Source organism: Streptacidiphilus pinicola, assembly GCF_003258295.1.
GTDB lineage: Bacteria > Actinomycetota > Actinomycetes > Streptomycetales > Streptomycetaceae > Streptacidiphilus > Streptacidiphilus pinicola.
The window spans coordinates 1-56,162 of the sequence record NZ_QKYN01000066.1 but is presented as its reverse complement, the minus strand read 5'-3'; the positions used below and the strand labels follow the sequence as shown (position 1 = coordinate 56,162).

49 protein-coding genes, 1 tRNA gene and 1 riboswitch (1 of these 51 running past the window's edge) are annotated in these 56,162 nt (G+C 71.9%); of the genes, 26 read left to right on the top strand and 24 right to left on the bottom strand.

The features are described from left to right. Positions 1 to 631, top strand: partial view of an EamA family transporter RarD gene (gene rarD, locus DN069_RS17220; protein ID WP_111501899.1) — the 3' portion only. It extends 359 nt beyond the left edge of the window; the window shows 631 of its 990 coding nt (coding positions 360–990); its start codon lies off the left edge, out of view; it ends in the stop codon at positions 629 to 631. A gap of 59 nt (positions 632 to 690) precedes the next feature. Next, a complete protein-coding gene (locus DN069_RS17215) occupies positions 691 to 1,494 on the top strand; it encodes a DeoR/GlpR family DNA-binding transcription regulator (RefSeq protein WP_111501898.1) in 804 nt (267 codons plus the stop codon). On the opposite strand, the gene DN069_RS17210 is transcribed toward DN069_RS17215, so the two are convergent. From DN069_RS17210 to DN069_RS17200, 3 genes are all read right to left on the bottom strand, one after another. Then, positions 1,491 to 2,786 carry an ABC transporter substrate-binding protein gene (locus DN069_RS17210; protein ID WP_111501897.1) on the bottom strand — a complete coding sequence of 432 codons (1,296 nt, stop codon included), beginning with the start codon at positions 2,784 to 2,786 and terminating at the stop codon, positions 1,491 to 1,493. The two genes, DN069_RS17215 and DN069_RS17210, sit on opposite strands and share 4 nt — an antisense overlap. Before the next feature lie 187 nt (positions 2,787 to 2,973). After that, entirely contained in the window at positions 2,974 to 3,999 is a 1,026-nt protein-coding gene (locus tag DN069_RS17205; RefSeq protein WP_243639344.1) for a sphingomyelin phosphodiesterase, read from the bottom strand. 248 nt (positions 4,000 to 4,247) lie between these two features. Next, a complete protein-coding gene (locus tag DN069_RS17200; RefSeq protein ID WP_133259945.1) occupies positions 4,248 to 5,465 on the bottom strand; it encodes a LolA family protein in 1,218 nt (405 codons plus the stop codon). A 163-nt stretch (positions 5,466 to 5,628) separates the two neighbouring features. Here DN069_RS17200 and DN069_RS17195 point away from each other — a divergent pair, with 163 nt between their 5' ends. After that, positions 5,629 to 8,253, top strand: a complete 2,625-nt coding sequence (locus DN069_RS17195; protein WP_111501894.1) for a bifunctional FO biosynthesis protein CofGH — start codon at positions 5,629 to 5,631, stop codon at positions 8,251 to 8,253. A 13-nt stretch (positions 8,254 to 8,266) separates the two neighbouring features. Here DN069_RS17195 and DN069_RS17190 read toward each other — a convergent pair whose 3' ends face one another. Further along, positions 8,267 to 9,052, bottom strand: a complete 786-nt coding sequence (locus DN069_RS17190; RefSeq protein ID WP_111501893.1) for an SDR family oxidoreductase — start codon at positions 9,050 to 9,052, stop codon at positions 8,267 to 8,269. A gap of 98 nt (positions 9,053 to 9,150) precedes the next feature. After that, positions 9,151 to 9,834 carry a helix-turn-helix domain-containing protein gene (locus tag DN069_RS17185; RefSeq protein ID WP_111501892.1) on the bottom strand — a complete coding sequence of 228 codons (684 nt, stop codon included), beginning with the start codon at positions 9,832 to 9,834 and terminating at the stop codon, positions 9,151 to 9,153. A gap of 128 nt (positions 9,835 to 9,962) precedes the next feature. Between DN069_RS17185 and DN069_RS17180 the strand changes: the two genes are divergently transcribed. Continuing rightward, positions 9,963 to 10,841: a hypothetical protein gene (locus DN069_RS17180; protein ID WP_111501891.1), complete on the top strand. Its 879-nt coding sequence runs from the start codon at positions 9,963 to 9,965 to the stop codon at positions 10,839 to 10,841. 110 nt (positions 10,842 to 10,951) lie between these two features. Here the strand turns inward: DN069_RS17180 and DN069_RS17175 are convergent, their stop codons facing one another. The 3 genes from DN069_RS17175 to DN069_RS17165 form a co-directional block, all read right to left on the bottom strand. After that, positions 10,952 to 11,164 carry a DUF397 domain-containing protein gene (locus tag DN069_RS17175; protein WP_111501890.1) on the bottom strand — a complete coding sequence of 71 codons (213 nt, stop codon included), beginning with the start codon at positions 11,162 to 11,164 and terminating at the stop codon, positions 10,952 to 10,954. 204 nt (positions 11,165 to 11,368) lie between these two features. Then, positions 11,369 to 12,229, bottom strand: coding sequence for a helix-turn-helix domain-containing protein (locus DN069_RS17170; protein ID WP_243639341.1), 861 nt, complete (start codon positions 12,227 to 12,229; stop codon positions 11,369 to 11,371). Between the two features lie 282 nt (positions 12,230 to 12,511). Beyond that, positions 12,512 to 13,228, bottom strand: coding sequence for a GOLPH3/VPS74 family protein (locus tag DN069_RS17165; RefSeq protein WP_111501888.1), 717 nt, complete (start codon positions 13,226 to 13,228; stop codon positions 12,512 to 12,514). Positions 13,229 to 13,454: 226 nt separating this feature from the next. On the opposite strand from DN069_RS17165, the gene DN069_RS17160 reads away from it, so the two are divergent. Further along, positions 13,455 to 15,656 carry a D-alanyl-D-alanine carboxypeptidase family protein gene (locus DN069_RS17160; protein ID WP_111501887.1) on the top strand — a complete coding sequence of 734 codons (2,202 nt, stop codon included), beginning with the start codon at positions 13,455 to 13,457 and terminating at the stop codon, positions 15,654 to 15,656. Positions 15,657 to 15,977: 321 nt separating this feature from the next. Further along, positions 15,978 to 16,132: riboswitch (cyclic di-AMP (ydaO/yuaA leader) on the top strand. A gap of 5 nt (positions 16,133 to 16,137) precedes the next feature. Beyond that, positions 16,138 to 17,355 carry a transglycosylase family protein gene (locus DN069_RS42405; RefSeq protein ID WP_111501886.1) on the top strand — a complete coding sequence of 406 codons (1,218 nt, stop codon included), beginning with the start codon at positions 16,138 to 16,140 and terminating at the stop codon, positions 17,353 to 17,355. Between the two features lie 28 nt (positions 17,356 to 17,383). On the opposite strand, the gene DN069_RS17150 is transcribed toward DN069_RS42405, so the two are convergent. Beyond that, positions 17,384 to 17,692 carry a GNAT family N-acetyltransferase gene (locus tag DN069_RS17150; protein ID WP_111501885.1) on the bottom strand — a complete coding sequence of 103 codons (309 nt, stop codon included), beginning with the start codon at positions 17,690 to 17,692 and terminating at the stop codon, positions 17,384 to 17,386. Between the two features lie 122 nt (positions 17,693 to 17,814). Further along, positions 17,815 to 18,270 (bottom strand): (4Fe-4S)-binding protein, encoded by a 456-nt coding sequence (locus DN069_RS17145; RefSeq protein ID WP_111501884.1) that lies wholly within the window; start codon positions 18,268 to 18,270, stop codon positions 17,815 to 17,817. Between the two features lie 195 nt (positions 18,271 to 18,465). Here DN069_RS17145 and DN069_RS17140 point away from each other — a divergent pair, with 195 nt between their 5' ends. Together DN069_RS17140 and DN069_RS17135 are read left to right on the top strand one after the other, a co-directional pair. Further along, the gene (locus tag DN069_RS17140; protein ID WP_133259944.1) at positions 18,466 to 21,318 is read left to right on the top strand and encodes an AfsR/SARP family transcriptional regulator; all 2,853 of its coding nucleotides are present in this window, start codon (positions 18,466 to 18,468) and stop codon (positions 21,316 to 21,318) included. 76 nt (positions 21,319 to 21,394) lie between these two features. After that, positions 21,395 to 21,467, top strand: a tRNA-Arg gene (locus tag DN069_RS17135). Positions 21,468 to 21,526: 59 nt separating this feature from the next. Here the strand turns inward: DN069_RS17135 and DN069_RS17130 are convergent. Continuing rightward, positions 21,527 to 22,714, bottom strand: coding sequence for an acyltransferase family protein (locus DN069_RS17130; RefSeq protein ID WP_243639339.1), 1,188 nt, complete (start codon positions 22,712 to 22,714; stop codon positions 21,527 to 21,529). Positions 22,715 to 23,090: 376 nt separating this feature from the next. Between DN069_RS17130 and DN069_RS17125 the strand changes: the two genes are divergently transcribed. Then, positions 23,091 to 23,747 carry a maleylpyruvate isomerase family mycothiol-dependent enzyme gene (locus tag DN069_RS17125; RefSeq protein WP_111501927.1) on the top strand — a complete coding sequence of 219 codons (657 nt, stop codon included), beginning with the start codon at positions 23,091 to 23,093 and terminating at the stop codon, positions 23,745 to 23,747. A 192-nt stretch (positions 23,748 to 23,939) separates the two neighbouring features. After that, on the top strand, positions 23,940 to 25,520 hold the full coding sequence (locus DN069_RS42615) for an alkaline phosphatase family protein (RefSeq protein ID WP_111501881.1): 1,581 nt from the start codon (positions 23,940 to 23,942) through the stop codon (positions 25,518 to 25,520). Between the two features lie 32 nt (positions 25,521 to 25,552). Here the strand turns inward: DN069_RS42615 and DN069_RS17115 are convergent, their stop codons facing one another. From DN069_RS17115 to DN069_RS17085, 7 genes are all read right to left on the bottom strand, one after another. Next, complete coding sequence (locus tag DN069_RS17115) at positions 25,553 to 26,125, bottom strand: Rv1733c family protein (RefSeq protein WP_111501880.1); 573 nt, start codon at positions 26,123 to 26,125, stop codon at positions 25,553 to 25,555. 107 nt (positions 26,126 to 26,232) lie between these two features. Beyond that, positions 26,233 to 26,736 (bottom strand): pyridoxamine 5'-phosphate oxidase family protein, encoded by a 504-nt coding sequence (locus DN069_RS17110; protein ID WP_111501879.1) that lies wholly within the window; start codon positions 26,734 to 26,736, stop codon positions 26,233 to 26,235. Between the two features lie 17 nt (positions 26,737 to 26,753). Beyond that, on the bottom strand, positions 26,754 to 28,925 hold the full coding sequence (locus tag DN069_RS17105) for an alpha-galactosidase (protein ID WP_111501878.1): 2,172 nt from the start codon (positions 28,923 to 28,925) through the stop codon (positions 26,754 to 26,756). A 120-nt stretch (positions 28,926 to 29,045) separates the two neighbouring features. Next, the gene (locus tag DN069_RS17100; protein ID WP_111501877.1) at positions 29,046 to 30,854 is read right to left on the bottom strand and encodes an alkaline phosphatase family protein; all 1,809 of its coding nucleotides are present in this window, start codon (positions 30,852 to 30,854) and stop codon (positions 29,046 to 29,048) included. Positions 30,855 to 31,004: 150 nt separating this feature from the next. Next, entirely contained in the window at positions 31,005 to 31,730 is a 726-nt protein-coding gene (locus DN069_RS17095; RefSeq protein ID WP_111501876.1) for a class I SAM-dependent DNA methyltransferase, read from the bottom strand. Between the two features lie 46 nt (positions 31,731 to 31,776). Beyond that, complete coding sequence (locus DN069_RS17090; protein ID WP_111501875.1) at positions 31,777 to 32,250, bottom strand: SRPBCC family protein; 474 nt, start codon at positions 32,248 to 32,250, stop codon at positions 31,777 to 31,779. Beyond that, positions 32,247 to 32,591 carry an ArsR/SmtB family transcription factor gene (locus tag DN069_RS17085; protein ID WP_111501874.1) on the bottom strand — a complete coding sequence of 115 codons (345 nt, stop codon included), beginning with the start codon at positions 32,589 to 32,591 and terminating at the stop codon, positions 32,247 to 32,249. The genes DN069_RS17090 and DN069_RS17085 overlap by 4 nt, the downstream gene beginning before the upstream one ends. A gap of 120 nt (positions 32,592 to 32,711) precedes the next feature. On the opposite strand from DN069_RS17085, the gene DN069_RS17080 reads away from it, so the two are divergent. The 3 genes from DN069_RS17080 to DN069_RS17070 all read left to right on the top strand — a co-directional run bounded on the left by DN069_RS17080 (position 32,712) and on the right by DN069_RS17070 (position 34,605). Further along, positions 32,712 to 33,146 carry an SRPBCC domain-containing protein gene (locus tag DN069_RS17080; protein ID WP_111501873.1) on the top strand — a complete coding sequence of 145 codons (435 nt, stop codon included), beginning with the start codon at positions 32,712 to 32,714 and terminating at the stop codon, positions 33,144 to 33,146. Beyond that, positions 33,146 to 33,481: a hypothetical protein gene (locus tag DN069_RS17075; RefSeq protein WP_111501872.1), complete on the top strand. Its 336-nt coding sequence runs from the start codon at positions 33,146 to 33,148 to the stop codon at positions 33,479 to 33,481. Before DN069_RS17080 ends, DN069_RS17075 begins: the two co-directional genes overlap by 1 nt. A 107-nt stretch (positions 33,482 to 33,588) precedes the next feature. Continuing rightward, positions 33,589 to 34,605, top strand: a complete 1,017-nt coding sequence (locus DN069_RS17070) for a MerR family transcriptional regulator (RefSeq protein ID WP_111501871.1) — start codon at positions 33,589 to 33,591, stop codon at positions 34,603 to 34,605. 48 nt (positions 34,606 to 34,653) lie between these two features. On the opposite strand, the gene DN069_RS17065 is transcribed toward DN069_RS17070, so the two are convergent. Beyond that, entirely contained in the window at positions 34,654 to 35,811 is a 1,158-nt protein-coding gene (locus DN069_RS17065; protein WP_111501870.1) for an acyl-CoA dehydrogenase family protein, read from the bottom strand. Positions 35,812 to 35,945: 134 nt separating this feature from the next. After that, a complete protein-coding gene (locus DN069_RS17060) occupies positions 35,946 to 38,012 on the bottom strand; it encodes an N-acetylmuramoyl-L-alanine amidase (protein ID WP_111501869.1) in 2,067 nt (688 codons plus the stop codon). 262 nt (positions 38,013 to 38,274) lie between these two features. Here DN069_RS17060 and DN069_RS17055 point away from each other — a divergent pair, with 262 nt between their 5' ends. From DN069_RS17055 to DN069_RS17005, 11 genes are all read left to right on the top strand, one after another. After that, complete coding sequence (locus tag DN069_RS17055; RefSeq protein WP_111501868.1) at positions 38,275 to 39,219, top strand: aldose 1-epimerase family protein; 945 nt, start codon at positions 38,275 to 38,277, stop codon at positions 39,217 to 39,219. A 39-nt stretch (positions 39,220 to 39,258) separates the two neighbouring features. Further along, positions 39,259 to 39,969, top strand: coding sequence for a rhomboid family intramembrane serine protease (locus DN069_RS17050; RefSeq protein ID WP_111501867.1), 711 nt, complete (start codon positions 39,259 to 39,261; stop codon positions 39,967 to 39,969). A gap of 100 nt (positions 39,970 to 40,069) precedes the next feature. Then, positions 40,070 to 40,831 (top strand): response regulator transcription factor, encoded by a 762-nt coding sequence (locus DN069_RS17045; protein WP_111501866.1) that lies wholly within the window; start codon positions 40,070 to 40,072, stop codon positions 40,829 to 40,831. Continuing rightward, positions 40,828 to 42,270 (top strand): sensor histidine kinase, encoded by a 1,443-nt coding sequence (locus DN069_RS17040; RefSeq protein ID WP_111501865.1) that lies wholly within the window; start codon positions 40,828 to 40,830, stop codon positions 42,268 to 42,270. Before DN069_RS17045 ends, DN069_RS17040 begins: the two co-directional genes overlap by 4 nt. A 58-nt stretch (positions 42,271 to 42,328) precedes the next feature. After that, positions 42,329 to 44,458, top strand: coding sequence for a glycosyltransferase family 39 protein (locus tag DN069_RS17035; protein WP_111501926.1), 2,130 nt, complete (start codon positions 42,329 to 42,331; stop codon positions 44,456 to 44,458). Between the two features lie 84 nt (positions 44,459 to 44,542). Beyond that, a complete protein-coding gene (locus DN069_RS17030; protein ID WP_111501864.1) occupies positions 44,543 to 45,619 on the top strand; it encodes a S1C family serine protease in 1,077 nt (358 codons plus the stop codon). A gap of 87 nt (positions 45,620 to 45,706) precedes the next feature. Next, on the top strand, positions 45,707 to 46,930 hold the full coding sequence (locus DN069_RS17025) for an amidohydrolase family protein (RefSeq protein WP_111501863.1): 1,224 nt from the start codon (positions 45,707 to 45,709) through the stop codon (positions 46,928 to 46,930). 37 nt (positions 46,931 to 46,967) lie between these two features. After that, complete coding sequence (locus DN069_RS17020) at positions 46,968 to 47,843, top strand: TIGR03619 family F420-dependent LLM class oxidoreductase (RefSeq protein WP_111501925.1); 876 nt, start codon at positions 46,968 to 46,970, stop codon at positions 47,841 to 47,843. 74 nt (positions 47,844 to 47,917) lie between these two features. After that, positions 47,918 to 48,757 (top strand): SDR family NAD(P)-dependent oxidoreductase, encoded by an 840-nt coding sequence (locus DN069_RS17015; protein ID WP_111501862.1) that lies wholly within the window; start codon positions 47,918 to 47,920, stop codon positions 48,755 to 48,757. 92 nt (positions 48,758 to 48,849) lie between these two features. Then, positions 48,850 to 49,974, top strand: coding sequence for an LLM class flavin-dependent oxidoreductase (locus tag DN069_RS17010; protein WP_111501861.1), 1,125 nt, complete (start codon positions 48,850 to 48,852; stop codon positions 49,972 to 49,974). Positions 49,975 to 49,987: 13 nt separating this feature from the next. Next, positions 49,988 to 51,727, top strand: coding sequence for an N-acyl-D-amino-acid deacylase family protein (locus tag DN069_RS17005; protein ID WP_111501860.1), 1,740 nt, complete (start codon positions 49,988 to 49,990; stop codon positions 51,725 to 51,727). Positions 51,728 to 51,731: 4 nt separating this feature from the next. On the opposite strand, the gene DN069_RS17000 is transcribed toward DN069_RS17005, so the two are convergent. The 4 genes from DN069_RS17000 to DN069_RS16985 all read right to left on the bottom strand — a co-directional run bounded on the left by DN069_RS17000 (position 51,732) and on the right by DN069_RS16985 (position 54,969). Next, entirely contained in the window at positions 51,732 to 52,352 is a 621-nt protein-coding gene (locus tag DN069_RS17000) for a sensor domain-containing protein (protein WP_165845524.1), read from the bottom strand. Between the two features lie 123 nt (positions 52,353 to 52,475). After that, entirely contained in the window at positions 52,476 to 53,060 is a 585-nt protein-coding gene (locus DN069_RS16995) for a GNAT family N-acetyltransferase (protein WP_243639335.1), read from the bottom strand. A gap of 7 nt (positions 53,061 to 53,067) precedes the next feature. Then, complete coding sequence (locus DN069_RS16990) at positions 53,068 to 53,637, bottom strand: LppU/SCO3897 family protein (RefSeq protein ID WP_111501858.1); 570 nt, start codon at positions 53,635 to 53,637, stop codon at positions 53,068 to 53,070. Between the two features lie 177 nt (positions 53,638 to 53,814). Further along, positions 53,815 to 54,969, bottom strand: a complete 1,155-nt coding sequence (locus DN069_RS16985; protein WP_111501857.1) for a sensor histidine kinase — start codon at positions 54,967 to 54,969, stop codon at positions 53,815 to 53,817. A 238-nt stretch (positions 54,970 to 55,207) separates the two neighbouring features. Here DN069_RS16985 and DN069_RS16980 point away from each other — a divergent pair, with 238 nt between their 5' ends. Both DN069_RS16980 and DN069_RS16975 read left to right on the top strand, forming a co-directional pair. Then, a complete protein-coding gene (locus DN069_RS16980; RefSeq protein ID WP_111501856.1) occupies positions 55,208 to 55,609 on the top strand; it encodes an NADH-quinone oxidoreductase subunit A in 402 nt (133 codons plus the stop codon). Then, on the top strand, positions 55,600 to 56,162 hold a 563-nt coding region (locus tag DN069_RS16975; RefSeq protein ID WP_111501855.1), incomplete at its 3' end, for an NADH-quinone oxidoreductase subunit B. The genes DN069_RS16980 and DN069_RS16975, both read left to right, overlap by 10 nt.

Below are 56,162 nucleotides of genomic sequence, written 5' to 3'. Positions count from 1 at the left end.
CTTCGGCGTGCTGGTCCTGAGGGAGCGTCTTCGGCCCGCGCAGTGGGCCGCGGTCGCGACCGGCGCCGTCGCGGTGCTGGTGCTGACGCTCGGCTACGGCCGGCTGCCGTGGATCGCGCTGACGCTGGCCTTCTCCTTCGCCACCTACGGGCTGCTGAAGAAGACGGTGAACCTGGGCGGCCTGGAGGGGTTCGCGGTGGAGACCGCCTTCCTCTTCCTGCCCGCCGTCGGCTACCTGGGCTGGCTCTCCGCGAGCGGCCAGTCCACCTTCGCCGCCCACGGGCCCGGCCACGCCGCGCTGCTGGCCCTGTGCGGGGTCGTGACGGCCGTCCCGCTGGTCGCCTTCGGCGCGGCCGCGGTGCGGGTGCCGCTGACCACGATGGGTCTGCTGCAGTACCTGGCGCCGGTCTTCCAGTTCCTGCTCGGGATCGCGGTCTTCCACGAGCACATGCCGCCGGAGCGCTGGGCGGGCTTCGCGCTGGTCTGGGTGGCGCTGCTGGTCCTGACCGTCGACGGGCTGCGGCAGGCCCGCAAGGGAACTGACGCCCCGTCGGCGACGCCGGCGGCTGAGCTGCGCGACCCCTTGACACCGACCGCGCCCGGGGCATGTGATATGCGCGATCCTGTTTGATTGCGTTCTATGGCGTCCGACTCTGTGAGGCGGCCGTCTCTCGCGGCGAGGGGAGCGGCATGCTGGCGAAGCGGCGCCAGTCAGTGATCCTCGCGGAGATCCGGCGGAGCGGCAGCGTGCGGGTGGGGGAGCTGTCCGCGCGCTTCGGCGTCTCCGACATGACGATCCGCCGCGACCTCGCCGAACTGGCCCGGCTGGGCCTGGTGGAGAAGGTCCACGGCGGCGCGCTGCACGCCGACGGCGCGGGCGGCGTGGAGCCCGGCTTCGACGCCAAGCAGGAGTGGGAGCCGGAGGCCAAGGACGAGATAGCGCAGCTCGCCGCCCGGCTGGTCCGTCCCGGCACCGCGATCGCCCTGTCCGCCGGCACCACGACGCGGGCCTTCGCCCGCAACCTGCTGCGCGTCGAGCGGCTCACGGTGGTCACCAACTCGGTCCGCGTCGCCGAGGTCTTCGCCGAGGCGCGCCGCCCCGGCCGGCCGGGGCCGACGGTGGTGCTCACCGGCGGCGTGCGCACCCCCAGCGACGCGCTGGTCGGCCCGATGGCCGCGCTGGCCCTGGACGACCTCCACGTGGACCAGCTCTTCCTCGGTTGCCACGGCGTCGACCCGGCGGCCGGTCTGACCACCCCCAACCTCGCCGAGGCGGAGACCAACCGGGCCCTGATCGCCTGCGCGGGCCGGGTGGTGGTGCTGGCGGACCACAGCAAGTGGGGCGTGGTGAGCCTGTCCTCCTACGCCCCGCTGTCGGCGGTGCACACCCTGGTGACGGACGCCGAACTGCCGCCGGAGGCCCGGGAACAGGCCTCGGCGGCGGTCGGCCGGGTGCTGGTGGCCGGCGGTCAGGGCCAGCGGCCGGGAGGCTAGATCGCTCCGGCGTACTGCTTCGCGGCGGCCTCCAGGGCCGTCTGCAGGCGCGCGGGGTCGCGCGTGGTGACGAACTGGTTCAGCGCGGCGTCGATCGCGTTGTTCCAGGCCGCCCGGGCCACCACGCCGTGCGTGAGCGAGCCGACGACCTGCTTGGTGGTCCACTCGACCATCGACCAGTTCGAGTACACGTCGAAGAGCCCGCGCTCCGACTCGCCGATCACGGCGCGCGGCGGGATCGCGCCCTTGACCGCCGTGAAGGAGTCCTGGCCGGCCTGGCTGCCGCACTCGACCAGCCAGGCGATGGCCGCGTCGCGGTCCTTGGCGCCCTTGGGCAGGGTGAAGCAGTCGGAGGCGAACAGGAACGCCTCGCCGGTGCCGGGGGCCGGGGCCCAGCCGTAGTCGAGGTGGGGCGAGAGGCCGGAGAGGACGAAGCTGGCCTCGGTCCAGTCCCCCATGATCTGGTAGGCGGCGTCGCCGCGCCCGACCATGGCGCTGGCCTGGTTCCAGGAGACCTCGGCCGTCGGGTTCACGGCCAGCGCGAGGATCGTGCGCAGCTGCTCCAGGGCCTGGGTGACCTGCGGGGAGGCCCAGTTCGCGCCCGTCCGCCACAGCGCCGGCCAGGCGGCGGCGCCGACCCCGGCCAACAACAGGCACTCCATCAGGTGCTTGACCTGCCAGATCTCGTTCGGCGTCGCGGAGATGGCCAGCGGGTTCTTGCCGGTCGCGGCCACCTTGTGCAGGGCGGCGACGAAGTCGTCGACCGAGGCGGGCGCGGTCGGCACGCCGGCCCGCTCGCAGACGTGCCGGTTGGCCCAGATCACGTTGATGTGGTGGATGTCCAGCGGCACCGACCACTGCCGGCCCTTGCGCTGCGTCAGCTGCAGCAGCGTGCCGCTGAGCGTCCGGTCCCAGCCCTGCTGCTGGTAGAGGAAGCCGAGGTCCTCCAGCTGCCCGGCGTCGACGTAGTCGTCGAGCATCGCGCCGGCCTGCCCCTGGAAGGTGTCCGGCGGGTCGCCGGCCGCGAGGCGGCGGGCCAGCTCCGCCTTGGCGTTGGCGCCGGCGCCCCCGGCGACGGCGCGGTTGATGAAGTCGATGTGCGGGTTGTGCACGTGGAACTCGCTGACCAAGGAGGCGAGCGCGGCGTGCTCCCCGCCCTCGGTCCACCAGGAGAAGACCTCCAGTGAGGAGGGCGTGCCGTTGGGCCCGGTGACGTTGGTGCCGCTGCTTGCGCAGCCGCTCAGCAGCGCCGTCCCCGCGGTGGCGAGGACGGCGCGGCGGCTGATGCTCATACGTGATGCCTTCTGCTCGGACCGACGACGCCCCCGCAACCGGGCGTGGGTGGACGGTCCATGGCATCCGCTCAACTGACGTGCGTCAAGGTGCCTTTCAGCAGGTGAGACGGGGTGTCGAGGGGCAGCTGACACCCCGTCGAGTGGTGTGGACCACCACCTGCGGTGGGGCCCGGATGCCGGGTGCTTACGGCAGCTGGAAGGTGGCCTGCACCGGGTAGTGGTCGCTGGGGGACTGGGTGTCGACCTGGCCCTGGGTCCAGCCGGACTGCGGGTCGAAGTCGGTGGCGACGGAGGGCAGCGCCAGCGGGGTCGGACGGCCCGGCGCGTTCAGGTAGCCGACGTAGTCGAGGCTGTCCTGGTAGTCGCTCGGGAAGGACTCGACGCCGGACATGTACTGGCACCAGGCCGACACCGGGCAGTCCATGGTGGTCAGCTGGCTCGAGTCGGTGGCGGGAGTGCCCAGCACGCCGCCGACCGCGTTCTCGGCGTTGGTGTAGTCGCCGCGCGAGGCGCCGTGGAAGTACTCGACGTTGAGGTCGCCGCCGATCAGGACCGGCGCGGAGGTGCCCGCGATGCCGTTGACCCAGCTGCGGATCTCGCCGAGCTGGGCCAGGCGGGTGGCCTGGGTGGTGTCGGTGGAGGTGCCGGACTGGTCGGCCTGCAGGTGGGTGCCGACGACCCAGGTGTTCACGCCGTTCTTGTCGATCTCGGCCAGCGCGGCGCCCTTGTCGGCGTTGTAGTCCCAGGTGCCGGAGGTCGAGTTGGAGAAGACATGGGCGTACTGGGCCGTGATCGGGTACTTCGAGAAGATCATGGTGCCGCCGTTGATGACGAACCAGGAGTTCGAGCAGTCCCCGCTGATGCCGTTCCAGCCGCCACCGGAGCAGACCTGGCCGACGACGGGCGTGTGGTACGGATACTGCGCGGCCAGCGCGCTCTCGATGCTGCTCGTCGAGTCGTGGTTGAAGAGCTCGTCCAGGACGACCACGTCGGCGTCGTGCTGCTTGATGATCGACTCGATGACCGGGGTGCGGCCGGCGGCGTTCTCGTTCTGCGTGCTGTCGACCACGGAGGTGGCCAGGTCGACGTTCCAGGCGAAGACCGAGAGCGAGTTGCCGGTCGACGCCTGGGCGGCGGGCGCGGTGGTCAGACCGCCGAGGACGGCGGTGGCTGCGGCGAGGGTGGTGGCGAGCAGAGCGCGCTTGCGCACGGTGAGCTCCTCGGTAGAGGCGGGCCGTTGCATGACGGACCTGCACGCTAACTACCGATGGGTAAGACTGGAAGAACGGTGCATGAGCAGATGTGATCGGCCGACCGAACCTCGGTCGACCGATCACTTGTCCGGACTAGTTCTCGGAAAGCCTCTTGACTTGTCTGGACTAGTTTTGCGACTCGGCCCTGCTCTTGTCTGGACAACGGGCCTGTCTGGACAACGGGCCTGTCTGAACTGCGGGCCTGCTACTTGGCCAGGTTCTCCAGGTACTGCGGGGTGACCGCGCCCGCGTAGACGGTGCCGTTGTCGGTGACCAGGACGTTGACCACCTTGGTGGTGAACAGCGTGCCGCCCGGGACGGAGTGGCCGATGGTCTTGAGCGCGTCCAGCGGGTTGCCGCCCTTGCCGCCCTTGGCCATGGCGGACGGGCTGATCTTGTAGACGGTGGTCCAGCCGGAGCCGAGGACCTGGATGTCGTTCGGCCGCTGCTGCGGCGCGGCCGGGCCGCGCTGCCCCGGCTTGGTGCCGTGCGGGGCGGTCTTCTCCCCGGACTTGCCCGTCTCGCCCGCGGTCTTCGTGGTGACCTTGGCGCCCTGCGGCGCGGCGAAGTCGAAGGTGCTCGCGACCGGCTCGTCGAAGCTGACCTTGGAGAAGCGCACGTCCGCGATCGGGCTGCTGCCGTCAGCAGGGTCGATCTGCACGCCGAGCGGCATGGAGGTCTTCGAGTCCACCGAGAGGCGGACGTCGCCGATGCTCGAACCGCTGCCCTTCGGCGTGACGACCAGGACGTAGACCTGGCGGCCGGCGACCATCGAGTTGCCGTCCACCGAGACCGCGCTGTACGGGGCGATCTGCTGCAGCAGGCGCGCCGCGTCGGCCGGGGTGGTCGGCGTCGGGTTGCTCGGCTGCGCGGTGGCGTCGTCCGGGCGGATCCCGGTGTAGTGGGTGACCTGGTCGCTCTGGCTGTCGTAGGACCAGGCCTCGCTGCCGTTGTGGACGAAGCGGACCGTGCGTCCCGTGTCGCTGGAGCTGAACGACTGTCGGTTCGGACCGTCGGCGGCCACGTCGAAGCTGTGCGTGCCGGAGAGCAGGCCCAGCAGTTGCTGCTCGGCCTGCTGCGCCTGCGGGTTGGCGCCCGCGCCCGCGCCCTTCTGCGAGCCCGAGGAGGCCAGCGCCGAGGGCAGCTGGGAGACGAGCTGTGAGGGCACGCCCAGATCCACCGTGGACTCGATCGTGCCCGAGAAGACCTGCTGGTGGCTGCCGAGGGCGCGTGCCAGCAGCGCCTGCGCCGTCACCGGCGGCAGCGAAGGCCCGGCCGCCAGCGCCGTGCCCGCGGCGACGGAACCCGCGACCGCGGCCACCGCCGCCGAGACCAGGATCAGTCGCTTGCGGCTCGTCCGCGCGGTGCCTGCCCGGTCGTTCCCGCCCCGGTCGCTGTTGGGCGCCATTGTCTGTCCCTCCATGGTTTCCTCCCTCTTTCCCACGCTGCCATTGAACGCCTCCACCTCCGGACGCGGCATCGGCCCACGGGCGCAAAACCGGTTCCACCCGTCGGACTACGCGACCCTGAGACGATCTCAGGGTTCGACCTGGGGGTCGGAAGCGGTCCCGCGTATGGTTCACCCCATGAAGGATCAGGAGATCGGAGCGGGTCCGACCGCCAACGCCATGCGCCGTGCGCTGCACCGGGCGCGGCAGGGCGTGGCCCTCGACGTGGCGGAGGCCGCGGTCCTGCTCCGGGCCCGCGGGGACGACCTGCGCGAGCTCGCCGCGTCCGCGGCCCGGCTGCGCGACGCGGGCCTTGCGGCGGCCGGCCGACCCGGCGTCATCACCTACTCGAAGAGCGTCTTCATCCCGCTCACCCGGCTGTGCCGGGACAAGTGCCACTACTGCACCTTCGTCACCGTCCCCGGCAAGCTGCGTCGGGCCGGGCACGGGATGTTCATGTCGCCGGACGAGGTGCTGGACGTCGCCCGCAAGGGCGCCGCGCTCGGCTGCAAGGAAGCGCTGATCACGCTCGGCGACAAGCCCGAGGACCGCTGGCCCGAGGCCCGCGAGTGGCTCGACGCGCACGGCTACGACGACACCATCGCCTACGTCCGCGCCGTCTCCGTCCGCATCCTGGAGGAGACCGGCCTGCTGCCCCACCTCAACCCGGGCGTGCTGTCCTGGACCGACTTCCAGCGCCTCAAGCCGGTCGCCCCGTCCATGGGCATGATGCTGGAGACGACCGCCACCCGGCTGTGGTCGGAGCCCGGCGGGCCGCACCACGGCTCCCCGGACAAGGAGCCGGCCGTCCGGCTGCGGGTGCTGGAGGACGCGGGCCGCTCCGCCGTCCCGTTCACCTCCGGCCTGCTGATCGGCATCGGCGAGACGGTCGAGGAACGCGCGGACTCCCTGTTCGCCCTGCGCCGGATCTCGCGGTCCTACCACGGCATCCAGGAACTGATCATCCAGAACTTCCGCGCCAAGCCGGACACGGCGATGCGCGGCATGCCCGACGCCGAACTGGACGAGCTCGTCGCCACGGTGGCTGTGGCCCGGCACATCCTCGGTCCCTCCGCCTGTCTCCAGGCGCCGCCGAATCTCGTCGACAGCGAGTACGAGCGGCTGATCGGCGCCGGGGTCGACGACTGGGGCGGCGTGTCGCCGCTGACCATCGACCACGTCAACCCCGAACGCCCCTGGCCGCAGATCGAGGAGCTGGCCGCGCGCTCCCGGGTGGCCGGCTTCGAGTTGCGCGAGCGGCTCTGCGTCTACCCCGCGTACGTGCGCCAGGGGGAGCCGTGGCTCGACCCGCGCCTGCTGCCGCACGTCCGCGCGCTGGCCGACCCGGAGACGGGACTGGCCAGGGAGGGGGCCATGGCGGTCGGACTGCCCTGGCAGGAGCCCGAGGAGGTCTTCACCGCGAGCGGGCGCACCGAGCTGCACACCGAGATCGACGCACAGGGGCCGGGCGGCGGGCGTTCCGGCGACCGGCGCGGCGACTTCGACGAGGTCTACGGCGACTGGGAGGCGCTGCGCGAGGTCGCGGCCGCGACGGGCGCCCCCGAGAGGTCGTCGCCGCAGCGCCTGGACGCCGAGGTGCGCGAGGCCCTGGCCGTCGCCGCAGACGACCCGCGCCGGCTGACGGACCCGCAGGCGCTGGCACTGTTCCACGCGGACGGCCCGGCGCTCGACGCGCTCTGCTCCGTCGCCGACGCGGTGCGCCGCGATGTCGTCGGGGACGTCGTCACCTACTGCGTCACGCGGAACATCAACTTCACCAACGTCTGCTACACCGGCTGCCGTTTCTGCGCCTTCGCGCAGCGCCGCACCGACGCCGACGCGTACACGCTCTCGCTCTCCCAGGTCGCCGACCGCGCCGAGCAGGCGTGGCAGGTCGGCGCGACCGAGGTGTGCATGCAGGGCGGCATCCACCCGGACCTGCCCGGCACCGCCTACTTCGACATCGCCCGCGCGGTGAAGGAGCGGGTGCCCGGCATGCACGTGCACGCCTTCTCGCCGATGGAGATCGTCAACGGCGCGACCCGTACCGGACTGTCCGTCAGGGACTGGCTCGCGCAGGCGAAGGAGGCCGGGCTCGACACCATCCCCGGCACCGCCGCCGAGATCCTCGACGACGAGGTCCGCTGGGTGCTCACCAAGGGCAAGCTGCCCGCCGCCACCTGGGTCGAGGTCGTCACCACCGCGCACGAGCTGGGCATCCGCTCCTCGTCCACGATGATGTACGGGCACGTGGACCAGCCCCGCCACTGGCTCGGTCACCTGCGGCTGCTGGCGGAGATCCAGGACCGCTCACTGGAGGCCGGCCGGGGCGGGTTCACCGAGTTCGTGACGCTGCCGTTCGTGCACACCAACGCGCCGGTCTACCTCGCGGGCATCTCCCGGCCGGGCCCGACGATGCGCGACAACCGCGCCGTCACCGCGATGGCCCGGTTGCTGCTGCACGGCCGGATCCCCAACATCCAGACCAGCTGGGTCAAGCTCGGTACCGAGGGCGCGGCCGAGATGCTGCGCAGCGGCGCCAACGACCTCGGCGGCACGCTCATGGAGGAGACCATCTCCCGGATGGCCGGCTCGTCCTACGGCAGCTACAAGTCCATCCGCGAGCTGGAGGCCGTCGCCTCGGCGGCCGGGCGGCGCTCCGGCCAGCGCACGACCCTGTACGGGCCGGTCCCGCCGGAGCGGCGGGCGGCGGCGCTGGCCTCGGACGGGCACCTGCCGGAACTGCTGCCGGTGGTGGACTGAGAGAGGTTGCTGGTCAGCGCATGATCTCGCCCGCGTTGACCAGCAGGGACTGGCCGGTGATGGCGCGGGCGCGGTCGGAGGCGAGGAAGATCGCGGCCTCGGCCACGTCCCCGTCGGTGGCGAGCTCAGGCAGGACGACCCGCTCGGTGAGGCGCTGGGCGACCTCCTCCTCCGGGACGTTCTCGCCGGTGGCGGTCCAGGTGACGTAGGCCTCCACCATCGGGCCCCACATCCAGCCCGGGAGCACGGTGTTGACCCGGATCCGGTCCGGGCCGAGCTCGCGGGCCATGCTGTACATCGCGCTGGTCAACGCGCCCTTGGAGGCGGCGTAGGCGGCCTGGCGGACCTGGGACGGCGCGGCGATCGCGGACTGGGTGCCGATGATCACGACGGAGCCGCCGCGTTCACGCAGTGCGGGGAGGCAGGAGCGCGTCAGCTGCAGCGTGCCGATCAGGTTGACGTCGAGGACCCGGCGCCACTCGTCGAAGTCGGCGTCCGCGAGGCCGCCGAAGGACTGGTCCATGGCGGCGACGTGGATCACCGCGTCGATCCGGCCGAAGCGTTCGACGGCGAGGGCGGCGAGCTCGTCGCAGCGCTCGGCGTCGGCGATGTCGGTCCGCTTCCATACGGTCGCGCCGGGACGGGTCGTCTCGATCTGCTCGGCGGTCTTCGCCAGGTTCTCACCCGTGCGCGCGCCGAGCACGACGTTGGCGCCGTCCCGCGCCGCGGCCATGGCGACCCGGTGGCCGAGGCCGGGTCCGACGCCGGACACCACGACGGTGCGTCCTTCGAGCAGCATGGCGATCCTCCCGGGGCATGCCCTTGACCGACGAGCCGGTCTGACGATGCGTCAGACTAGGACTTCCACGTGCAGGGTGCCAGACCCGTGCGCCAGACCTATACGGGGGTGACGAGGGCCCAGAAGCGCTCCAGCTGGCCCACCTCCTCCTCCTGGGTCGGGGCGGGCGTCGTGCTCCCGCCCCACAGGGCGCTCGAGGTGGCCTTCTCGGCGGCGAGCGTCTGCAGCGCCTCGGAGACCCAGCGCTCCGACAGCGTCGGCACCAGGTCGAGCACCGGCCGTACCTGGGCCTGCCAGCGGCCGTCGATCGCGCGGCGCAGCAGCTCCTCCAGCTCCTCCTCCCGCTCGCAGACCCGGACCAGGGTGGGGGCGTCGAGCCGCAGCACCTCGGCCAGGTCGCGGGTGAGGTTGCGGTCGCCGGTCCAGTGCACCTCCAGCTTGGCGTACTCGCGCGGGGTGATCCGCAGTCGGCGGGCCACCTGATCCTGGGGCAGGTCGAGGGCGAGCCGGTGGTCCCGCAGCGACTCCTCCCTGCCGCCCATCAGCTGGCCGGGCAGGCACCACAACACGCGGGCGAGCGCGATCAGTTCGCGTTCGGAGGGATGTGCGGCGCCGGTCTCCCAGGCGATGACCTGGGTGGGCGGGACCGGCATGGCGTAGGACTCGGCGAGGGAGCGGGCGACCATGGCCGGGCTGAGTCCCAGGGCGTACCGCACCGCGTGGGCCGCCGCCGGGTCGAAGGGAACCGGGGCGTGGGAGGCGGCAGGGGAGCGTCTCGGCATGAAACGGAGGCTAAGCGGACAAGGCGGGTCGGCCCAGGCAACGATCGCACAAGGCCGTCGTGGGCGGGGTGCCGAACGTCTGGAGCTTCCTCTGGGCAGTTGCCTTGATCTGACTTACCGTCAGCTCCATGACGGATTCCGATGACGCGGAAGAACTGCTGCGCTACACCGAGCTGGCCGCGCGCGGCCCCTACGGCGTCGGTATCGGCAGCGCACTGATCACCATGGTCGAGCCGCTGCCGGGCCACGAGTACGCCTACAACCGTTGGTACGAGGACGACCACTACTACGCCGGGGCGATGGCGATGCCCTGGATGTTCGCGGGGCGGCGCTTCGTGGCCACCCGTGAGCTGCAGCTGCTGCGCTACCCGGAGAAGTCGGCGGTGACCGAGGCGGTTGATCTGCCGGTCACGGCGGGGTGCTATCTCTCCGTCTACTGGGTCACCCAGGGCCGCCACGACGCGCACATGCGCTGGACGGTGCAGATCAACAAGCGGCTGAACCGGGACGGCCGGGTCTACCGCGATCGCACCCACGTGTTCACCGCCTTCCAGCAGCACGTCAGCACGTACTACCGGGACGGTGCGGCCGGCCCGCGCGACATCCACGCGCTCGACCACCCGTACCAGGGGCTGGTGCTGGAGGTCATCGACACGGAGACGGCGGAGCAGCGGCGGCAGTTGACCGACTGGCTGATGGACCGGCACCTGCCGTCCCGGCTGCGGGCCGCCGGCCCGGGAGGGCCTTCGCCTGCGGCGATGTGCACGCTCTTCGAGCCGTTGCCGCTGCCGGTGGACCGGATGTCGTACGTGAAGCCCGTGGACGGCACGGACACCCGGCTGACGTTGCTCTGGTTCCTGCAGCAGGACCCGCGCAGCTGCTGGGACGCCTTCACCGGCCTGGACGGGGAGGTGGCCGGGGCGGTGCCAGGGGCGCGGGTGGAGCTGGTGGCGCCGTTCCTGCCGACCCTGCCCGGGACCGACGCCTACGTCGACGAGCTGCGGTAATGGGGCTGGGGAACGGGCTGGGGTGATGAGGCTGGGTGATCGGGCTGGGGTGATCTTGTCGCGCGTTGAGATGCCCGGGGGGAGCGGGGGTGCTCCCGCCGGGCATCTCCTCAGGCCTGGTCCAGCGAGCCGGTCCCAACCTCGGCGAGGAAGGACTGCCAGGCCTCGCGGGTGAAGGCGAGCGACGGTCCGGCCAGGTCCTTGGAGTCACGGACGAAGACCGCGCCGTCGGGACGCGCGACCTCGACACAGGCATTGGCTCCGGAGTAGCTGGACTTGCGCCAGTCGAGGGCGGCGCCGTCGCGGTGGTCCTCAGTGATCATTTCCATCTCCAGTTCGGGGAGAGCAAGGTGACGATCCGCTGATCGCGATTACGGGTGTCAGTCTGCCCACCCCGTCCCTCCGCTGGGAACCTCCGACTGTCGGCGTTCACTCATCCGACAGGAATTGGTGGACGAAACGCTGCCGGAGCATGCCCGTGGTGTATTCTTCCGCGCCTTCGCGATCTCAGCGGGCCTCGGTGCGGCTCAGCGGGTGTGCAGCTTCGCCACCTTGTGCACGAGTTCGCGGGTCTGCTCGGGGCCGAGCGCCTGGGCCTGGAGGTGCTCGTAGAGCGTCGCGTAGGCGCGGACGTCCGACTCCTTCTCCAGATAGAGGTCGCTCGTGACGCCCTCCAGGTAGACCACCGTCGCGTCGGACGCGTCCCGGTACTCCAGGACGGAGAAGTTGGCGGTCATGCCGGGGTGGGCGCCCACCCCGAACGGCAGCACCTGCACCGTCACGTGCGGCAGCAGACTGGTCTCGATCAGTGACTCCAGCTGCGCCCGCATCGTCTCCTGGCTGCCCACGACGCGGTGCAGCGACGCCTCGTCGATGACCGCCCAGAGCCGCAGCGGGTCGTCGCCCTTGCGCAGCAGGTCCTGGCGGACCATGCGGACGTCGGTGCGCTTCTCGATCTGCGCCGGCTGGGCCTCCGGCTGGATGCCCGCGACGACGGCGTGCGCGTAGTCCCTGGTCTGCAGCAGGCCCGGGATGAACAGCGACTCGTAGGTGCGGATGGAGACCGCCTCGGCCTCCAGGCTGATGTAGACGCTGTAGGGCACGTCGCCGAAGGCGTGCCACCAGCCGCGCTGACGCGACTCGCGGGCCATGGTCATCAGGCCCTCGATCATCGCGGGGTCGCTGACCCCGTAGACCTCGCAGAGATCGCGCACGTCGCGCTGGCTGATGCTGCGCCGCCCGTTCTCCAGGCGGCTGATCTTGGACTGCGAGACCAGCAGCTGCTGCGCGACCTCCTCCGCGGTGAGGCCCTTCTGCTCCCGCAGTCGGCGGAGCTCGGCCCCGAGCCGGCGGCGGCGGACGGTGGGATTGACGCTGGCGGTCGACACGGTCTCTCCTGGGCATCGGTGGACTGGCACGCCCCTATAGCCAGCCAGGATGCCATCCCGACACGCCCTCATGTGGCTCAATCGGCCCGGTTCTTGACGGATTGGCCCAAAGACGGAACGATTCTGCGCCCACAACTGCCGCTCGCGTCCGAGGAATCCGCGGAACACGAGGAACACGAGGAACATGCCGGACACGAGGAGGCGGCGGCGAAGGGTGGTTCGCCGCCGCCTCCGCTCGTGTCCTGCGGTGCGCCGTGTTGCCGTGCTGCCCTGTTCTCGGAACTACCTGATGCCGGCCCGGACCATGCCGGTGACCACGGCGGGCCGGGCGGCCGGGCGCGCGGTCGGGCGGGAGCCCGTGCGCACCTGCGTGGTCGGCATGCCGTTCTGCACGTCCATGACCGCGTGCGCGACCATGCCGCCGAGCGGGTCGTAGCGGATCAGGTCGCGCAGACGTGATCTGCAGGACCGTCCCTCGTTGCCCGGGTAGAGATGCTTGCCGAGCCCGACCGCGTGGGCCAGGGCGGCGAGCGCGGCGGTCCGCGGGTCCGGGGGGACCCCGGTCCGGATCGCCGCGTCGAGGCGTTCCTTGATGGCGCTGTTCGTACAGTCGTCCGACGCCTGATAGCGGGTCGTCGGCAACACTCCGCACACCTGGCCCGGCACGGCCTTCACCATCTCGCACCGCTCCAGGTGCGCGAGATAGGTCTGGCGCAGGCCCAGTCTCGGGCCGCCGATCCACTGCACGGCGCGCACCGCACTGCCGCGTCTGCGCAGCAGCTCGAGCGCGTGGTCGAGGGTCGGGTCGCCGGTCGGTCGCGGATTCACCACGGTGATCCGGTCCCCGTCCGGGACTATTCGTCCGGCCATGGCCAGCTCGACGAGCTGTGCTCCGGCCAGTCCGAGGTCGAGCGTCTGCGGCTGCGCCGTGGTACCCGTGGTCGGGTCCAGAGCGAGCAGCAGCAGCTCCTCGGGAATTGTTCTGCGGCTCTTGCCCATCCAAGCCTCCCCGCGTGGATGCACAACAGAGTGACGCAGCCCACACCCCCCTGTCGAGAGGGCCTCGAATGTGACACCTCGCTGTGATCTTTCGGAACCAGGTGTGGCCGGTGTCTCGTCTGATCGTGCGGCCGGTCAGCGGCCTGGCGAGCGCGGGAAGTGCGCGGGGTGCAGGAGACTGGTGCGCAGGCAGAAGCGGGCATGAGCTTTGAGGAGGCTGGGCAACGTGGGTGAGTCCCCCGACAGGTCGATCCGGACCGCGGGAGCGGAGGAGCAGGAAGCGGAACGTTCGACGGCGAAGCAGGCCGTCGACGACACGGAGGCGACCGGGACGACAAAGAAGTCCGAACCCGCCGCGCCGACTCCCACGGACTCACCGACCCGCACCCTGCGCGCACCGGAGCCGGAGCCGGAGGAGCCGGTCGCGGACGACGAGACGCGGGTGCTGCGCGCCGCGGTGATCGAGAAGGCGCCGGAGACGGAGCCCGAGGACGCCGCCGCCGAGGAGACTGGGCCTGAGGAGCCTGAGGAGCCCGAGTCCGCGGACGACAGCGAGACGCGCCTGCTGCGCGCCGCCGTGATCGAGAAGACCCCGGAGACGGAGCCTGAGGCTGCGCCGGAGGGCGAGGACGAAGGCGAGCCGGCCGAGCCGGAGGCTGAGGCCGCTGAGGCCGACGCCAACGCCGACGATGCCGCCGACGCCGAGGAGCCGCCGGCCGACGACGAGACGCGGCTGCTGCGCGCCGCGGTGATCGAGAAGGCGCCGGAGACCGAGACCGAGGCTGAGACCGACGCCGACTCCGACGCGTTGGACGAGCCCGCCGTTGCCGAGGCTGATGCCGACGCCGACTCCGACGCCGACTCCGACGCCGACTCCGACGCCGCTGACGAGCCCGAGGAGCCCGAGGAGCCCGAGGCCGACGACGGCGAGGAGCCTCCGGCCCCTTCGGCGCCTCCCGCTCCCCCCGCTCCGCGGGGGATCGCGGACGACGAGACGCGGCCCATGTCCGCGCTGCCGCCGATTCCGCCGCCGCCCGGGCCGCGGGCGCCGGCCGTGCCCTCCGGGGTGGGGGGTGAGGCGCCCGCGCGGGGCGTGCCGGCCGGGGCGACCGCGGTCGCCGACTCGCCGGAGACGACCGTCGAGGCGATGGAGGTGCTGGCGCGGCTGAGTGCCCGGCCGATGACGCCGACGCGGATCGCGCTGCGGCGGGCGCGGCTGTACGGGACGCTGCTGGTGCTGCTCGTGCTGATCCTCGGCACCGTGCAGGAGCTGCGGCCGGTGCCGTCGCCGACGCTGGCGCAGACCACCGCGAGCAGCTACGCGTTCAACGGCGGGTCGCTGGCGCTCGACTGGCCCACCAAGGGGCAGGCCGCGGTGAGCGTGCCCGGCCTGGGGCTGATGGGCACGAGCGGCAGCGGCAACCCGGTGCCGCTGGCGAGCGTGACCAAGATGATGACCGCCTACGTCGTGCTGCACGACCACCCGCTGAAGAAGGGCGATCAGGGGCCGTCGATCACCGTCGACCAGGGCGCGGTCAACGACTACAACACCGGGAGCAAGTCCGGCGAATCGGTGCAGAAGGTCACGGCGGGGGAGCAGCTCACCGAGTACCAGGCGCTGCAGATGCTGATGATCCCGTCGGCCAACAACATCGCCCGGCTGCTCGGGCGGTGGGACGCCGGCACCGACGCCGCGTTCGTGCAGAAGATGCAGGCCACCGCCGCGCGGCTGGGCATGACGCAGTCGACGTACACGGACCCGAGCGGTCTGGACGCGACCACGCGCAGCAACTCCGGGGACCAGCTGAAGCTGGCGACCGCCGCGATGGCCGACCCGGTCTTCCGTGAGGTGGTCGGTACACAGAGCTTCAACTCGCCGCAGAACGGCCTGACTCCGAACACCAACACGCTCGTCGGCCACGACGGCGTGATCGGGATCAAGACCGGCACCAGCACCGCGGCGCTGGGCAACCTGGTCTGGGCGGCCCAGCAGTCGGTTGGTGGCGTGGACCAGATGATCGTCGGCGTGACGCTGAGTCAGCCGGCGATCGGCGGCGGGCCGGGGCAGGGCATCCTCGACCAGGTGCTGGCCAACAGCAAGAAGCTGGTCATCAGTGCCGAGCAGGCGCTGCAGGGGCACATGATGGCGCGCAAGGGCGACGTCGTCGGCTACGTGGACGACGGCCTGGGCGGCCGGACACCGGTGGTGGCCACGCAGGACGTGCAGGTGGCGGGCTGGAGCGGCCTGACCGTCGACGTCTCGCTGCGGCCGCTGGGCGGCCAGGGGATCCCGCACAGCGCGGCGGCGGGCACGGTCGTCGGCGAGCTGGTGGTCGGCAGCGGGGCGACGGCGCGGACGGTGCCGGTCGCACTGCAGTCGGGCCTCGCCGCCCCGGGCTTCGGCTCCAAGCTCACGCGGCTGGGCTGATCAGGTTGGCTTGATCGGCCCGGGCTGACGACACATCACCTTCGCATCGCGCGCCCGCCCCGCCCGGGGCGGGCGCGCTTTTACGTTGTGCCGAAGGTGCATCAAGCGGACATCGCCAGCGGAAGGCTGACAAACCGCAGGGGCAAATCGGGCAATTCGCCGGGGAGATTCTGTGAATCTTGTTATCGCCGCGTGACGCAACTCTCATTGGCCCGGCACTGGCTTGAGGTTTGCGACCCGGTCTGCCTAATGTCGCGCCCAGCCGCACTTAAGCGGAACTGACATCTCCGGAACGCCGAGTCCTGCCGCCGGGGAACCGTCAGTCGTCACCCGACGCACACCACGGCAGGAGCGGGGGACCCAGGTAAGTCGCCGCGGAACGCAGACCGCGGCTCGGGGTGAAGCCGTGCCATCGCACGGCCGGGCGACTCCGGCCCGAACCCGACAGCTCACCTCGCAGGCGTGGGAGAGGACCACCTCAATGCTGTCCAGCAGCACGGGTCGCCACCGCGCGCCCAGCTCCGCCCGCCGCATCTCCAAGCGCTTCCTCGCCACCGCCGGTCTGACCGGCGCCGGCATGGCCCTCCCGCTGGTCACCGCGACCGGCGCGCACGCCGCCACCGTCTCCACCTGGGACGCGGTCGCCCAGTGCGAGTCCACCGGCGACTGGTCGATCAACACCGGCAACGGCTACTACGGCGGCCTGCAGTTCGACCAGTCCACCTGGGACGCCTACGGCGGCCAGCAGTACGCCTCGCGTGCCGACCTGGCCACCAAGGACCAGCAGATCGCCACCGCCGAGAAGGTCCTGGCCAGCCAGGGTCCGAGCGCCTGGCCCGTCTGCGGCCCGCAGGCCGGTCTGTCCCAGGGTGGCGCCGCGCCGTCCCTGAACACCTCCGGTTCCTCCGGTTCTTCCGCCGCCTCGGCGCCGTCGACCAGCAGCACCTCGACCAGCAGCACCTCGACCAGCAGCACCTCGACCGGTGGCAGCTCCTCCAGCGACGACGAGAGCAGCGAGGGCGGCAGCGGCGCAACCGCCCCGTCCACCTCGTCCTCCGCGCCGGCCGCCTCCGGCAGCTACACCGTCAAGCCGGGCGACTGGCTCTCCACCATCGCGCAGAAGCAGAACGTGTCCGGTGGCTGGCAGCGTCTCTACCAGCTGAACAAGGCGGAGCTGACCAAGGGTCCGAACTGGATCTACCCGGGCCAGAAGCTGGTCCTCGGCGGCAGCGCCTCCTCTTCGACCGGCACCAGCTCCGACTCCTCGGCGTCCACCGGTTCGAGCACCAAGGCCACCAACGCCTCGGCGACCACCTCGATCCCGCAGGGCGCGTCCGCCGCGGCCGCGTCGGCCATCGCCTTCGCCGAGTCGCACGTGGGCGACGCCTACGTGTACGGCGGCAACGGCCCGAACGCCTGGGACTGCTCCGGTCTGGTCCAGGCCGCCTACGCCCAGGCCGGCGTCAACCTGCCGCGTACCGCGGCGGACCAGGCCTCGTCGACCACGATCATCCCGGTCGACCAGGCGCAGCCCGGCGACCTGCTGTTCTGGTCCAACGACGGCACCGCCTCCGGCGCGTACCACGTGGCCATGTACGTCGGCGGCGGCCGCTTCGTCGAGGCCGCCAACCCGAGCGCGGGCGTGAAGTGGGAGACGATCTCCAACTACACCCCCGACTTCGCCGGCCGCATCAACTGACGGTCTGCGATCTGCGGTAGTTCTCTCCTCACGCACCCGGAGTACCGGACAGTCTGTCCTGGTACTCCGGGTGTCGTGTCAGCCAGGCCTTGATGAACGGGCAGGTCACCTCGACCTCGATGCCCCGGCGGAGGCCGTCCTCGACGGCGGTCCGCGCCAGCAGCCCGCCGATGCCGAGGCCCTCGTAGGCGGGGCCGACGACGGTGTGCTGGTAGGTCACGCGCTCGTCGTCGCGCACGTAGGACGCGAAGCCGACCAGCTCGCCCTCGATCCGTGCCTCGAACCGGTGTGCCTGCGGCGCGTCCGCGACCGTGACCTCCGCCTCGCTCGTGCTCATCCGCACCGCCTCCTCGCGTCTGCCTCGTCTTGCAGTCTGGTTCATGCAGGCGGTGCGCGGGCGAACGGACACGCCCGCCGTCGCGGGATCGCGGAAAGAAGCGTCCGGGATACCGGTGTTCCCTATGGCCTGTCGTCGTGCCAGCCGATGCGCTCGTGCGAGCCGTCGCAGAAGGGCTTGTTCGCGCTCGCCCCGCAGCGGCACAGCTGTGCGCGCACCTCGGGGACCTCGCGCGCCTCGCCCCAGGGGCCGGTGAGGCGCAGATCGCCACGGATCTCCAGGGGGCCGTCGGGCAGCGGCGTCACCGTGGTCGGCCGGTCCGGCTCCTCGGCCGGGCCGTCCGCCAGCAGGTAGTGCAGCGCGCCCGTCGGGCAGCGGCGCACGACCTCGGCGACGTGCTCGGGGTCGGCGTTGCCCGGCTGGATCCACGGGCGGGCGTCGGTGTCGAAGACCTCCGGGGCGCCGAGCACGCAGCGTCCGCTGTGCCGGCAGCGGGCCGCGTCGAAGCGGACCTGGACGCCGGGGGAGGCGTAGACCTTCGCCCGGTCGCTCGGAGGAAGTTCGTCGAAGTCGCTCATACAACCATGGTGCGCCGCCGCGCGGGGAAGGCGGGGGAAGGCATGCGAACGGCTCGAGCTGGGTGATCCCCCGTGCCACCCTGCTCGAGCCTGCAACCATGACGATATGGACATCCGTCCTTGGTCCGTCCTAGGTTCGTCCTGGCCACGACGACATGTCAGGGCCGAGGCGACGTCAGGGGAGCAGCGGGACCGGTGGGCACGAGACAGGCGGACATCCGGATGGGTGTCCTCGGGGCCCTGCAGGTGGAGGTCGACGGCGGCGAGGTCGCGCTCGGCGGGCCACGTGTCGCCAAGGTGCTCGCGGCGCTGCTGCTCGACGCGGGGCGGGTCGTCCCGATGGACCGCCTGGTCGACGTGATGTGGGACGACGGCGGTCCCACCACGGCCGTGCGCCAGGTGCAGGACGCCGTCTCCGGGCTGCGCCGCGCGCTCGCCGACGCGGGCGTGCCCGGTCTGGTCGCCACCCGGGGCGGGGGCTACCAACTGCAGCCCGCGCCGCACCAGCTCGACCTGCTCGCCTTCGACCACGCCCGGCGCGAGGCCCGCCGCGTCGCCGCCGACCCGGCGCTCACGGTCCCGGCCCTGCGCCGTGCCCTCGCCTGCTGGCGCGGCCCCGCGCTCGCCGGTCTCACCGGCACGGTGCTGCGCGCGGAGGCCGAGCGCCTCGACGCGCTGCGTGTCGCCGTCCACAAGCAGTGCCTGGAGGCCGAGCTGGTGCTCGGCCGGCACCAGGAGGTCGTCGCCGAGCTGGCCGCGCTCCACGCCGAGCAGCCGCTCGACGAGCGCGTCGCGGAGCTGCGGCTGCTGGCCCTGTACCGCAGCGGCCGCCGCGGCGAGGCGCTGGAGACCTACCGGGAGGTCCGCCGCCGGCTCGCCGAGGAGCTCGGCGTCGACCCGGCGCCCGCGCTGCAGCGCGCCCATCAGGGCATCCTCGACGCGGACCCGGAGCTGGCAGCGGTGCCCGCGTCCGCACCGGCACCCCCTCGTTCGGTCCCGCCCGTCCGGTCCGCCGCCGCGCCCGCCGGCGGGCCCGACGCGGTGGTGCCGCATCAACTGAGGCCGGGGCTACGGGACTTCACCGGGCGTCAGGTCCTCGTCGCGCGGCTGCGCGAGACCCTGGCCGACCGGGACGAGAGCGGCGGCGCCGCCACCGTCGCGGTGCTGGCCGGAGCCGGCGGCGCCGGCAAGACCTCGCTCGCGCTGCACGTCGCCCACCAGACCGCCGACCGTTTCCCCGACGGACAGCTCCAGGCCGACCTGCGCGGCTTCGGCGGCACCCCCGCCGACCCCGCCGAGGTGCTGGCCCGCTTCCTGCGCGGCCTCGGCGTCCCGCAGCAGCGCATCCCCGACGACGTCGAGGAACGCGAGTCGCTCTACCAGTCCACGCTGGCCGGGCGCAGGGTCCTGCTGCTGCTCGACAACGCCCGCGACGCCGCCCAGGTGCGGCCGCTGCTGCCCGCCTCCGGCGGCTGTGCGGTGCTGGTCACAAGCCGCAGCTCGCTGCCCGGCGTGGACGGGGCGCGCCGGTTCTCCGTCGGCGTGCTGCCCGAGGACGAGGCCGCGCGGCTCTTCGGCCGGATCGTCGACCCGGCGGCGGTGGAGGCGGAGCCGGAGGCCGTCGCGGAGGTGCTGCGGCTGTGCGCCGGGCTGCCGCTGGCGATCCGGATCGCCGCCAGCCGCCTCGCGTGCCAGCCCGGTTGGCGCGTCGCCACGCTCGCCGCCCGGCTGCGCGGGCAGGACCGCCGCCTGGACGAGCTCCACGTCGAGGACCGCGCCGTCCGCGGCTGCTTCGCCGTCGGGTACGACGCGCTGGAGCCCGAGGTGGCCCGCGCCTTCGCGGTCCTGACCGCCTGGAGCGGCCCCGACTTCACCCCCGACTCGGCCGCCGCGATGCTCGAGGTCCCGCTCGCCGACGCGCGCCGGCTGCTCGAGGCACTGGCCCGCACCCACCTGCTGGAGGCGCGCGGCGAGGAGCGGTACTCGTACCACGACCTGGTGCGCGTCTACGCGCAGGAGTGCGCGCGCGAGTCCTTCGCCGCGGAGCGGGACCCGGCGGCGGAGCGCCTCGCCGCCTGGTACGCCCACGCCACCGACCACGCGGCCAAGCTGCTGCAGCGCGAGCGCACCCCGCTGTGCCGCCCCGAGAACGGCCCCTGCCCCGGCGGCCTGCCCGGCTTCACCGACCGCGGCTCGGCGCTGGCCTGGTACCAGGACGAGCGGGCCAACCTGACCGAGGCGGTGCTGCTCAGCGCCCAGGGCGAACCGACCCCGGTCACCTGGCGGTTGGCGTTCGCGATGCACATCTTCGCGGTGCAGAGCGGCAACTGGCAGTCCATCCGCTCGGTCAACCTGATCGGCCTGGCCTCGGCCCGGCGGCTCGGCGACCGGCTCGGGCAGGCCTGGATGCTGCTCGGCCTCAGCATCGCCGACATCGGCATCGGCGACCTGGTGCTGGCCGAGCGCCGCGCCCGCGAGGCGCTGGCCCAGGCAGAGCTCTCCGGCGACGCCAACGCCCACACGGCGACGCTGTCGCACGTCGGCATCATCATGCACCACCAGAAGCGCTACGAGGAGGCGACCTACTGGCACGGCCTGGCCGTGGCCGACGGCCGCCTCGCCGAGAAGCCAGGCCTGCACGCGGCGACGCTCAACAACCGCGGCTACGCCTTCCACGCGCTGGAGCGCTACGCGGAGGCGGCCGAGTGCTACGACGCGGCGGTCGCCGTCCTGCAGTCCTCCCCGGAGCCGATCCCCTACGTCGAGGCGGCCGTCCTGGACAGCCTCGCCCAGATCCGGCTCCGCCTCGGCAGCACGGCCGAGGCCGCCCGCGCCTTCCGCCAGGCGGCCACGCTCCGCGCCGAGCTGCGCGACTTCGACAACCAGGCCGCCACCCTCGACCGCCTCGGCGACCTCCACGCCACCGCCGGCCGCCCCGCCGCCGCCCATGCCGCCTGGACCGAAGCCCTCACCGCCCTCACCGGCCGCGACAACCCCCTCGCCGCGGTCCTCGAGGCCAAGCTCGCCGACCTGGGCGCCCGCTACTGAGCCCCCACGGTCGCCCCACGGCCGAGCGGGTGAGGACCGCCGCCCCAGTGATCCGCTACCCTGTCAGGAGTCACGAGCCTCATTAGCTCAGGGGATAGAGCACGGCTCTCCTAAAGCCGGTGTCGCAGGTTCGAATCCTGCATGGGGCACATGCGCGAACGCCCCGGACCGATCACGGTCCGGGGCGTTTCTGGTGGGCGGGGATGGTTCAGGCGGTCTTCGCGCGGCGGGAGCGGCTGAAGCGGCGGACCAGTGGGGTCTCGACCGCGGTGTGGAGGGCCCAGGAGAGCAGGACCGTGCCGACGGCCGCGCCGAGCATGATCGAGAGGCCGGCCGCGGTGGAGAAGGTCTGGGTGCCCAGTGCCTTCCGGAGCGAGGCCAGCACCACGTAGTGGAGCAGGTAGAAGGCGAAGGAGATCTCGCCGAGCCACACCATCACGCGGTTGCGGAAGGGTGTGAAACGGCCCTCGATGTCCGCGGTCGCGGTGGCCGCGATCAGGAGGGCGATCGGGATGATCATCGTCGCGCGCTGGGCGTAGAGGTAGGGCACGTGGTAGGTGAGCCAGTACCCGCCGGCCAGCAGCAGGACGGACGGGATGATGCCGATGTTGCGCCAGCGTCCGTGCTTGACCGCGAGGGCGACCAGGATGCCGAGGGCGAAGTCGAAGAGCCGGACCGGCGGCAGCACGTAGCTGAACCAGTAGGCCGAGACCGAGCTGTATCCGCCGGGGATCAGCGGGGTCTTCGGGAACAGGGCGTACGCCAGCGCCGGGGTGGCCCACACGGCCGCCATCGCGCCGATGATCCAGTACTTCAGGTGACGCGGGTTCACGCGGCGGAAGGCCGCCAGCAGGAGCGGGAAGCTCAGGTAGAAGATCGCCTCCGCGCCCAGCGACCAACTCGGCGGGTCGACGCTGAAGTTGGTGGCGTAGCTGGGCACCCAGACCTGGACCATGAACAGGTTGGAGACCGCCACGTGGATCGGGGTCGAGGGGCCGGCGAAGGCCAGCATGGCGAGCACCCAGGCGACCACGTAGTTCGGGTAGATCTTGACGAACCTGCGCCGCCAGAACTGCGGCGCGGTGTCCGTGTCCCGTGCCGACCAGGTCAGCACGAAGCCGCTGAGCACGAAGAAGAAGGTGACGCCGAGCCCGCCGGTCTGGCCGAACCAGTCGAAGAGGCGGAACTGGGTGCGTTCGTCCCCGAGGAGCTGCAGTGACGGGATCGGGATGAAGCAGTGGAAGAGGAACACCGCCAGCGCGGCGGGGAAGCGCAGGCCGGTCAGAGACGGCAGTCGGGACGCACGTGTGCGCTGCGCCTCGGCGGCCGTGTCGCTCGTGCCGATCGTTCTCTCTCTGACCGGCGCCGGGCCGGCCATTACTTCGTCAGTGGCCATGGGAAATCCGTTCTCGGAGGTGGTCCTGCGGCGGGAGGGTGCTGACGAGGGGATCGAGAAATTGCAGGCCATTTGTACGCCCGCGCGCTCGTGGATTGCTCAACTCGGCGTCCTGGCTCTCCTTCCTGATTGGTCGTCAGCGGATTCGGCCCCGATGGTCGCCCGACAGCGTTTGAGCAGGTCAGGGCCGCCGAGAGGCGCCGGAGGCAGAATTCAAACCGCACCGGCGGTTTCATTCGTGGCTTGCCAGGTTCCTGACAAGCCATCCGCCGGACCCAAGTCGTATGCAGACGAATGGTCTGCCGGGTCGCGGCCGGGGGGTGGCGGTGCTACTTGTGGGAGGAACCCAGTAGGCCGGTCCGGTGAGGTGATCGTGATGGGCGCTGACGGCAGTCCGTGGCCGCTGATCCACGCGGAGCGGGAGGCGTTGCTGGGGGATCTGGAGGGGGTCGGGCGGACGCCCGGGGTGTGGGGGACGCGGTCGCTGTGCAGTGAGTGGAGCGTGCACCAGGTGCTGGGGCACATGCTGTCGACGGCGATGATGACGCCGCCGCGCTTCCTGAGGGAGATGGCGAAGGCCGGGTTCAAGTTCCCGAAGTTCTCCGCCGCCGGGGTCGCCGCGTGGACGAAAGGGACGCCGGAGGAGACGATCGCCGAGTTCCGTGCCGCGCAGGGGCGGACGACGTCGCCGCCCGGGCCGGTGATGGCCATGCTGGGGGAGGCGGTGGTGCACTCCGAGGACATCCGGCGGCCGCTCGGCCTGCGGCGGGTGTATCCGGAGGAGGCGCTGGTGCGCACCGCGGACTTCTTCCAGGGCTCGAATCTGCTGATCGGTTCGAAGAACCGGATCGCCGGGGTGCGGTTGCGGGCCGAGGATGTGGGCTGGACGCACGGGGAGGGGCCGGAGGTGCGCGGGCCGATGCTCTCGCTGGTGATGACGATGACGGGCAGGACCGCGCATCTGGAGGACCTGGCGGGGGACGGGTTGGAGACCTACGCGGCTCGCTTCCCGCGGGCGGGTTCGGTGGGCTAGCCGGCTCGGTCAGGCAAACCTGGGGGTTCGCTGTGAAGAACGTTCTTCACATGCTTCACGGTGGGTGAATTTCCGGGCAAGAGTGCAGGATTTCTCTTGTCGTGAGCACGACTTGGCGACACGGTGGCAGGCGGCGGCCGGGGATTGCGGCCGCGTCGGAGCGATTCGGGAAGACTTCGGGAGACCCAAACCGTGAAGCCCATCCGAACCACCCTCGCCACGCTGGCGGCGCTCGGCGCCGCAGTGGCGGGACTTGCCGCGCCGGCCACCGCCGCGCGCGCGGCGACGAGCGTGCCGGCGTTCGACCACATCGTGGTCGTGATCGAGGAGAACCACGCCTACGACGAGATCATCGGCAGCTCCTCGGCGCCGTACATCAACAACCTCGCCTCCCAGGGCGCGGTGTTCACGCAGTCGTTCGCCGTCACCCACCCCAGTGAGCCGAACTACCTGGAGCTCTTCTCCGGTTCGACCCAGGGCGTGAGCGACGACAGCTGCCCGCACAGCTTCTCAGGGCCGGACCTCGGCGGGGAGACGCTCGCGGCGGGGAAGACCTTCACGGGCTACTCGGAGTCGATGCCGTCCGACGGCTACACCGGCTGCACCAGCGGCAACTACGCGCGCAAGCACAACCCGTGGTCGGACTTCACCGACGTCCCGGCGGCCGACAACCGCACCTTCGCGGCGTTCCCGAGCGACTACACCACGCTGCCCAAGCTGTCGTTCGTCGTGCCGAACCTCCAGGACGACATGCACGACGGCACGATCCAGCAGGGTGACAGCTGGCTGCAGAGCAACATCGACGGCTACGCGCAGTGGGCCAAGGCCCACAACAGCCTGCTCGTGGTCACCTGGGACGAGGACGACTCCAGCGCCAGCAACCAGATCCCGACCCTGATGGTGGGCCAGGGTGTGACGCCGGGTCAGTACAGCGAGAACATCACGCACGACAACGTGCTGCGCACCGTCGAGGACAGCCTCGGGGTGGCGCCGACGAACAACGCCGTCAACGCGACGCCGATCACCGACGTGTTCGGTACCTCCGGTGGTACCGGCAACACGGTGACGGTGACCAACCCGGGAACGCAGACCTCGACCGCCGGTACCGCCGCCTCGTTGCAGCTGCAGGGCAGTGACTCGGCCTCGGGTCAGACGTTGAGCTGGAGCGCGACCGGCCTGCCGGCCGGGCTGTCGCTCAACTCCTCGACCGGGGTGGTGTCCGGGACGCCGAGCACGGCCGGTACCTCGCAGGTCACGGTGACCGCCACGGACGGCACCGGCGTGTCCGGCAGCGCCAGCTTCAGCTGGACGGTCAACCCGCAGGCGGGCGGTGGCGGCGGCGTCGCCAACGGCGGCTTCGAGTCCGGTGACTTCACCGGCTGGACCACCACCGGCACCACCAGCGTGGTCAACTCCGGTGCGCACTCCGGCAGCTACGCCGCGCAGCTGGGCGCGCAGACCGCGACCAACGGCGACTCGACGGCCGCGCAGACCTTCACCGCACCGAGCGGCACCTCGCAGCTGTCCTTCTGGTACGACAACGTCTGCCCCGACACGGTGCAGTACGACTGGGCGACCGCAACGCTGAAGGACAACACCGCCGGTACCACGCAGACTGTCCTGGCCAACACCTGTGTGTCCAACTCCGGGTGGACGCAGCTGACCAACGCCGTCACGGCCGGGCACAGCTACACGCTGACGCTCGTCAGCCACGACGACAACTACCCCGGCGACCCGACGTACACCCTCTACGACGACGTGACGCTGGGCTGACACACGCAAAGAGCAGGCGGGCCCGGGGTGGATCAGTGACGGTGGGTCCACTCCGGCTCGACCTTGGCCCACTCGTTCTCCCAGGACTTCCAGGCCGAGGTGTCGATGCGGTGCCGGGTGTAGGCGTAGCCGCCGGAGAGCAGCAGGACCGCGCCGGAGAAGATCGCCAGTGAGTAGGTCGCGGCGCTGCCGGCGCTCTGGACCGCGGGGATCGGGTCCGGCTGCGGGACCTCCTGGGAGTTGACCCAGACGGTCACGTGGTCGCCCGGCGCGGTCGCGGGTGGGACGGGGGCCTGCTCGCGGTGGGAGCGGCCGTTGTCGGTCCAGGTGAGGGTGGCGATCCAGGTGTCGACGCCGGCCGAGACCGGCTGGGTCGCCGCGACGGCGTCGACCCGGTGCAGCCCGGCGGCCTGGCGGGCGGCCTGGGCGCGGCCGTCGGCGTAGAGGTGGAGGCCGAGCAGGACCGTGAGCGCGACCGCGATGCCCAGGGCCGCGGCGAAGATCACCCGCACCCAGAACCTCAGGGCGTCCGTGCGGCGGCGCAGGGGATTGCCGCGGCGCGGAACCGGCGCCGAGGGCTGTGGTGCGACCGACGGTGTGGCCATCCCACCGCCTCCCAACCGCTACGTTCACGTGCTCGTCCACGTGCAGCGGGACCACCGGATGCACCCGACGGCATCCGGTTCTATGGTCGTGCCCTGCGGCTCTTGTTTCAACCCTTGGGCCGAGGCTCCTCGGTCGCCCCCCGGCCCGCCTGCCCGGCACTCCACTCGGTCTTGACCCCGAAGCCGCGGCCGTTGTCGATCAGCCGCAGCCAGCTGGGACGCAGTTCCCACAGGTCGGTCGCGGCCAGTGCCGCGGCGAGCCGTTCATCGTGCGTGACGAAGGGGAAGCGCTGCGTGTACGCGGCCCAGGCGGCGGCGCGTTCCGGGCTGCCCTCGGGCAGGCGGTGGACCAGGCCGCGGCCCTGGACGCCGGTCAGCTCGGTCCACCGCTGGCCGTCGGCCTGGGCGGTGAAGGCGGCCCGCGGGTCGGCGGCCAGGGCCCGGCCGTGGCGGGTGGTGGCGGCGGTGACGAAGACGGCGGCGCCCGCGTCGGTCACGGCGTAGAGCACGGCGCACCCCTGCGGGCCCTCGGCGTCGGTGTAGGCGAGGGTCAGCGTGGTGTGGGTGCGGAGGGCCGTGAGGATGGCTTCGTCGATCGTCACGGCCCCCATGCAACCACCTGCGGACCCTACTCCGGCGCGAGCAGCGTCCAGGTCTGGTTGACGCCGCCGTCGGCGGGCCACTGCAGGACCGAGGTGCCGTTCGACCGGCCGCTGTTGTTCAGGTCGATCAGCTGGCCGTCGTAGACGCTGCGGAACTGCACCAGGTTGGGGCCCGCGTCCAGCACCTGCCAGCGGGAGTTGCTGTTGCCGTCGTCGTGGTACTGGATCAGCTGGGTGCCCTGGCCGGTGGTCGGCCCGGGGATGTTGAGCAGCTTGCCGCTGTTCGCGTTGACCACGGTGACCGCGCCGCCGGACTGCGCGGTGAAGGACCAGCGCTGGTCGGCCTGCCCGTTGTCCTGCCACTGCAGGATGCTCGCGCCGTCGGCGGTGGAGTCGTTGCTCACGTCGATCCGGCCGCCGGTGGCGCCGTTGGCGATCCGGTACTGCGCGCCCGGGGTCAGCACCGGCACCAGCTTCCAGCTCTGCGAGGCCGCGCCGCTCGCGGGCTGCTGGACGACGGCGGAGCCGCTGACGTCCAGCACCTGGCCGTCCGAGCGGGAGGCGACGGTGTAGCCGCCGGAGCCGTTCGGGGTGAAGGTCCACTGGGAGTTGGCGCTGTGGTCGTCCGGGTACTGGATCAGCTGCGTGCCCGCGGCGGTGCTGCCGCCGGGGATGTTGGCGAGCTCGCCGCTGGCGGTGTTCGCGATCCGGTAGCCCTGATCGCCGGCCGGGGCGAGCTGCCACTGCTGGTCGGCGGCGCCGTCGGCGGCCGCGGTGACCAGCGAGGAGCCGCTGGTGCCGAGGTACTGGCCGGTCGCGGCGTTGACGACGGCGTAGTGCATGGTCGTGAACGCGTCGCCGGAGGCGGGGGTGATCCGCAGCAGGCGGGAGGCGTGGGCGGCCAGCGAGGCCGAGAAGGTTCCGGTGGAGCTGCCGAGGTCGGCGCCGCTCCACAGGTCCTGGACGTCGGCCGCGCCGCTGAAGCCGAGGTCGGTGAAGTGCGCGGTGGCGGTCGCGGTGCCCGACCCGAGGTTGAACAGTGCGACGGTGTAGCTGCCGTCCGCGTTGGCCGCGCTCCACACCTGTTGCGCGGCGACCTGGTCGACGGGGTGCGCGGGGTTGCCCGCCTGGTCCACGGCGATCACGCGGTCGTTGGTGAGCAGCGACAGGTCGGTCGGGTCGAGGTTGGTGAGGTCGGTGCCGAGCAGCAGCGGCGCGTCCTCGACGGCCCACAGGGTGAGCTGGGTCTGCCGCTCGTCCACGGACAGGCCGTCGTTGGAGCCGTTGCCGACCTCGACCGAGTCGAGGTCGTTCCAGCCGCCGGGGCCGGCGAACGGGATCCACCTCGGTACGTCGGAGAATCGGGAGGAGACGCTGTTCCAGCTGGTCAGCGGGTAGGAGCCGGTGCCGCAGTAGCACTCGACGTCGCCCTCGATCCGCCAGCCGTTGGCGTACTGGCGCCAGGTGGCGGCATTGGCCGGGTCGAGGCTGTTGGAGAGCTCCAGGTGGATCGGCCGGCCGGCCTGGTTCAGCGCCTGCGACCAGTGCTGGATGTCGGCGGTGTCCCAGTCGCCGACGCCGTCGATCTTCAGGTAGTCGACGCCGTAGGAGGCGAGCTGGTCGGCCCAGGAGTTCAGGAAGGCCTGCGCGGCGGCCGGGTTCTTGGCGTAGTCGATGTAGTACATCGAGCCCGAGCCGTAGTTGTAGTTGGTCTCGTAGTCCGTGGTGTCGGAGACGATGTCACGGGCGTGCCAACTCGTGCCCTCGATGGGCGTGTTCTGGTTGTACGCGGCGACGGGGATGCCGGGCGTCAGGTACATCCCGAACTTTTCCCCCAGGCTGTGGACATAGCTGCCGACCGCGCCCATGCCGTGCGGGAAACGGCCGGTGTCGGTGGCCCAGCGGCCGTAGGAGTCCACGGTGCTACCGGGGTTGAGGTACCAGAAGTCGTCCACGTTGACGTACTGGTAGCCGTGGGCGAGCAGGCCGCTGTTCTTCAGCGCCAGGGCCTGTGCCTCGATGTTCGTTTCGGTGGGGTTCTTCCGGATGAAGCTCCAACTGCTCCAGCCCATCGGCGGCGTGAGCGCGACGCCGTTCGACTCGGCGTGCGCGGCGACGGCGCCGCCGGGAGCGAGTCCCAGCAGCGCCGTTGCCATGACCGCGGTGCCGGCCAGTAAGGTGCGGACCCTTCGGTGCATCGTGCATCCTCCGCGACAGAAGGCAACAGGACCAAACGAAGTTCAACGCACCGGCATTTCACAGGGTCCGCATGGCGACGTCAATAGTTGACGCAGGGTCAGCCGCCGGTCGGCCGGTGATCAGCCGACCGTCAGGCGGAAGGGGCCGGCCAGGACGCCGTAGCCGTCGTTGGCCAGGTAGTAGACGTCGTAGCTGCCCGCGCCGCTCAGCTTGCTGGTGGAGAAGGTGGCCGCGCCGCTCTGGTTGGGGGTGTAGGCCCAGGCGAGGGAGGACTGCGCGCCCGGCTTCACGCCGGCCGGGTAGATCCCGATCCAGTTCTTCGCGCTCACCTGCGCCGTGGACGGCAGGGCGTAGCGGAAGGTCACGTTGCCGCCGTTGCTGACCGCGTTCAGGTCGCCGGTGAGCGTCGGGGAGCCGGCGCCGGAGGGGGCGAAGGCGTCGTTGAGCGGCGTGGCGTAGCTGTCGTTGGCCGTCAGGCCCGGCAGGCCGAGCGCGTCCTCGATGGTGCGGGCGACGCTGTAGTGGTCGTAGTGGCTCGGGCTGCTGGTGCCGGCCGGCACGGTGCCCTGGGAGCCGACCGCGATGGTCGCGACGTGGTCGTAGCCCTCGTTCTCGCTCTCGTCCCAGGTCAGCAGGATCAGCGAGCGCTGCTGGGTCCAGGCGGGGGAGGACATGATCGGCGCGAGCGTCTGCTGCAGCCAACCGTCCTGCGTCTTCAGGCTGGTGGCGCTGCCGTTGCCGGAGGACTCGCCGTCGTAGTAGTCGTCGGCGGCGATCCAGGAGAAGTTGGGCGTGGTCGACGCGGACTTCAGGTCGGTGGTCAGCTGCGTCGTGTCGAACAGGTGCGCGGCGCAGCGGGACGCGTTGCCGCTGATGTCGGTGTAGTTGATGAACGGCGCGTCGTCGGGCTCGTAGTAGCTGTCCGCGCCGCCCTTGCTGGCGTTGCACGGCGTGCCCATGCCCTGCTCGTAGGCCTTCCACGTCTTGCCCGCGCCCTCGATCGTGTCGCCCAGGTTGCGCTCGGGCGAGTTGATGTTGGGCCAGTAGGTGGCGCCCTTGGTGTAGGTGTCGCCGCCCGCGATCGCCAGGTAGTTCTCGTCGCTGGGGTGGTAGACGCCGTGGGAGTCCGTCAGCGTGGCGCCCTGGGTCATCAGGCTGTGGATGAACGGCGTGTCCGTCGGGTCGTTCATGACCTCGGAGTAGTCCGTGTTCTCCATCATCACGGTGAACACGTGGTCGTAGCCCGGCACCTGCGAGGTGGGCGGGGTGAGCGCCGCCGGGGCGGTGACCGGGGTGTCCAGGCTCAGCGACAGGTTGTCCAGGTAGCCGGTCTCGTTGGAGGTGCTGAGGAACTGCACCTCGACCTGGATGCTCCGGGTCCCGGCGGGGACGGAGCCGGTGGCGCTGCGCGCGAGGAACTTGGTGGCGAGGCCGCGGTCGGTGGCGGAGACCGTCGGCAGCTTGGCGGTCGCGCCGACCGGGTTGCCGCTCGCGTCCTGGAAGTGCAGGCTCACGGCCGCGTAGCCGCCGTAGGTGGTCCAGCCGCCGAGCCAGCCGGACAGGTCGTAGTGCACGCCGCCGCCGTCGATCGCGGAGGCCGCGGAGGAGACGTCGACGTTCTGGCTCATCGAGCCGTCGCCGAAGTTGCCCGGCGCGAAGAAGGCCTTGCCCGGGGTGTTGCCGTCGCTCGGGTAGCCGAACGAGCCGACCGAGGAGCACATCACGTTGATGCCGCCGGACTGGACGGTCCAGCCGGGCACGGTGGTGGCCGCGCTCCAGTCGTTGGTGCAGAAGCCGCCGGCTTCCGCGTCGCCGTTCACGATCAGGTTGCCACTGCTCCCCGCCGCCTGGGCGGGGGCAGGGGTGGCGACGATCAGCGTGCCAAGGAGGGCAATGAGCCCGCCGAGTGCGCTCCGGCGCAGTCGCATGGTGTACCTCGTCCCGTGTGGAGGTGCTGCTGGCTGTGCGTCATGGACGGGACATAAGTACAGGCCGACGTTGTCGTTCGGAAGAATGCGGACCAAACTTGACTGAACAAGTGGTCGGCCGGATGGCTCACACTTGACTGGACAAGTTGGTCAGCGAGTGGCCTTGCGCCACACGTAGGCCGCGGAGACCGGGATGCCGCGGAACCGTTCCCACTTGGGCTTGCGCGCCACCCACGCGTCGCCGACCGGCTCCTCGCGCAGTTCCGCCAGCGTCCAGCCGGCGGCGAGGCCCGCCGCCACGTGGTCGCTGACGTAGTGCAGGTGCGTCGAGATGGCGGTCTCGGTGCCGTCCGCGGCGGTGAAGTGGGTCGGCATCCCCGCGGTCATGATGAACTGCGGGTGCAGTCCGACCAGCACGAACAGCCCGTCCGGCTCGGCCAGCCGGAACGCCTCGCGGTAGAGCGGGCGCAGGTCGGGCAGGTGCTCGTCGACCAGCGAGGTGATCACCAGCGGATAGGACCCGCCGGGCAGTCGGGTGTGGGCGAGGTCGGCCTCGGCCAGTGTCCGGTGCGCGCCCCGGGCCCGGGCGCGGTCCAGCATCTCGGGGGTGAGGTCCACTCCGTCCACGGCGCCGACCCCCTGGGCGCGCAGCCACGCGCCGGTGCGGCCCGTGCCGCAGCCGAGGTCGGCGGCGTGCGGGAGCTCCGGCCACCGCGGGACCGTGAGGGACGCCAGGACGTCCACGTCCATCAGGTCCTCGACGGTGTCCTCGTAGCCGTCGACCCAGCCGGCGTAGCCGGTGCGGACGTCCACGACCGGGTAGCCGCGGGAGTCGAAGTGCGCGCTGAAGGTCTCGGAGTGCGAAGGGGCGTCCATCTCCGCAGTCTCCGTGATCCCGGCGGTCGGGCGCGAGCGAATTCGCTCAGTCGTCCTCTTCCGCCTCGTCCGCCTCCTGCATCCACGCGTCCGGGCCGGGGTCGCCGCCCTCGGCGCGGACGGTGAGGCGGGCCAGGTAGTGCTCCCAGCCGTCCTGGTGCGGCTGGCGCGCGGGCTCGGGCAACTGCGAGTGGGTGAGCGTGAGCAGGGTCCCGTCGGCCTCCCTGGCGAGGTCGATCTGCACCCGGCTGCTGCCGGGCGGCACCGGGTCGCCCACGTTCTCCCATCCCCAGGTGAAGACGATCCGCCGGTAGGGCTCGAGCGTGGTGAAGGTGCCGGCGGCGATCGCGTCGCCGACGACCCGCATCCGGTAGATCCCGCCGGGGCGTGGGTCGAAGAAGCCCTCGACGCCCTGCCAGGAGAGCCAGCGGTCGTGCTCGGTGAAGAAGGAGAAGAGCGTCTCCGGGGTGGCTCTGATCCGCCGTTTGACGACGACGTTGCCCTCGGGGGTGATGGTCACGGCTCCGGCTCCTCCAGCTCACGTGCCGCGGCCCGCCGGACCTCGTCCCGCTGGGCCTGCTCGGCCAGGGCGGCGAGGGTGTCCAGCGAGGAGAGCCACATCGACTCCAGGTAGGCCGCCAGTGGTCCCATCCCAGCACGGTCCGCCACGTAGTACCGCTTGGTGCCGTCCTTTCGGACGACGACCAGCCCGGCGTCCCGGAGCACCTTCAGGTGCTGCGAGACGGCCCCGAAGGTGACCTCGAAGCGGTCCGCGATCTGTCCCGCGGACAGTTCGTCGTCCCAGATCAGCCGCAGAATCTCGCGGCGTCTGGGCTCGCTGATCGCCTTCACCTGGTCCACGGCTCCTATTTTAGTCACGGCTTCAGCTTGCGTCTCCCGCGACCTTATTTTAGTGTCACCTAAAGAAAGTGCTCCGGGGCGAACCCGGACACACTGACCAGTGCGAGAGAGGGGCGTCCGATGGCCGACATCGCGATGCAGCTGACCATCCAGGCCGACGCCGAGACCGTGCGCGCCGCCGTCGCCACCGAGGCGGGCGTCCGCAGCTGGTTCACGGCGGACGCCGTCGTGGGCGAGGGCGTCGGGGCCGAGCACGCCCTCGGGTTCCCCGGCGTGCCCGAGCCCTGGCGGCTCACCGTCGTGGAGTCCGAGCCGCACCGCCTGGTGCTGGCCGGCCGGAACGGTCCCTGGACCGGCACCACGCAGACCTACGAGCTGCGCGAGACCGAGCCCGGCAAGCCCGAGGTGACGCTGGTCTTCACCCACGCGGGCTTCCCGGCGCAGGACGAGACGTACCGCAGCTTCACCTACGGCTGGGCCACCAAGTTCACGGCACTCAAGACCTACGCCGAGACCGGCGAGCCGGCCCCCTTCTTCACCGGCGGGAGCGAGTGATGGCGGAGTCGGTCGGATCGGGCGGGGCCCCCGAGGAGCTGTTCGCCGGGCTGGCCGAGGAGTTGGCGCCGCGCGGTGTCAAGCGAGGGCAGATGTTCGGGATGGCCTGCCTGAAGGACCCGAACGGCAAAGCCTTCGTCGGCCTGCACGGCGAGGAGCTGGTGGTGCGGCTGAACCGGGACACCGGGGAGCACGCCGCCGCGCTCGCACTGCCCGGCAGTCATCTGTTCGACCCGATGGGCGGTCGGCCGATGAAGGACTGGATCTGCCTGACGCTCGCCCAGCACGAGCAGTGGCTTCCGCTGGCGGAGGCGGCCCGGCAGCAGCCGCGATGACGGCTCCTCAGGGATCATGACGGTCCGGCGTTGACCTTCACCTTGGGACAAGGCCCAGCATCGATCGCACCGGGCCCGACGGGGGTCCGGAGCGAGGGAGTGGGGACATGGACGAGCTGCTGACCATCGGCGCGTTCGCGCGGCTGTCGCGGCTCACGCCGAAGGCCCTGCGGCTCTACGACGAGCTCGGCCTGCTGCGACCCGTGCGGGTCGACCCGGCGTCCGGCTACCGGTACTACGAGCCAGCCCAGTTGGAGCGGGCCCGGCTGGTCGCCTGGCTGCGGCTGCTCGGCATGCCGCTGGCCCGGATCACCACCGTCTGCGCGCTGCCGCCCGCGGCGGCGGCCGACGAGGTGGCGACGTACTGGGCGCAGGTCGAGCACGACACCGAGTCCCGGCGCCGGCTGGCGCGCTTCCTTGCGGACCATTTCAAGGGGAAGGCACCCACGATGACGACCACCACCGAGTTCACCCTGCGCGGCGCGGCCGCGTCCGACTCCGGTCTGGTCCGGGAGACCAACCAGGACACCGCCTGCGCGGGCCCCGGTCTGCTCGCCGTCGCCGACGGCTTCGGCCCCGCCGGCGGGCGGGCGAGCGCCCTCGCGGTCGACGCGCTGGCGTCGCTGTCGGGCCCGCTGCCGGCCGCTCTGGCGCAGGCGAACCAGGACATCGCGGCGCTGGAGGAGTCGGGAACGACGCTCACCGCGCTGGTGCGGACCGGCTCCGAGTTCGCCCTGGCCCACATCGGCGACTCGCGCGCGTACCTGCTGCGCGGCGGCGAGCTGATCCGGCTCACCACGGACCACTCCTACGCCCGCACGCTGGTCGACGAGGGCCGGCTCACCGAGGACGAGGCTGCGGCCCATCCGCAGCGCGCGCTGCTGACGCGTGCGCTGGACGGCCGCGAGGACAGCCACGCCGACGTGTCGGCGCGTCAGGCCGAGGCGGGGGACCGGTACCTGCTCTGCTCCGACGGTCTCTCGGCGGTCCTGCCGGAGGCGGAGCTCCGCCGGGTGCTCGTCGCCGCCGAGGACCCGGACGCGGCGGTGCGCGAGCTCGTCACGCTGGCCAGGAAGGCCGGCGGGCCGGACAACATCGCCGTCGCCGTCGGCGACGTCGAGTGACGCGGAAGGGGCCCGGGGCCGACGCCCCGGGCCCCTTCGCTCACCGACTCACAGCCCCAGCGACTTGGCGATGACCATCTTCATGACCTCGCTGGTGCCGCCGTAGATGCGGAACACGCGGTTGTCCGCGTAGAGGCGGGCGATCGGGTACTCGAGGATGTAGCCGTAGCCGCCGTGGAGCTGGAGGCAGCGGTCGACGACGCGGCTGCAGACCTCGGTGGTGAACAGCTTGGCCTTGGCGACGTCGGCCGGGGTCAGCTCGCCGACCTCGAAGGACTCCAGCGCGCGGTCGACGACCGCCTGCGCCGCGTCGACCTCGGCCTCGCAGGCCGCCAGCTCGAACTTGGTGTTCTGGAAGGAGGCGACGGACTGGCCGAAGACCTTGCGGTCCTTGGTGTAGGCCACGGCCAGGTCGACCGCGGCGCGGGCCGCGGCGTAGGCGCCGACCGCGATGGCGAGGCGCTCCTGGACCAGGTTGTGGGCCAGGTAGGAGAAGGCCTTGCCCTCCTCGCCCAGCAGGTCCTCGACCGGGACCTTGACGTCGACGAAGGAGAGCTCGCCGGTGTCGGAGGTGCGCAGGCCGATCTTGTCGAGCTTGCGGCCGACCGAGTAGCCCGGCAGCGTCGTGTCGACGCAGAGGATGGAGAGGCCGGCGCGACGGTCCTCCGGCGTCGCCGGGGAGGTGCGGGCGATGACCAGGACCAGGTCGGCCTGGACGCCGCCGGTGATGAAGGTCTTGGCGCCGTTGAGGACGTAGTGCCGGCCGTCCTCGGAGAGCTTGGCGGTGGTGGTCATGCCGGCCAGGTCGGAGCCGGTGCCCGGCTCGGTCATGGCGATGGCCGTCATCATCTCGCCGGAGACGAACTTGGGCAGCCAGCGCTTCTTCTGCTCCTCGTTCGCGTACTCCATGATGTACGGCAGGCAGAGGCCGGTGTGCACGCCGGCGGAGCCGAAGCTGACGCCCGCGCGGGCGCACTCCTCGGTGACGATCGCCTGGTACTTGAAGCCGGTCATGCCCGCGCCGCCGAACTCCTCCGGCACCTCGATGCCGAAGACGCCCAGCTCGCCGAGCTTCAGGTAGAAGTCCTTGGGGGCGTGGCCCGCCTGCTCCCACTCCGGGTAGACCGGGACGACCTCCTTGGTGATGAAGTCGCGGATGGTCTCCCGGAACGCCTCGTGGTCCTCGGTGAAAACGGTGCGGCGCACGACGGCGCTCCTCTCCTGGAAACTTGTCGAACGAACGTTAAGTTAATCAGCAGTAGCTCCGCTGTCCAGACTGCCGCGATGTGAGGCTGCGCGCTATTCGGCGAGAACGGGCGCAGCCGGGACCGAACGAGCGCTCAGCGGGTGGGGGTGGCCGTGGGCAGCGAGGCGGGGCCGATCAGCTGCACGTCCGAGGCGCGGACGAAGGCGAGCCGGTGGTCGAACCGGATCGGGTAGTACTGCGTGGCTCCGATCACCATGGCGCAGCCCGTCGCGCCCGCGCAGCCGTAGTTCGCGGCGTAGAAGTCGCCGCTCAGCTGCCCGGCGGCGAGGTAGGCCTGGCCGGGGGCGATGGTGGCCGCCAGCGGCGTCAGCGCCTGGGCCGACGAGGCCGCGAGCGAGGCCAGCGGGGCCGGGTACGCGGAGCTCTCGGGGTAGGCACGGCCGTAGACCGGGATCGGCTGGTCGCCGGTCGGGGTGACCAGCGTGAGCGCCGCGCCCGGCGTCGGATCGGGGACGAGGGTGTCGCGCCAGGACGGGTCCTCGAACCACGCCTCCTGGCCGCCGTACCAGACCCCGACCCAGTCGCCCCCGCTGCCGGACGAGGCGACCCCCGCGACGACGAAGGTCTGCCCGTACCCGGCCTTGTCCGACACGTCCGAGGCGGCGGTGCCGCCGCCGCCCAGCAGCGGCGCGCTCGCGGACGGGGCCGTGCGCAGGTAGACGAAGTCGGCCGGATGAGAGGGGCAGGCGCGGGTCGGGCTGCCGCAGCCGGTGAGGTCCGGCTGGGTGGTGCGGTCGTACGGCGGGGCGACGGTGACCGTGCCGCCGACGACAGGCTGCGCGTGCAGACCGGTCAGCGGCGCGCCGACCAGGTCGAGCAGGTGGCTCCAGTCCCAGTACGGGCCCGGGTCCCCGTGTGTCGTCACGGCACGGCCGGCCTGCACGGGGGCGGGGACGTCGTCGCGGCCGAGCAGGTGCTCGCGGTCCAGCGGGATGCCGAAGCGGGCCGCCAGATAGCGGATCAGCGCGGCGGAGGACTGGTACTCGGCCTCGGTGTACCAGCTGCCGGTGCGCAGCGCGAAGCCCTCCTGCTCGACGCCGATCGAGTGGGCGTTCAGGGTGCGGTTGCCCGTGTGCCAGGCGATGTCCTTGGTCGGCACCAGCTGGGTCACCGAGCCGTCGCGGCCGACCAGGTAGTGGGCGCTGGCGTAGGCGGCCGGGTCCTGGAAGAAGGCGATCGCGCCGTCGCGGGAGCCCTGGGTGGCGTGCAGCACCAGGTACGAGATGCCGTCGCCGTCCGTCGGGCGGTCGGCCTGCGCGTAGTTGCCGTAGTCGGTGGCGCTGGCCTTGGCGTCCTGCCGGTAGGCGGCGGGCGTGAAGGCGCAGGCCAGGCCGGACGGGCACTCCGAACCGGAGCCGGGCACGGCGAGGGCGGCGAGCGCCCCGGCCAGCTGCGCTGGCTGGACGGACGGCGAGGCGGGCAGCGTCAGCTGCTGGTTGTCGTCGGTCAGCCGGGAGGCACCCTGCTGCACCACGGCGTAGACGCGGGCCGCGAACTGCTGCCCCGCCGCCGGTGTCTCGGCCTGCGCGTAGGCGACCACGGCCGGCCACCACCTCGCCGGGTCGGTCGGCAGGCCGTGCCCGCCGGCGGACGCGGCGGCCTCGTAGCAGGCGAGCAGCGCCGCGCCGCCGCGCACGCTCTGCTTCATGTCCGTCCGCAGCCGCTTGGCCGGGACGCCGGCCAGCGCCGCGGCGGTCTGCAGCGTGTGCAGCGCGGGCGAGGCCGTGTCCACCTGCCGCAGCTGCTTCAGGGCGGCCGCCGACGGGCGGTGCGCGGCGGCGCCGTCACCAGGACCGCCGACGTCGGGCTGGACGGTCGGGCTGAGGTCGCCGGGGGAGACCTGGGTCAGGCCCATGACGTTGTAGTTGCCGGTGGTGCTCGGCCGCCCGCCGTGGGACTCCCACAGCGTCTCCTCGTAGGAGACCGCGAGCAGCACCTGCACCGGCACGTGGAACTCGGCCGCGGCCTCGGCGAAGTCGTGCTGCAGCGCGGTGGAGGGGTGCGCGGGGACGCTCGGCCAGGCCAGCGAGCCCACGGCGGGCGCGGCCGTCGGCGTCGGGCCCTTGGCACCGGCACCGGTCGGGGCGGCCTCGGCGACCGCGCCGACCACCAGCGCGCCGGCCGCGAGGACGAAGCCCATGCCGATCCAACGCCGTGACCGTCTGCGGACGTGTCGAGCCGTCAACGCGTGCCTCTTCGCAAGTCTGTCGTCGCCGCCGTGAAGGGGTCCGTACGCCCGTACGGAAGGTGCAGCAGCGGACCTGATGGTCCGTGAGATACAAGTCGCAAGTGAGCGTGAGGTTAGCACTGGTGGCCGGGAGTCGGGTTCGCCGGGGGGAGACCGGCGTGAGAGCGGGTGAGACCGGGGTGAGAGCGGCGCGCGTCAGTGCGAGGATGAGCGCATGGCTGATGCGAACCTCTCCCCGAACGGGCCGCAGCAGGTGCTCGAGGCCGGCGACTACCGCGCCGTGATCAGCGGCGTCGGCGCCGGCCTGCGCGGACTGAGCCACCGCGGCCGCCCGCTGGTGGTCAAGTACCCGGTGGAGACCCAGCCCCCCGGCGGGGCCGGTCAGCTGCTGATCCCGTGGCCCAACCGGGTCCGCGACGGCCGCTACCGCTGGCAGGGCGAGGACCGGCAACTGGACCTCAGCGAGCCCGCGACGGGCAACGCCAGCCACGGCTTCACCCGCTTCCTGCCCTGGCGCGTGGTCGCCGAGGACGCGGGCCAGGACAGCGCGTACGTGCGCTTCGGCCTGCGGCTCTACCCGATGCACGGGTACCCGCACATCCTGGAGCTGACCGCCCACTACGAGCTGAACGAGGCCGGCCTCACCGTCGAGGTCGCCGCCCGTAACCTGGGCGACCGCGTCGCCCCCTACGGCCTCGGCGCGCACCCGTACCTGACGCTCGGTCGTGGCCCCGGCCGCATCGACGAGGCGGTGCTGGAGGTCCCCGCCGACACCTGGCTGCCCGTCGACGACCGCAAGGTGCCGACCGGCGCCCGCGAGTCGGTGGACGGCACTCAGTACGACTTCCGCAAGCCGCGCCCGATCGGCGGCACGCAGCTGGACACCGCCTGCACCGGCCTCACCCGCGACGCCGACGGCCTGGCCCGGGTCCGCCTCACCGAGGCCGACGGCGGCCGCGGCGTTGAGCTGCGGCTGGGCGCCGGCCTGGACTGGGTGCAGCTCTACACCGGGGACACCCTGCCCGCGACCTACCGTCGGGCCGGCATCGCCGTGGAGCCGATGAGCTGCCCGCCGAACGCCTTCGCGACCGGCGAGGACGTGGTCGGTGTCGAGCCGGGCGCGCGGGTCGCGCACCGATTCGGTATCGGCGCGCTCTGACCTTCCTGTGCGGGGCCACGTTCGGCCTACAGTGCTGGCATGGCGGAGCGAGCGCTGTGGGCGCCGAAGGAGCTGGACACCCCGGAGAAGATGATCGGAGAGGCCAGGAAGGCCTTCTTCGTCATGTTCGGCTTCCTGGTGGTCATCTGGGCCCTGCAGATCTTCAACTGGGTCGACCAGCAGCGGCTCTCCTACGAGTACGGGGTGATCCCGCACGACGTGGGCCGGCTGCCGGACATCTTCACGGCGCCGTTCCTGCACTTCAGCTGGGATCACATCGAGTCCAACTCCGGCCCGTTGTTCGTCTTCGGCTTCCTGGCGGCCTACCGCGGCGTGGTGCGCTTCCTGTGGCTGACCCTGCTGGTGACCCTGACGAGCGGCTTCGCGGTCTGGTTCTTCCAGGGCGGCGACACGGTCGGCGTCGGCGCGAGCGGCGTGATCTTCGGGTACTTCGGCTACGTGGTGCTGCGCGGCATCTTCGACCGGCACCTGATCGACACCCTGATCGGGCTGGTCATGGCGGCGTCCTTCGCCTACCTGGTCACCATCGCCGTGCCCGGCACCCCCGGCATCAGCTGGCTGGCGCACCTGGGCGGTCTGGTGGGCGGCATCGCCGGCGCGTGGCTGCTGCGCGACCGCCGCCCGAAGGGGGCGGTCGTCGCTCCGGCCACGCCGGGCGCGGCACCGGTGGTGGCGCCGTCCGAGCGCGCTGACCTGCACAAGGAGCTGGGCGACCTCGGTCTGTTGTGAGAGCGCTGTGTGCGGGCTGAGCGAAACTCCCAGGGAACTCACAGCTCCGACGTAGCCGGACCTCATCGATTTCTCATTCAACATCGGCAACGTGTCCGCCATGACCACGACTCCGGCCGATGCCTCCTCCGAGCTCCGCCGCCCCGACGGCACCCCCGTGCGGGTGCTGGTCGTCGACGACGAGGCTCCCCTCGCCGACCTGCTCTCCATGGCCCTGCGCTACGAGGGCTGGCAGACCACCACCGCGGGCGACGGCGCCTCCGCGATCCGCGCCGCCCGCGACTTCCGTCCCGACGCGGTGATCCTCGACGTCATGCTGCCGGACCTGAACGGTCTGGAGGTCATGCGCCGCCTGCGCGCCGACCAGCACGACGTCCCGGTGCTGTTCCTGACGGCGAAGGACGCCGTCGAGGACCGCATCGCCGGCCTCACGGCCGGCGGTGACGACTACGTCACCAAGCCCTTCAGCCTGGAGGAGGTCGTCGCCCGCCTGCGCGGCCTGCTGCGCCGCAGCGGCGCGGCCGCGGCGCGCAGCGAGTCCCTGCTGGTCGTCGGCGATCTGACGCTCGACGAGGACAGCCGCGAGGTCCACCGCGCCGGCACGTCCATCCGTCTCACGGCGACCGAGTTCGAGCTGCTGCGCTTCCTGATGCGGAACCCGCGCCGGGTGCTGAGCAAGCCGCAGATCCTGGACCGGGTCTGGAACTACGACTTCGGCGGCCAGGGCAACGTCGTCGAGCTGTACATCTCCTATCTCCGCCGCAAGATCGACGCGGGCCGCACCCCCATGATCCACACCATGCGCGGCGCGGGCTACGTCCTCAAGCCGGCCCCGGCGGAGGCCACCGCGACGGCGTCATGATCCGCCCCTGGTCCACGTGGCCGCTCCGCGTGCGGCTGGTCGTCACCATGACGGTGTTGTTCGCCGCCGTGCTGGGGGCCGTCGGTGTCGCCAGCACGGCGCTGTTGCGCGAGAATCTGATGGCCAATCTCGACAGCAAGGTCCAGGACACCATCGTCCGGGCCAACGCCCCCATGGGCCAGGATCACTTCATGATCGCGCCGGGCTTCGACCAGGACGCCGTTGGGGCGGTCTTCGATCAGAACGGCGCCGCGCAGCAGAGCGGACGCTCCAACTTCGACACCAGGACGCTGACCACCGCTCAGATCGCCGCGCTGGCCGCGGTCCCCGACGATGGCTACTTCCACGACATCACCGTGCCCAACCTGGGCACGTACCGTGCGCTGGCCCAGCACAGTCCCGGCAGCCAGGCCGGTGGGCGGGTCGTGGTGGCCCTCTCCATGGCGCGGATCTCCAGCACCGTTCAGAACCTGGTGGCCACCGAGGCGGTCCTCGGCGTCGCGGGCGTGATACTGGTCGGCTTCGTCGGGTTCGGCCTGATCCGGGTTTCCCTCCGGCCCCTGGACCGGGTCGCGGCGACCGCTGCTCGCATTTCGCTTCTCCCCCTCCATGAGGGCGAGGTGGGGCGGCTGTCGCGGGTGCCCGCGCAGGACACCGATACCCGGACGGAGTCGGGGCTGGTCGGGGCGTCGTTGAACAGGATGATCGACCATGTCTCCGCCGCGCTGGAGGCGCGGCACGCGAGTGAGACGCGGGTGCGGCAGTTCGTCGCGGACGCCAGTCACGAGCTGCGGACGCCGCTGGCGTCGATCAAGGGGTATGCCGAGCTGACCCGGCGCAGCCGGGAGAGCGTGCCGCCGGACACCGCGTACGCGCTGGGGCGGGTGGAGTCCGAGGCGACGCGGATGACCGCGCTCGTCGAGGACCTGCTGCTGCTCGCTCGGCTCGACGCCGGGCGGCCGTTGGAGCGGGCGCCGTTGGACCTCGCGCCGCTGGTCGTGGACGCCGTGCGGGACGCGCACGCGGCCGTACCGGACCACAAGTGGGAGGTGCGGCTGCCCGAGGACGCCGCCGAGGTGCTCGGGGACGAGCACCGGCTGCACCAGGTGCTGGTCAACCTGCTCGCGAACGCGGGCAAGCACACACCAGCCGGGACCACCGTCACGGCCTCGCTGACCCGCGAGGGCGACTGCGCGGTGGTGGCGATCGCCGACGACGGGCCCGGGATTCCGCAGGAACTGCTGCCCACGGTCTTCGAGCGCTTCGCGCGCGGCGACGGCTCGCGTTCGCGCAAGGCGGGCAGTACCGGGCTGGGCCTGGCCATCGTCGCCGCCGTCGTGTCCTCGCACGGCGGGCAGGTGTGGGTGACCAGCGAGCCCGGCGAGACCGTGTTCACCGTCCGGCTCCCGCTGGCCGACGCGGCCACAGCGACGAGCTGACGGCGGGCGCACAGGAACGGCACACCCGTCCGACAGCGTGCCCGGGGACCGTGAGGGCATGACCGCTACGCTCCCCGAACCGACCGTCGACCAGCCCGCACCCGCGCCCGAGAGGACGGGTGATCCACGCTGGGCCCGGCCAGCCTTCCTCTGCCTGCTGGCCCTGACCGCGCTGCTCTACCTGTGGGATCTGGGCGCGTCCGGCTGGGCCAACCAGTTCTACTCGGCCGCCGTGCAGGCGGGCGCGCACAGCTGGAAGGCGATGTTCTTCGGCTCCTCGGACTCGGCGAACTTCATCACCGTCGACAAGCCGCCGGCGTCCCTGTGGGTGATGGAGCTCTCCGCCCGGGTCTTCGGCGTCAACGCCTGGTCGATCCTGGTGCCGCAGGCGCTGGAGGGCGTCGCCGCCGTCGCGGTGGTGTACGCGGCGGTCAAGCGGCGTTTCTCGGCCGGGCCGGCGCTGGTCGCGGGCGCGGTGCTGGCGCTGACGCCGGTCGCGGCGCTGATGTTCCGCTTCAACAACCCCGACGCGCTGCTGGCGTTGCTGCTGGCCCTGGCCGGCTACGCCGTGCAGCGGGCGCAGGAGCAGGCGCGGACGCGGTGGCTGCTGCTGGCGGCGGCCTGTGTCGGCTTCGCGTTCCTGACCAAGACCCTACAGGCGTTCCTGGTGCTGCCCGCCTTCGGGCTGACCTACCTGCTGTTCGCCCCGACGGGGCTGTGGCGGCGGGTGCGGCAGCTGCTGCTCGCGCTGGTGGTGCTGGTGGTCAGCTCCGGCTGGTGGGTGGCCGTGGTCGAGCTGACGCCCGCTCAGTACCGGCCGTACATCGGCGGCAGCCAGCACGACGACTTCCTGGAGCTGACCTTCGGCTACAACGGCTTCGGCCGGATCACCGGCGCGGAGACCGGCAGCGTCGGCGGCGGGGGCGGCGGCGCGACCGGGGGCGGCATGTGGGGCGCGACCGGCATCACCCGGCTGTTCACGTCCGAGATGGGCGGTCAGATCGCCTGGCTGCTGCCGGCGGCGTTCCTGCTGCTGGTGGCCGGGCTGTGGTGGCTCGGCCCCTTTACTGCCCGCCGCGCGCCGCGCACGGACGGGGTGCGGGCGGCGCTGGTGCTGTGGGGCGGCGCGCTGGTGACGACCTTCCTGGTCTTCAGCTTCATGGCCGGGATCTTCCACCCGTACTACAACGTGGCGCTCGCGCCGTACATCGCCGTGGTGGTCGGGCTCGGCGCCGGGCTGGTGTGGGAGCGGCGCGGGCAGTGGGCCGCCTCCGGTGTCGCGGCGGGCGTGGTGGCGGTGACGTCCGTGTGGGCGTACGTGCTGCTCGACCGGAGTGCGGACTGGCTGCCGTGGCTGCGCTGGGCGGTGCTGCTGGTCGGGCTGGCGGCGGCCCTGGTGCTGGCCTTCGGGCCGCTGATCGGCCGTCGGTTCTGGGCGGCGGCCGCGGCCGCCGCGGTGCTGGCCTCGCTGGCCGGCCCGGCGGCGTACAGCGTGGAGACGGCGGGCACGGCACACAGCGGCTCGCTGCCCTCGGCCGGCCCGTCCGTGCAGGGCGGCGGCTTCGGCGGCGGTCCGGGCGGTGGCGGCATGCGGGGCGGTGGGATGCGCGGCGGTGGGATGCCCGCGGGTGGCACGCGGACCGGTGGCGCACCGGGCGGCGGCTTCGCGGGCGGTGGTTCCACCGGCGGCGGTCAGGGTGGTTTCCCGGGCGGCGGCCAGAGCAGCCAGGGAGGTCAGGGCCTCAAGGGGTTCGGCGGTGGCACCCGGACCGGCGGCGGGATGCCCGGTGGCGGCGGCGGGGGCGCGGGCGGCCTGCTGGACGGCAGCAAGCCGGGCGCCGCGCTGACCGCGCTGCTCAAGGCGGGCGCGTCCGGCTACACCTGGGTGGCCGCCGCCGTCGGCTCGCAGAACGCGGCCGGGTACCAGTTGGCGAGCGACGCGCCGGTGATGGCCGTCGGCGGGTTCAACGGCACCGACCCGGCGCCGACGCTCGCCGAGTTCGAGAGCCTGGTGCGGGCCGGCAAGGTGCACTACTTCCTGGGCGGCGCGCTGACCATGGGCGGCGGCGGGAGCAGCACCGGCGGGTCCAGCGACTCGGCGCAGATCGCCTCCTGGGTCGCGAAGAACTACACCGCGAAGACCGTGGCCGGGGTGACCGTCTACGACCTGACGAAGGCGAAGAGCTAGCTCGCGCGCCTTCCGGGAATCTTTGATGACAAAAGCGACAATGCGGACAGAAGCCGATCGCCGTCCACAGTGAAGGTCGCAGTCATGGAGTTCCCGGCCCGTCGCCTCCTCCCCGTCGTCGCCGCCGCGACCCTGCTCGCGCTCGCCGCGTGCACCAGCGGTGGCGGCGGCGGGAGTGCCGCGTCTTCGGACCAAGGCACCCCCGCTCCCGGCCCGAGTGTCAGCAACGATCTGCAGACCGACTACGAGAACACCGTCAAGGCCGTGCTGCCGTCGATCGTGCAGATCAACGCAGCGAACAGCCTCGGCACGGGCATCGTCTACGACACCAAGGGCGACATCGTCACCAACGCCCATGTCGTCGGCACCGCCACGAGCTTCCAGGTGCTGCTGTCGGACCAGTCCAAGGCGCTGACGGCGACCCTGGTCGCCAGCTATCCGGCCAACGACCTGGCGGTGATCAAGCTCAGCAGTCCGCCCGCCAAGCTCACGCCCGCGGTGTTCGGGGACACCTCCAAGGTGGCGGTCGGCCAGATCGTGCTGGCCATGGGCAGTCCGCTCGGACTGTCCTCCAGCGTCACCCAGGGCATCGTCTCCGCCACCGGACGCACCGTCAGCGAGGGCAAGTCCGAGGAGAACCCGCAGGGCACGACGATCCCCAACATGGTGCAGACAAGCGCGGCCATCAATCCCGGCAACAGCGGCGGCGCCCTGGTCAACCTCTCCGACCAGGTCATCGGCGTCAACACGCTGGCCGCCGTCAGCAGTGACCAGGGTGGGGCGCAGGCGCCGGGCATCGGCTTCGCGATCCCGGCGTCGTCGGTGACGGACCTGGCCGATCAGATGATCAAGTACGGCAAGGTCGTCAACTCCGGCCGGGCGGCGCTCGGCGTGGGGGTCCGGACCGTGATCGTCACCAACGCCAACGGCAGTCAGACCTCCGGGGCCGGGGTGGTGGCGGTGACCAGTGGCGGGCCGGCGGACAAGGCCGGGATCCAGGCCGGTGACGTGATCACGCAGCTCGGCGGCATCACCGTCGACAGCTCCCAGGCCCTCTCCCAGGCGCTGGCCTCGCTCAAGCCGGGCCAGCAGGTCCAGGTCACCTACCTGCGGGACGGCGCGAGCAAGACGGCCGACGTCACCCTGGGCACACTCCCGTAGTCCCGGGTCCCGGCCTGGTCAGGCCGCGCGGCGGTACCCCTTGCACGGGTCCTGACGGATCGTCAGATTGCGCGTAGCCTGACCGGCATGGAGAGCTTCCCCTGGATCATTTCGGTGGACGACCACACCGTCGAGCCGCCGCACGTGTGGCAGGACCGGCTGCCCGCCAAGTACCGCGAGCTCGGCCCGCGTATCGTCCGGGCCCCGCTCGCCGAGATGACCTTCGTCGGCGGGCGGTTCGCGCCGCGGATGGGCGAGCCGGGGAGCGAGGGCACCCTCGCCGACTGGTGGGTCTACGAGGACCTGCGCCGTCCGCTCACCCGCCTCGACACCGCCGTCGGTTACCCCCGCGAGGAGGTGCGGCTGGAGGCCATCACCTACGAGCAGATGCGCCCCGGCTCGTACTCCATACCCGAGCGGCTCGCCGACATGGACGTCAACCACGTCCAGTCGGCGCTCTGCTTCCCGACCTTCCCGCGGTTCTGCGGCCAGACCTTCACCGAGGCGAAGGACCACGAGCTGGGCCTGCTCTGCATCCGCGCCTACAACGACTGGATGGTCGAGGAGTGGTGCGGCCCGGCCGCGCAGGGCCGGATGATCCCGCTCGGCATCGTGCCGCTGTGGGACGCCGAGCTGGCCGCCGCCGAGGTACGGCGCAACGCCGCGCGCGGCGTGCGGGCCGTCTGCTTCAGCGAGATCCCCCCGCACCTGGGCCTGCCCAGCATCCACACCGACGCGTGGGACCCGTTCCTGCGCGCCTGCGAGGAGACCGGGACGGTCATCGCCATGCACATCGGCAGCTCCTCGCGGATGCCCTCCACCTCGGCGGACGCGCCGCCCGCGGTCGGCTCCACCATCACCTTCGCCAACTGCTGCTTCTCCATGGTCGACTGGCTGATGAGTGGCAAGTTCGACCGGTTCCCCGGCCTGAAGATCATGTACGCCGAGGGGCAGATCGGCTGGATCCCCTACATCCTGGCCCGCGCCGACGTGGTCTGGGAGGAGAACCGCGCCTGGGGCGGCGTCGCCGACAAGGTGCTGACCCGGCCCAGCGAGCTCTTCGCCGAGCACATCTACGGCTGCTTCTTCGACGACCCGCACGGTCTGCGCAACCTCGACGCCATCGGCGCCGCCAACGTGCTCTACGAGACCGACTACCCGCACTCCGACTCCACCTGGCCGCGCAGCCGCGAGGTGGCGGAGGAGCAGATGGGCCACCTGGACACGCCGGTGGTCGAGCAGTTGGTGCGCGGCAACGCGATCGGGCTGCTGGGCCTGACGGCTGAGGGGTTGTGGGGCGGCCGTGGCTGAGTTCGGGATCCAGCTGCCCGTCCAGGCGCAGAGCACGATGTTCGTGGAGCCCTGGGAGACGCGGGCCGGCCCGACCGAGCTGGCCGCCGTCGCCCAGGCCGCCGACCGGCTCGGCTACGCCTACCTCGCCTGCTGCGACCACGTCGCTATCCCGCGCCGGCTGGCCGGGCCGATGGGCGCGACCTGGTACGACCCGGTCTCCACGCTGGGCTGGCTCGCCGCGCTGACCTCGCGCACCCGGCTGCTGTCGCACGTCGCCGTCGCGCCGCTGCGGCATCCGCTGCTGAGCGCCAAGCAGTACGGGACGCTGGACCTGCTCAGCGGCGGCCGGCTGATCCTGGGTGTCGGCGCGGGCCATGTGCAGGAGGAGTTCGAGACGCTCGGCGTCGACTTCCACCGGCGCGGCGAGATCCTGACCGAGACCGTCGCGGCGCTGCGCGTCGCGCTGACCGAGGAGTACCCGGAGCATCCCGGGCCGCGCTTCCCGTTCCGTGATCTGGCGGTCAGCCCGCGTCCCGTGCAGGCGCCGCCGCCGATCTGGGTCGGCGGCTCGTCCCCGGCGGCGGTGCGACGCGCGGCCGCGCACGCCGAGGGCTGGCTCTCCCAGGGCGACACCCTCGACACGCTCCCCGCCCAGCTGGAGCTGATCCGTTCCGTGCGCGAGCGGGAGGGGCGGTCGGACCGGGCGTTCGTGGTCAACGCGATCGCGCCGCCGCTGTACGTCGGCGAGGCGGGCTGGGAGATCGGGCGGCGCTCGGTCACGGGCAAGCCGGAGGAGCTGGCCGAGCTGCTGCGCCGCTACGTCGCGGTCGGCGTCACACATCTGCAGCTGCGCCCGCGCAGTCGGGACGCCAAGGAGTACGTCGCGCAGCTGGAGCTGATCGCGGCGGACGTACTGCCGCTGGTTGTGTGAGGTCTTCCCTTGTGCGGGCTCCTTCAGGAAACTGACGGTCTGTCAGATAAGGCGTTCCGAGGGGAGCCCGCACCATGACCGAGACCACCAGCGGCCGGCTGGCCGGCCGTACCGTCCTGATCACCGGCGCCGCCCGCGGCCAGGGCGAGGCGGAGGCCAGGCTCTTCGCCGCCGAGGGAGCGCAGGTGCTGCTCGGCGACGTCCTGGACGACCGCGGCGAGGCGCTGGCCAAGGAGCTGCAACTGGAGCTCGGCCAGGAGCGGGTGCGCTACCAGCACCTGGACGTCAGCAGCGAGCAGGACTGGACGGCGGCGGTGGAGACGGCGGTCTCCGCCTTCGGCAAACTGGACGGCCTGCTCAACAACGCCGGGATCCTGCGCTTCAACGAGCTGGTCAGCACGCCGCTGGATGAGTACCTGGCGGTGGTCCGGGTCAACCAGGTCGGCTGCTTCCTCGGTATGCGCGCCGCCGCGCCCGCCATCGAGGCCGCCGGCGGCGGCACGATCGTCAACACCGCCTCGTACACCGCGCTGACCGGTATGGCGCTGCTGACCTCGTACGCGGCGACCAAGGGCGCGATCGTCGCGATGACCAGGGTCGCCGCGCTGGAGCTGGCGCCGAAGGGCATCCGGGTCAACGCGATCTGCCCGGGCGCGGTGGACACTCCGATGTCCGACCCGGCCAACGCCTTCGCGGGCGCGGACGGCGCCCCGGCGCTGAGCCCGGAGGACGCCGCCGCCCTCGCCGCCGCCACGGCGGACCTGTACGGCAAGGCGGTGCCGCTGGGCCGGATCGGCCGGCCGGAGGAGATGGCGCGAGTGGCGCTCTTCCTGACCTCGGCGGACTCGTCCTACGTCACCGGTCAGCCGATGGTCGCCGACGGCGGCTGGATGAGCGGCGTCAGCATCGGCTGACCGGTTGGGCTGACTCTTGACCCCTGCTGGAGGGGGTGCGAGAGTCGGGAACGCAATCTGATGGATCGTCAGATATGGATGGGTGAACGTTCATGGAGTTCGGTGTCTTCATCCAGGGCTACGTGCCCAGAAGTCGCTCCCAGGCCGACCCGGAGGCCGAGCACAAGGCCCTGCTGGAGGAGATGGACTACGTCGTCCAGGCCGACAAGGCGGGCTTCAAGTACGCCTGGCTCACCGAGCACCACTTCCTGGAGGAGTACTCGCACCTCTCCGCCAACGACGTGGCCATCGGCTACCTCACCCACGCCACCGAGCGGATCCACGTCGGCTCCGGCATCTTCAACCCGCTGCCCCGGGTGAACCACCCGGTCAAGGTCGCCGAACGCGTCGCCATGCTGGACCACCTCTCCGGCGGCCGCTTCGAGTTCGGCACCGGCCGCGGCGCCGGCAGCCACGAGATCCTGGGATTCCTCCCCGAGGTGACGGACATGAACGCCACCAAGGAGATGTGGGAGGAGACCATCGGGGAGTTCCCCAAGATGTGGCTCCAGGAGGAGTACCAGGGCTTCTCCGGCAAGCACTGGTCGCTGCCGCCGCGCAAGGTGCTGCCCAAGCCGTACGGAAAGGCCCACCCGGCCATGTGGTACGCAGCCGGCAGCCCCTCCTCCTACGAGATGGCCGCGCGCAAGGGTCTTGGCGTGCTGGGCTTCAGCGTGCAGAAGGTCTCCGACATGGAGTGGGTCGTCGAGAGCTACAAGCACGCGATCCGCGAGGCCGAGCCGGTCGGGGCCTTCGTCAACGACAACGTCATGGTCACCTCGACGGCCGTCTGCGCGGAGACCCGCGAGGAGGCGCGCCGGATCGCCGCCCGCGGCGGGCTCAACTACCTGCAGTCGCTGCTCTTCCGCTACCACGACACCTTCCCGCGGCCCGAGGGCATCCCCGAGTGGCCGGAGCTGCTCCCCGAGTACAGCGAGGAGCTGATCCAGCTCCTCGTCGAGGAGGAGCTGATGATCTGCGGCGACCCGGACGACGTGCTGCGGCAGTGCAAGCGCTGGGAGTCCGCGGGCGCGGACCAGCTGGTCTTCGGCCTGCCGGTGGGCGTGCCGCCGGAGTTGACCGCGCAGACCATCTCCCTGATCGGCGAGCACGTCATCCCGAAGATCGACACCGATCCGGTGCACCGGACCACCCGTTTCCGGCAGGCGGCTAGCTAAGGGGCGCAGGAGCATGCTCGACCACCTCATCCAGGGCGCGACCCTCGTCGACGGCACCGGCGCCGCGGCCCGCTCCGCCGACGTCGGCATCAAGGACGGGAGGATCGCCGTCATCACGGCGGCGGGAGCCTGTGCGGAGCCGGCGGTCTCCACCGAGGACGCCACCGGGCTGGTGCTCACCCCCGGCTTCGTCGACCCGCACACCCACTACGACGCCCAGCTGTTCTGGGATCCGTTCGCGACCCCGTCGCTGGGGCACGGCGTCACCACCGTCGCCGGCGGCAACTGCGGGTTCACCCTCGCGCCGCTCAACCCGGCGCGCCCGGAGGACGCCGACTACACGCGGCGGATGATGGCCCGCGTCGAGGGCATGTCGCTGGCCGCGCTCGAGGAGGGCGTGCCGTGGACGTGGTCGACCTTCGGCGAGTACCTCGGCGCGCTGGACGGGAGGATCGCCGTCAACGCGGGCTTCATGGTCGGCCACTGCGCGCTGCGGCGCCACGTCATGGGCCAAGGTGCCGTCGGCGGGCAGCCCACGCCCGGGCAGTTGGCGCAGATGGTCGCGCTGCTCAAGCAGGCCATGGCCGAGGGCGCGTGGGGCCTGTCCACCACGCAGTCCAGTACGCACTCGGACGGCGACGGTCAGCCCGTCGCCTCCCGGCACGCGCGGCGGGAGGAGCTGCTCGCGCTCTGCCGCGCCGTCGGCGAGGCCCCGGGCACGCAGATCGAGGCCATCGTCGCGGGCTGCCTGGACAAGTTCGCCGACGCCGAGATCGACCTGCTGGTGCAGATGAGCGCCGTCGCGGGACGTCCGCTCAACTGGAACGTGCTGACCGTCGACGCGGCCGTCCCGGACCGGGTGCCGCGCCAACTGCTGGCCAGCGAGCGGGCGCGGGCCGCGGGCGGCCGGATCGTCGCGCTGACCATGCCGATCCTGACGCCGATGAACATGAGCCTGGGCACCTTCTGCGCGCTCAACCTGATCCCCGGCTGGGGGCCGATCCTGGGCCTGCCGGTGCCGGAGCGGATCGCGCAGTTGCGGCGCCCCGAGGTGCGCGAGGAGCTGCTGCGGCGCGCCGACAGCCCCGAGGCGGGCGTCTTCCGCCGCCTCGCCGACTTCGGCCGCTACGTCATCGGCGACACCTACTCCGGGGCCAACGACGGCCTCACCGGACGCGTCGTCCGCGAGATCGCGGCGGACCGCGGCCAGGACCCGTTCGCGACACTCGTCGAGATCTGCGTCAACGACGAGCTGCGCACCGTGCTGTGGCCGATGCCGACCGACAACGACCCCGCCAGCTGGACGCTCCGTCAGGAGACCTGGCAGCACGAGGACGTCATGCTCGGCGGCTCCGACGCCGGCGCCCACCTGGACCGGATGTGCGGCGCTCCGTACACCACCCGGTTCCTGGGCGACTGCCTGAGGCGGCGGCAACTGCTCCCGCTGGAGCAGGCGGTCCGGATGCTGACCGCCGACCCCGCGGAGCTGTTCGGCCTGCGCGGACGGGGGACGGTCGCGGTGGGGAACTTCGCGGACCTGGTGCTGCTCGACCCGGAGACCATCGACGCCGGCCCGGCCACCCTGGTCCACGACCTCCCCGGCGACAGCCCGCGTCTCGACTCCCGCCCGGAGGGCGTCGTCGCGGTCCGGGTCAACGGCGTCGAGACGGTCCGGGAGGGCAAGCTGACCGGCGCCGTCCCCGGCACCGTGCTGCGGTCCGGGCGGGACACGCGGACGGTGGGGACTCGCTAGCGGGTCAGCGCAGCAGCCCGCGCACCATGCCCCGGCGCACCGCCGCCAGCCCCCGCACCACCTGCGTCGCGAGCAGCACCAGCACGATCCCCGCGACGCAGGTGGCGGCGATCTCCGGCCAGCCGGAGAGGTAGTGGCTGTGGCCGTTGTTCTCCCACAGCCTGTAGCCGGGCCAGCCCACGTACCTGGGGAAGACCCACTGGTAGAGCGGGTAGAGAGCCGCGGAGAGGCCCACGCTCCAGAGCACCACCGCGAGGGTGAACCCGAGGATGCCCATCGGCAGCAGCAGGAACGCGTAGAGCGCGGCACGCCAGTTCGCGCCGTTGCCGAGCATGCCGCGGATCCAGCCGACGAAGCCGGGGCGGGGCGGCGTCGGCGTCGCGGGCGCGGGGACGTCCACACCGAGCAGCGCGCGGGCGCGGGCCCGCTCCATCGCGGCGAAGCCGCGCGCCCCGCCGACGCAGGCGACGAGGACCGGCAGCCCGAGGAAGGTCATCGAGGTGCCGAGCCCGAAGGCGAGAAGAACGACCACGTAGCTGAAGGAGAGGATGCCCAGCGGCAGGTCGAGGATCAGATGGAGGGTCTCCCGCCAGGTCCGGCCTGTGGGGATCGCGGGGGTGGTCATGCCGCAGCCGCCTTTCGTGCGTCGCTTCTCGTGCATCGCTGGATCGTGTGCTGCGTTCCAGCCTGCCGGGCGGGCGCCGCGGGGGCATTGGGGTGACTCGGTGTGTTCGGGGTGGGGACAGCCCTACCAGAGCTTGTCGATGCTCCCGGGGTGGAGCGCGATCCGGGTGTGGGCGAAGCGCGGCGCGGCGGCGCGGGCGCGCGGGGTGAAGAAGGCGCCCATGGTGACCTTGTCCCACTGGTCGCTCGGGAACGGCGCCTCGGGCGTGCCGCCGACCAGGACGGCACCGGGCAACTCCTGCCAGCCGGCGCCCGCGTAGAACGCGCGCAGCGGGCGGTCGCAGGTGAACAGGCCGAGGTCGACGCCGCTGTCGCGGATCCCCGCCAGCGCGGCGGCCACCAACGTGCGGCCGTGGCCCGCGCGTTGCCGGGCCCGGTCGGTGACGACGCGGCTCAGGCCGCTGGCGCGCCAGCGCTCACCCGCGTGCGTGAACTCCTTGCTGAGCACGTCGAGTGCGGCCAGCACGGTCCGGTCGGCGTCGAGGAGCAGCAGGCTGTACGGCTCCAGCGCCGGGTCGTGTGCGGGGTCGTGCGCGGGATCGTCCGCCCCGCCGGGCTCGCTCGGCCACGCCTGCTCCTGCAGGGCGAGTGCCTGCGCGCGGAGTTCGGGCGGGACCGCGTGCTCGGCGAAGCGGACGATCGTCGGCAAGGCTGCGTCAGCCGTTGCTGCCGAGGACGGCCAGGCACAGGGTGACGTCGGAGGTCCCGCGGCCGCCGGTCTGGGTGTAGACCTTGGTCGCGCCCTGGGCGTCGTTGCACTGGCTGCTGTCGTCACCGCTGGCGGCCTTGACGACCTTGTACTGGGCGCCGGAGTCGGAGCAGCTGATGACGTGCAGGTCCGGGCTGGTGTCCGAACCGTCGTTGTGCATGCAGTCGCCGGCCTTGGCGGTGTCGGCGCCGCCGCTCATCTGGTCGTAGACCCAGTAGCCGCCACCGACCACGACGAGCAGGACGAGGCTGACGATCAGACGCGCCCCGGCGAAGCCGAAGCGGCGCTTGACGGAGACCTTCGGCGCGGCCGGCGGGGCGGCGTAGCCGGCGGCGGGCGGGGCCGGGAAGCCCTGCGGGGCCTGGCCCGGGTAACCCTGCGGCGGGACGCCCTGGTTGGGCGCGGCCTGGCCGGGGTAACCCTGAGGCGGGACCGCGCCACCCGGCGCGGCGTACGGGTTCTGCGGGGCCTGGCCGCCCTGCTGCGGGGTCTGGTACGGGTTCTGCGGCGTGGTCACTTCGTGTGTCCCCCGAGTTCCTTCGGTGCATCGGCGATACGTACGGCGTTCGACCGCGCGTTCACGCGCGGTCGAACGCCGTAGCTTAGTGACACCGGGGCGAAGGGTGTAGGGGCAGAGACCCAACCGTCGCAGTACAGCTTCTTAACCGTGACGAACATACGGTCAAATCCGGCATCACCGGCTGGTGCCGCGCGTGCGCCAGGGCAGTTCGGCCGTGACGACCGTCGGCCCGCCCAGCGGGCTCTTGACCACGAAGACCCCGTCCACGGCCCGGATCCGCTCCGCGAGACCGGCCAGGCCGCCACCCGGGAGCTCCTGCGCGCCGCCCGTGCCGTCGTCGCGGACCAGCAGCATCAGGCGGTCCTCGGCGCGCCAGATCTCCACGCTCGCGCTGTCGGCGCGGGCGTGCTTGGCGGCGTTGGTGAGCAGCTCGCTGACGGTGAAGTAGGCGATCCCCTCGATCGCCGAGTCCGGCCGCTCGTCCAGCTCCACCTCCACCCGCACGCCGCCCGGCAGCGGGCAGCGGGCGGCGACCGAGGACAGCGCCGCGTCCAGGCCGCGGTCGGTGAGCACCGCCGGGTGGATGCCGCGGGCCAGGTCGCGCAGCTCCCGCAGGGCCAGCTTCACCTCGTTGTGCGCGCCCTCGACCATCCGCGCCGCCGCCTCCGGATCCTCCGTCAGCTTCTCCTTGGCCAGGCCCAGGTCCATGGCGAGGGTGACCAGCCGCGCCTGCGCGCCGTCGTGCAGGTCGCGCTCGATCCGGCGCAGGTCGGCGGCGGCCGAGTCGACGACCGTGCCGCGGTCGTCCTCCAGCTCGCGGACGCGCTCGGTCAGCCGGCCGGGGGAGAGGAGCGAGCCGACCAGCGCCCGGTCGACCGCGGAGAGCCCGTGGACGATCCACGGCAGCAGCGGGAAGAGCAGGACCGAGGAGACCACCGTGAGGGTGAACGCGACGATGCCCCAGGGCAGCATCAGCACGAAGTACAGCGCGGTGCGCCAGGACAGGCCGTCGCCCAGGGTCGAGAAGACCTTCTGCATGATGCCGGGCTTGCGCGCCTGGACCGGCGCCGGGTCCGGCACCTCCTCGCCCAGCAGCGCGCGGGCCCGCGCGCGCTCCATCGCCGAGCCCGCCCGCAGCAACAGCAGTACGGCGAAGAGCAGCCAGAAGCCCACCACGGTCACGAGCAGACCGATGCCGAGCGAGAGCAGCGGCACCGTGAGGGCGAAGCCGAGGATGCCGATCGGGAGGTCGGCGAGCAGGTAGGCGACCTGGCGCCCCATCCGGGCGTCGAAGTGGGGGCGCCGGGCACGGCGGTTCGGCTCAGTCATGATCCCAAGCCTGACCGTTCCGGGGTGCCGTGCGCCATGGGGATGGGCGGAGACCGGGGGTGGGGACAGCCCTACCACCGGGGCCGGGACCGCTCAACGGGTGGGCGCGGTTCACAGGTCGGAGCCGCTGGGACCTAGACTCCTGCCCCGTAAAGGCAAGGATTGGGTCAAGAGACACACCCGCCACACGCGACCCGGACACCTAAGCCAGACACGCGACCAACGGAGGCGACCGACCATGCAGGCCGTGCAGGCACTGGCGGCATCCCACCCGGGGTACTTCCACGCCTATTCCGTCGTCGGCCTGATGGCGCTGATCGGGATCCTCTTCGTCGGTACGGCCTTCACCGCCAACCGGCTGCTGCGGCCCTTCGCGCCCACGCCGGAGAAGCTGCTGGCCTACGAGTGCGGCGTCGACCCGGTGGGCGAGGGCTGGGCGCAGACCCAGGTCCGCTACTACGTCTACGCCTTCCTGTATGTGATCTTCGCGGTGGACGCGATCTACCTGTTCCCCTGGGCCACGGTCTTCTCCGGGCCCGGCTTCGGGACGGGGACGCTGGTGGAGATGGGTGTCTTCATCGGCTTCCTCGCGGTGGGTCTGCTCTACGCCTGGAAGAAGGGTGTCCTGGAATGGTCGTGAATCTCGGAACCCCGGACCCCTCACGTCCCGGCGCGCTCGAAGTCCGCAAGCTGGGCCCGCTGGCCCGGATGGCGCCCGACCCGATCAAGGTCGTGCTGAACTGGGGCCGCCGGTACAGCCTGTGGTGCTTCAACTTCGGCCTGGCCTGCTGCGCGATCGAGTTCATCGCCGCGTCCATGGCCAAGCACGACTTCATCCGGCTCGGCGTCATCCCCTTCGCGCCCGGCCCGCGCCAGGCGGACCTGATGATCGTCTCGGGCACGGTGACGGACAAGATGGCCCCGGCCGTGAAGCGCCTGTACGAGCAGATGCCCGAGCCGAAGTACGTCATCTCGTTCGGCGCCTGCTCGAACTCCGGCGGCCCCTACTGGGACTCCTACTCGGTGACCAAGGGCGTCGACCAGATCATCCCGGTCGACGTCTACGTCCCCGGCTGCCCGCCGCGTCCTGAGGCGCTGCTGCAGGGCATCCTCAAGCTCCAGGAGAAGATCGCGCGCGAGTCCCTCGCCGCGCAGTACCCGGCGCCGGCGCCGGGTACTGCGCGGCGAGGGAC

What these genes read in the sequence shown, in the direction of transcription:
- DN069_RS17215 (WP_111501898.1), top strand. Translation starts at nt 691, where the DNA reads ATGCTGGCGAAGCGGCGCCAGTCAGTGATCCTCGCGGAGATCCGGCGG.
- DN069_RS17210 (WP_111501897.1), bottom strand. Translation starts at nt 2,786, where the DNA reads ATGAGCATCAGCCGCCGCGCCGTCCTCGCCACCGCGGGGACGGCGCTG.
- DN069_RS17200 (WP_133259945.1), bottom strand. Translation starts at nt 5,465, where the DNA reads ATGGAGGGACAGACAATGGCGCCCAACAGCGACCGGGGCGGGAACGAC.
- DN069_RS17195 (WP_111501894.1), top strand. Translation starts at nt 5,629, where the DNA reads ATGAAGGATCAGGAGATCGGAGCGGGTCCGACCGCCAACGCCATGCGC.
- DN069_RS17190 (WP_111501893.1), bottom strand. Translation starts at nt 9,052, where the DNA reads ATGCTGCTCGAAGGACGCACCGTCGTGGTGTCCGGCGTCGGACCCGGC.
- DN069_RS17185 (WP_111501892.1), bottom strand. Translation starts at nt 9,834, where the DNA reads ATGCCGAGACGCTCCCCTGCCGCCTCCCACGCCCCGGTTCCCTTCGAC.
- DN069_RS17180 (WP_111501891.1), top strand. Translation starts at nt 9,963, where the DNA reads ATGACGGATTCCGATGACGCGGAAGAACTGCTGCGCTACACCGAGCTG.
- DN069_RS17175 (WP_111501890.1), bottom strand. Translation starts at nt 11,164, where the DNA reads ATGATCACTGAGGACCACCGCGACGGCGCCGCCCTCGACTGGCGCAAG.
- DN069_RS17165 (WP_111501888.1), bottom strand. Translation starts at nt 13,228, where the DNA reads ATGGGCAAGAGCCGCAGAACAATTCCCGAGGAGCTGCTGCTGCTCGCT.
- DN069_RS42405 (WP_111501886.1), top strand. Translation starts at nt 16,138, where the DNA reads ATGCTGTCCAGCAGCACGGGTCGCCACCGCGCGCCCAGCTCCGCCCGC.
- DN069_RS17150 (WP_111501885.1), bottom strand. Translation starts at nt 17,692, where the DNA reads ATGAGCACGAGCGAGGCGGAGGTCACGGTCGCGGACGCGCCGCAGGCA.
- DN069_RS17145 (WP_111501884.1), bottom strand. Translation starts at nt 18,270, where the DNA reads ATGAGCGACTTCGACGAACTTCCTCCGAGCGACCGGGCGAAGGTCTAC.
- DN069_RS17130 (WP_243639339.1), bottom strand. Translation starts at nt 22,714, where the DNA reads ATGGCCACTGACGAAGTAATGGCCGGCCCGGCGCCGGTCAGAGAGAGA.
- DN069_RS17125 (WP_111501927.1), top strand. Translation starts at nt 23,091, where the DNA reads ATGGGCGCTGACGGCAGTCCGTGGCCGCTGATCCACGCGGAGCGGGAG.
- DN069_RS17115 (WP_111501880.1), bottom strand. Translation starts at nt 26,125, where the DNA reads ATGGCCACACCGTCGGTCGCACCACAGCCCTCGGCGCCGGTTCCGCGC.
- DN069_RS17110 (WP_111501879.1), bottom strand. Translation starts at nt 26,736, where the DNA reads ATGGGGGCCGTGACGATCGACGAAGCCATCCTCACGGCCCTCCGCACC.
- DN069_RS17105 (WP_111501878.1), bottom strand. Translation starts at nt 28,925, where the DNA reads ATGCACCGAAGGGTCCGCACCTTACTGGCCGGCACCGCGGTCATGGCA.
- DN069_RS17100 (WP_111501877.1), bottom strand. Translation starts at nt 30,854, where the DNA reads ATGCGACTGCGCCGGAGCGCACTCGGCGGGCTCATTGCCCTCCTTGGC.
- DN069_RS17095 (WP_111501876.1), bottom strand. Translation starts at nt 31,730, where the DNA reads ATGGACGCCCCTTCGCACTCCGAGACCTTCAGCGCGCACTTCGACTCC.
- DN069_RS17080 (WP_111501873.1), top strand. Translation starts at nt 32,712, where the DNA reads ATGGCCGACATCGCGATGCAGCTGACCATCCAGGCCGACGCCGAGACC.
- DN069_RS17075 (WP_111501872.1), top strand. Translation starts at nt 33,146, where the DNA reads ATGGCGGAGTCGGTCGGATCGGGCGGGGCCCCCGAGGAGCTGTTCGCC.
- DN069_RS17070 (WP_111501871.1), top strand. Translation starts at nt 33,589, where the DNA reads ATGGACGAGCTGCTGACCATCGGCGCGTTCGCGCGGCTGTCGCGGCTC.
- DN069_RS17060 (WP_111501869.1), bottom strand. Translation starts at nt 38,012, where the DNA reads ATGGGCTTCGTCCTCGCGGCCGGCGCGCTGGTGGTCGGCGCGGTCGCC.
- DN069_RS17055 (WP_111501868.1), top strand. Translation starts at nt 38,275, where the DNA reads ATGGCTGATGCGAACCTCTCCCCGAACGGGCCGCAGCAGGTGCTCGAG.
- DN069_RS17050 (WP_111501867.1), top strand. Translation starts at nt 39,259, where the DNA reads ATGGCGGAGCGAGCGCTGTGGGCGCCGAAGGAGCTGGACACCCCGGAG.
- DN069_RS17045 (WP_111501866.1), top strand. Translation starts at nt 40,070, where the DNA reads ATGACCACGACTCCGGCCGATGCCTCCTCCGAGCTCCGCCGCCCCGAC.
- DN069_RS17040 (WP_111501865.1), top strand. Translation starts at nt 40,828, where the DNA reads ATGATCCGCCCCTGGTCCACGTGGCCGCTCCGCGTGCGGCTGGTCGTC.
- DN069_RS17035 (WP_111501926.1), top strand. Translation starts at nt 42,329, where the DNA reads ATGACCGCTACGCTCCCCGAACCGACCGTCGACCAGCCCGCACCCGCG.
- DN069_RS17030 (WP_111501864.1), top strand. Translation starts at nt 44,543, where the DNA reads ATGGAGTTCCCGGCCCGTCGCCTCCTCCCCGTCGTCGCCGCCGCGACC.
- DN069_RS17025 (WP_111501863.1), top strand. Translation starts at nt 45,707, where the DNA reads ATGGAGAGCTTCCCCTGGATCATTTCGGTGGACGACCACACCGTCGAG.
- DN069_RS17020 (WP_111501925.1), top strand. Translation starts at nt 46,968, where the DNA reads ATGTTCGTGGAGCCCTGGGAGACGCGGGCCGGCCCGACCGAGCTGGCC.
- DN069_RS17015 (WP_111501862.1), top strand. Translation starts at nt 47,918, where the DNA reads ATGACCGAGACCACCAGCGGCCGGCTGGCCGGCCGTACCGTCCTGATC.
- DN069_RS17010 (WP_111501861.1), top strand. Translation starts at nt 48,850, where the DNA reads ATGGAGTTCGGTGTCTTCATCCAGGGCTACGTGCCCAGAAGTCGCTCC.
- DN069_RS17005 (WP_111501860.1), top strand. Translation starts at nt 49,988, where the DNA reads ATGCTCGACCACCTCATCCAGGGCGCGACCCTCGTCGACGGCACCGGC.
- DN069_RS17000 (WP_165845524.1), bottom strand. Translation starts at nt 52,352, where the DNA reads ATGACCACCCCCGCGATCCCCACAGGCCGGACCTGGCGGGAGACCCTC.
- DN069_RS16985 (WP_111501857.1), bottom strand. Translation starts at nt 54,969, where the DNA reads ATGACTGAGCCGAACCGCCGTGCCCGGCGCCCCCACTTCGACGCCCGG.
- DN069_RS16980 (WP_111501856.1), top strand. Translation starts at nt 55,208, where the DNA reads ATGCAGGCCGTGCAGGCACTGGCGGCATCCCACCCGGGGTACTTCCAC.